General features: G+C 74.7%; 57 protein-coding genes and 2 tRNA genes. 48 read left to right on the top strand and 11 right to left on the bottom strand.

Features of this window, described 5'->3' with window-relative positions; all coding sequences use genetic code 11:
• From AC5FZL_RS00880 to AC5FZL_RS00855, 6 genes are all read left to right on the top strand, one after another.
• Nucleotides 1–717 (top strand): CheB methylesterase domain-containing protein (locus AC5FZL_RS00880; protein WP_493616672.1); only part of this gene is annotated, 717 nt, incomplete at its 5' end.
• Nucleotides 714–1,538 (top strand): CheR family methyltransferase, encoded by an 825-nt coding sequence (locus AC5FZL_RS00875; protein WP_493616671.1) that lies wholly within the window; start codon nucleotides 714–716, stop codon nucleotides 1,536–1,538. The genes AC5FZL_RS00880 and AC5FZL_RS00875, both read left to right, overlap by 4 nt.
• Nucleotide 1,539: 1 nt before the next feature.
• The gene (locus tag AC5FZL_RS00870; protein ID WP_493616670.1) at nucleotides 1,540–1,923 is read left to right on the top strand and encodes a response regulator; all 384 of its coding nucleotides are present in this window, start codon (nucleotides 1,540–1,542) and stop codon (nucleotides 1,921–1,923) included.
• A complete protein-coding gene (locus AC5FZL_RS00865) occupies nucleotides 1,920–2,435 on the top strand; it encodes a chemotaxis protein CheX (protein ID WP_493616669.1) in 516 nt (171 codons plus the stop codon). The genes AC5FZL_RS00870 and AC5FZL_RS00865 overlap by 4 nt, the downstream gene beginning before the upstream one ends.
• Complete coding sequence (locus AC5FZL_RS00860; protein WP_493616668.1) at nucleotides 2,432–2,794, top strand: response regulator; 363 nt, start codon at nucleotides 2,432–2,434, stop codon at nucleotides 2,792–2,794. The genes AC5FZL_RS00865 and AC5FZL_RS00860 overlap by 4 nt, the downstream gene beginning before the upstream one ends.
• Before the next feature lie 25 nt (nucleotides 2,795–2,819).
• Nucleotides 2,820–3,299 (top strand): hypothetical protein, encoded by a 480-nt coding sequence (locus AC5FZL_RS00855; protein WP_493616667.1) that lies wholly within the window; start codon nucleotides 2,820–2,822, stop codon nucleotides 3,297–3,299.
• Nucleotides 3,300–3,784: 485 nt separating this feature from the next.
• Here the strand turns inward: AC5FZL_RS00855 and fliW are convergent, their stop codons facing one another.
• From fliW to AC5FZL_RS00835, 4 genes are read right to left on the bottom strand one after another with little or no spacing between them, the layout of a single operon-like run.
• Nucleotides 3,785–4,201 carry a flagellar assembly protein FliW gene (gene fliW / locus AC5FZL_RS00850; protein WP_493616666.1) on the bottom strand — a complete coding sequence of 139 codons (417 nt, stop codon included), beginning with the start codon at nucleotides 4,199–4,201 and terminating at the stop codon, nucleotides 3,785–3,787.
• On the bottom strand, nucleotides 4,198–5,145 hold the full coding sequence (gene flgL, locus AC5FZL_RS00845) for a flagellar hook-associated protein FlgL (RefSeq protein ID WP_493616665.1): 948 nt from the start codon (nucleotides 5,143–5,145) through the stop codon (nucleotides 4,198–4,200). The genes fliW and flgL overlap by 4 nt, the downstream gene beginning before the upstream one ends.
• A gap of 2 nt (nucleotides 5,146–5,147) precedes the next feature.
• The gene (flgK, locus tag AC5FZL_RS00840; protein ID WP_493616664.1) at nucleotides 5,148–6,608 is read right to left on the bottom strand and encodes a flagellar hook-associated protein FlgK; all 1,461 of its coding nucleotides are present in this window, start codon (nucleotides 6,606–6,608) and stop codon (nucleotides 5,148–5,150) included.
• A gap of 10 nt (nucleotides 6,609–6,618) precedes the next feature.
• Nucleotides 6,619–7,098, bottom strand: coding sequence for a flagellar protein FlgN (locus AC5FZL_RS00835; protein ID WP_493616663.1), 480 nt, complete (start codon nucleotides 7,096–7,098; stop codon nucleotides 6,619–6,621).
• A 169-nt stretch (nucleotides 7,099–7,267) separates the two neighbouring features.
• Between AC5FZL_RS00835 and AC5FZL_RS00830 the strand changes: the two genes are divergently transcribed.
• Complete coding sequence (locus AC5FZL_RS00830; protein WP_493616662.1) at nucleotides 7,268–8,161, top strand: sigma-70 family RNA polymerase sigma factor; 894 nt, start codon at nucleotides 7,268–7,270, stop codon at nucleotides 8,159–8,161.
• A gap of 34 nt (nucleotides 8,162–8,195) precedes the next feature.
• On the opposite strand, the gene AC5FZL_RS00825 is transcribed toward AC5FZL_RS00830, so the two are convergent.
• Together AC5FZL_RS00825 and AC5FZL_RS00820 are read right to left on the bottom strand one after the other, a co-directional pair.
• Nucleotides 8,196–8,978: a hypothetical protein gene (locus AC5FZL_RS00825; protein ID WP_493616661.1), complete on the bottom strand. Its 783-nt coding sequence runs from the start codon at nucleotides 8,976–8,978 to the stop codon at nucleotides 8,196–8,198.
• Nucleotides 8,979–9,097: 119 nt separating this feature from the next.
• A complete protein-coding gene (locus tag AC5FZL_RS00820; RefSeq protein ID WP_493616660.1) occupies nucleotides 9,098–9,559 on the bottom strand; it encodes an FAD synthase family protein in 462 nt (153 codons plus the stop codon).
• A gap of 207 nt (nucleotides 9,560–9,766) precedes the next feature.
• Between AC5FZL_RS00820 and AC5FZL_RS00815 the strand changes: the two genes are divergently transcribed.
• The 35 genes from AC5FZL_RS00815 to csrA all read left to right on the top strand — a co-directional run bounded on the left by AC5FZL_RS00815 (nucleotide 9,767) and on the right by csrA (nucleotide 41,580).
• Nucleotides 9,767–11,650 (top strand): glycosyltransferase, encoded by a 1,884-nt coding sequence (locus AC5FZL_RS00815; RefSeq protein WP_493616659.1) that lies wholly within the window; start codon nucleotides 9,767–9,769, stop codon nucleotides 11,648–11,650.
• Nucleotides 11,651–11,676: 26 nt separating this feature from the next.
• Nucleotides 11,677–12,846, top strand: a complete 1,170-nt coding sequence (locus AC5FZL_RS00810; protein ID WP_493616658.1) for a hypothetical protein — start codon at nucleotides 11,677–11,679, stop codon at nucleotides 12,844–12,846.
• 45 nt (nucleotides 12,847–12,891) lie between these two features.
• A complete protein-coding gene (locus AC5FZL_RS00805; RefSeq protein ID WP_493616657.1) occupies nucleotides 12,892–14,901 on the top strand; it encodes a glycosyltransferase family 2 protein in 2,010 nt (669 codons plus the stop codon).
• 91 nt (nucleotides 14,902–14,992) lie between these two features.
• On the top strand, nucleotides 14,993–15,832 hold the full coding sequence (locus tag AC5FZL_RS00800) for a flagellin N-terminal helical domain-containing protein (protein ID WP_493616656.1): 840 nt from the start codon (nucleotides 14,993–14,995) through the stop codon (nucleotides 15,830–15,832).
• A 97-nt stretch (nucleotides 15,833–15,929) separates the two neighbouring features.
• Complete coding sequence (fliD, locus tag AC5FZL_RS00795; protein WP_493616655.1) at nucleotides 15,930–17,225, top strand: flagellar filament capping protein FliD; 1,296 nt, start codon at nucleotides 15,930–15,932, stop codon at nucleotides 17,223–17,225.
• 22 nt (nucleotides 17,226–17,247) lie between these two features.
• A complete protein-coding gene (gene fliS, locus AC5FZL_RS00790; protein ID WP_493616654.1) occupies nucleotides 17,248–17,658 on the top strand; it encodes a flagellar export chaperone FliS in 411 nt (136 codons plus the stop codon).
• On the top strand, nucleotides 17,655–18,017 hold the full coding sequence (locus tag AC5FZL_RS00785) for a hypothetical protein (protein WP_493616653.1): 363 nt from the start codon (nucleotides 17,655–17,657) through the stop codon (nucleotides 18,015–18,017). The genes fliS and AC5FZL_RS00785 overlap by 4 nt, the downstream gene beginning before the upstream one ends.
• 196 nt (nucleotides 18,018–18,213) lie before the next feature.
• Complete coding sequence (flgB, locus tag AC5FZL_RS00780) at nucleotides 18,214–18,555, top strand: flagellar basal body rod protein FlgB (RefSeq protein ID WP_493616652.1); 342 nt, start codon at nucleotides 18,214–18,216, stop codon at nucleotides 18,553–18,555.
• A gap of 7 nt (nucleotides 18,556–18,562) precedes the next feature.
• Complete coding sequence (locus AC5FZL_RS00775) at nucleotides 18,563–18,982, top strand: flagellar basal body rod protein FlgC (RefSeq protein WP_493616651.1); 420 nt, start codon at nucleotides 18,563–18,565, stop codon at nucleotides 18,980–18,982.
• Entirely contained in the window at nucleotides 18,979–19,323 is a 345-nt protein-coding gene (gene fliE, locus AC5FZL_RS00770; protein ID WP_493616650.1) for a flagellar hook-basal body complex protein FliE, read from the top strand. The genes AC5FZL_RS00775 and fliE overlap by 4 nt, the downstream gene beginning before the upstream one ends.
• On the top strand, nucleotides 19,323–20,915 hold the full coding sequence (fliF, locus tag AC5FZL_RS00765; protein WP_493616649.1) for a flagellar basal-body MS-ring/collar protein FliF: 1,593 nt from the start codon (nucleotides 19,323–19,325) through the stop codon (nucleotides 20,913–20,915). Before fliE ends, fliF begins: the two co-directional genes overlap by 1 nt.
• 5 nt (nucleotides 20,916–20,920) lie before the next feature.
• Nucleotides 20,921–21,943, top strand: coding sequence for a flagellar motor switch protein FliG (gene fliG / locus AC5FZL_RS00760; protein ID WP_493616648.1), 1,023 nt, complete (start codon nucleotides 20,921–20,923; stop codon nucleotides 21,941–21,943).
• The gene (locus AC5FZL_RS00755; protein ID WP_493616647.1) at nucleotides 21,927–22,586 is read left to right on the top strand and encodes a FliH/SctL family protein; all 660 of its coding nucleotides are present in this window, start codon (nucleotides 21,927–21,929) and stop codon (nucleotides 22,584–22,586) included. Before fliG ends, AC5FZL_RS00755 begins: the two co-directional genes overlap by 17 nt.
• Nucleotides 22,583–23,929 carry a FliI/YscN family ATPase gene (locus AC5FZL_RS00750; RefSeq protein WP_493616646.1) on the top strand — a complete coding sequence of 449 codons (1,347 nt, stop codon included), beginning with the start codon at nucleotides 22,583–22,585 and terminating at the stop codon, nucleotides 23,927–23,929. Before AC5FZL_RS00755 ends, AC5FZL_RS00750 begins: the two co-directional genes overlap by 4 nt.
• The gene (locus AC5FZL_RS00745; protein ID WP_493616645.1) at nucleotides 23,926–24,351 is read left to right on the top strand and encodes a flagellar FliJ family protein; all 426 of its coding nucleotides are present in this window, start codon (nucleotides 23,926–23,928) and stop codon (nucleotides 24,349–24,351) included. The genes AC5FZL_RS00750 and AC5FZL_RS00745 overlap by 4 nt, the downstream gene beginning before the upstream one ends.
• A complete protein-coding gene (locus AC5FZL_RS00740) occupies nucleotides 24,348–25,358 on the top strand; it encodes an NlpC/P60 family protein (protein ID WP_493616644.1) in 1,011 nt (336 codons plus the stop codon). Before AC5FZL_RS00745 ends, AC5FZL_RS00740 begins: the two co-directional genes overlap by 4 nt.
• Nucleotides 25,355–26,734, top strand: coding sequence for a flagellar hook-length control protein FliK (locus tag AC5FZL_RS00735; protein WP_493616643.1), 1,380 nt, complete (start codon nucleotides 25,355–25,357; stop codon nucleotides 26,732–26,734). Before AC5FZL_RS00740 ends, AC5FZL_RS00735 begins: the two co-directional genes overlap by 4 nt.
• A gap of 54 nt (nucleotides 26,735–26,788) precedes the next feature.
• Nucleotides 26,789–27,262: a flagellar hook capping FlgD N-terminal domain-containing protein gene (locus AC5FZL_RS00730; RefSeq protein WP_493616642.1), complete on the top strand. Its 474-nt coding sequence runs from the start codon at nucleotides 26,789–26,791 to the stop codon at nucleotides 27,260–27,262.
• Between the two features lie 57 nt (nucleotides 27,263–27,319).
• A complete protein-coding gene (locus AC5FZL_RS00725; protein WP_493616641.1) occupies nucleotides 27,320–28,531 on the top strand; it encodes a flagellar hook protein FlgE in 1,212 nt (403 codons plus the stop codon).
• 185 nt (nucleotides 28,532–28,716) lie between these two features.
• Entirely contained in the window at nucleotides 28,717–29,025 is a 309-nt protein-coding gene (locus AC5FZL_RS00720) for a flagellar FlbD family protein (protein ID WP_493616640.1), read from the top strand.
• Complete coding sequence (locus tag AC5FZL_RS00715; protein WP_493616639.1) at nucleotides 29,025–29,786, top strand: motility protein A; 762 nt, start codon at nucleotides 29,025–29,027, stop codon at nucleotides 29,784–29,786. Before AC5FZL_RS00720 ends, AC5FZL_RS00715 begins: the two co-directional genes overlap by 1 nt.
• Nucleotides 29,786–30,703: a flagellar motor protein MotB gene (locus AC5FZL_RS00710; RefSeq protein ID WP_493616638.1), complete on the top strand. Its 918-nt coding sequence runs from the start codon at nucleotides 29,786–29,788 to the stop codon at nucleotides 30,701–30,703. Before AC5FZL_RS00715 ends, AC5FZL_RS00710 begins: the two co-directional genes overlap by 1 nt.
• Nucleotides 30,700–31,221, top strand: coding sequence for a flagellar basal body-associated FliL family protein (locus AC5FZL_RS00705; protein WP_493616637.1), 522 nt, complete (start codon nucleotides 30,700–30,702; stop codon nucleotides 31,219–31,221). Before AC5FZL_RS00710 ends, AC5FZL_RS00705 begins: the two co-directional genes overlap by 4 nt.
• A gap of 123 nt (nucleotides 31,222–31,344) precedes the next feature.
• Complete coding sequence (locus AC5FZL_RS00700; protein WP_493616636.1) at nucleotides 31,345–32,286, top strand: flagellar motor switch protein FliM; 942 nt, start codon at nucleotides 31,345–31,347, stop codon at nucleotides 32,284–32,286.
• Complete coding sequence (gene fliN, locus AC5FZL_RS00695; RefSeq protein WP_493616635.1) at nucleotides 32,283–33,011, top strand: flagellar motor switch protein FliN; 729 nt, start codon at nucleotides 32,283–32,285, stop codon at nucleotides 33,009–33,011. Before AC5FZL_RS00700 ends, fliN begins: the two co-directional genes overlap by 4 nt.
• 7 nt (nucleotides 33,012–33,018) lie before the next feature.
• Nucleotides 33,019–33,465: a flagellar biosynthetic protein FliO gene (gene fliO / locus AC5FZL_RS00690; RefSeq protein WP_493616634.1), complete on the top strand. Its 447-nt coding sequence runs from the start codon at nucleotides 33,019–33,021 to the stop codon at nucleotides 33,463–33,465.
• Nucleotides 33,462–34,346, top strand: coding sequence for a flagellar type III secretion system pore protein FliP (gene fliP / locus AC5FZL_RS00685; protein ID WP_493616633.1), 885 nt, complete (start codon nucleotides 33,462–33,464; stop codon nucleotides 34,344–34,346). Before fliO ends, fliP begins: the two co-directional genes overlap by 4 nt.
• Nucleotides 34,343–34,618 (top strand): flagellar biosynthesis protein FliQ, encoded by a 276-nt coding sequence (gene fliQ, locus AC5FZL_RS00680; protein ID WP_493616632.1) that lies wholly within the window; start codon nucleotides 34,343–34,345, stop codon nucleotides 34,616–34,618. Before fliP ends, fliQ begins: the two co-directional genes overlap by 4 nt.
• Nucleotides 34,619–34,623: 5 nt before the next feature.
• The gene (fliR, locus tag AC5FZL_RS00675; RefSeq protein WP_493616631.1) at nucleotides 34,624–35,418 is read left to right on the top strand and encodes a flagellar biosynthetic protein FliR; all 795 of its coding nucleotides are present in this window, start codon (nucleotides 34,624–34,626) and stop codon (nucleotides 35,416–35,418) included.
• On the top strand, nucleotides 35,415–36,509 hold the full coding sequence (locus tag AC5FZL_RS00670; RefSeq protein ID WP_493616630.1) for an EscU/YscU/HrcU family type III secretion system export apparatus switch protein: 1,095 nt from the start codon (nucleotides 35,415–35,417) through the stop codon (nucleotides 36,507–36,509). The genes fliR and AC5FZL_RS00670 overlap by 4 nt, the downstream gene beginning before the upstream one ends.
• Nucleotides 36,510–36,595: 86 nt before the next feature.
• Entirely contained in the window at nucleotides 36,596–37,048 is a 453-nt protein-coding gene (locus AC5FZL_RS00665) for a hypothetical protein (RefSeq protein WP_493616629.1), read from the top strand.
• Nucleotides 37,049–37,180: 132 nt separating this feature from the next.
• The gene (gene flhA / locus AC5FZL_RS00660) at nucleotides 37,181–39,235 is read left to right on the top strand and encodes a flagellar biosynthesis protein FlhA (RefSeq protein WP_493616628.1); all 2,055 of its coding nucleotides are present in this window, start codon (nucleotides 37,181–37,183) and stop codon (nucleotides 39,233–39,235) included.
• On the top strand, nucleotides 39,225–40,673 hold the full coding sequence (locus AC5FZL_RS00655; protein WP_493616627.1) for a hypothetical protein: 1,449 nt from the start codon (nucleotides 39,225–39,227) through the stop codon (nucleotides 40,671–40,673). Before flhA ends, AC5FZL_RS00655 begins: the two co-directional genes overlap by 11 nt.
• On the top strand, nucleotides 40,670–41,311 hold the full coding sequence (locus AC5FZL_RS00650; protein ID WP_493616626.1) for a PilZ domain-containing protein: 642 nt from the start codon (nucleotides 40,670–40,672) through the stop codon (nucleotides 41,309–41,311). The genes AC5FZL_RS00655 and AC5FZL_RS00650 overlap by 4 nt, the downstream gene beginning before the upstream one ends.
• Nucleotides 41,312–41,334: 23 nt before the next feature.
• Complete coding sequence (gene csrA / locus AC5FZL_RS00645) at nucleotides 41,335–41,580, top strand: carbon storage regulator CsrA (protein WP_493616625.1); 246 nt, start codon at nucleotides 41,335–41,337, stop codon at nucleotides 41,578–41,580.
• Here csrA and AC5FZL_RS00640 read toward each other — a convergent pair.
• A complete protein-coding gene (locus AC5FZL_RS00640) occupies nucleotides 41,558–42,685 on the bottom strand; it encodes a glutamate--cysteine ligase (RefSeq protein ID WP_493616624.1) in 1,128 nt (375 codons plus the stop codon). The two genes, csrA and AC5FZL_RS00640, sit on opposite strands and share 23 nt — an antisense overlap.
• A 52-nt stretch (nucleotides 42,686–42,737) precedes the next feature.
• Nucleotides 42,738–42,965, bottom strand: coding sequence for a DUF6480 family protein (locus AC5FZL_RS00635; RefSeq protein ID WP_493616623.1), 228 nt, complete (start codon nucleotides 42,963–42,965; stop codon nucleotides 42,738–42,740).
• Nucleotides 42,966–43,247: 282 nt separating this feature from the next.
• On the opposite strand from AC5FZL_RS00635, the gene AC5FZL_RS00630 reads away from it, so the two are divergent.
• Together AC5FZL_RS00630 and AC5FZL_RS00625 are read left to right on the top strand one after the other, a co-directional pair.
• Nucleotides 43,248–44,684 (top strand): DEAD/DEAH box helicase, encoded by a 1,437-nt coding sequence (locus AC5FZL_RS00630; protein WP_493616622.1) that lies wholly within the window; start codon nucleotides 43,248–43,250, stop codon nucleotides 44,682–44,684.
• A gap of 143 nt (nucleotides 44,685–44,827) precedes the next feature.
• Nucleotides 44,828–46,087: an MFS transporter gene (locus tag AC5FZL_RS00625; RefSeq protein ID WP_493616621.1), complete on the top strand. Its 1,260-nt coding sequence runs from the start codon at nucleotides 44,828–44,830 to the stop codon at nucleotides 46,085–46,087.
• Nucleotides 46,088–46,108: 21 nt separating this feature from the next.
• On the opposite strand, the gene AC5FZL_RS00620 is transcribed toward AC5FZL_RS00625, so the two are convergent.
• Complete coding sequence (locus AC5FZL_RS00620) at nucleotides 46,109–47,662, bottom strand: LCP family protein (protein ID WP_493616620.1); 1,554 nt, start codon at nucleotides 47,660–47,662, stop codon at nucleotides 46,109–46,111.
• Nucleotides 47,663–47,833: 171 nt separating this feature from the next.
• Here AC5FZL_RS00620 and AC5FZL_RS00615 point away from each other — a divergent pair.
• The 4 genes from AC5FZL_RS00615 to mgrA all read left to right on the top strand — a co-directional run bounded on the left by AC5FZL_RS00615 (nucleotide 47,834) and on the right by mgrA (nucleotide 50,203).
• A tRNA-Ser gene (locus AC5FZL_RS00615) sits at nucleotides 47,834–47,924 on the top strand.
• 83 nt (nucleotides 47,925–48,007) lie between these two features.
• A tRNA-Arg gene (locus tag AC5FZL_RS00610) sits at nucleotides 48,008–48,080 on the top strand.
• Nucleotides 48,081–48,396: 316 nt separating this feature from the next.
• A complete protein-coding gene (locus AC5FZL_RS00605; RefSeq protein ID WP_493616619.1) occupies nucleotides 48,397–49,164 on the top strand; it encodes an SDR family NAD(P)-dependent oxidoreductase in 768 nt (255 codons plus the stop codon).
• A 37-nt stretch (nucleotides 49,165–49,201) separates the two neighbouring features.
• On the top strand, nucleotides 49,202–50,203 hold the full coding sequence (gene mgrA / locus AC5FZL_RS00600; protein WP_493616618.1) for an L-glyceraldehyde 3-phosphate reductase: 1,002 nt from the start codon (nucleotides 49,202–49,204) through the stop codon (nucleotides 50,201–50,203).
• A 6-nt stretch (nucleotides 50,204–50,209) separates the two neighbouring features.
• On the opposite strand, the gene AC5FZL_RS00595 is transcribed toward mgrA, so the two are convergent.
• Nucleotides 50,210–50,875: a vitamin K epoxide reductase family protein gene (locus AC5FZL_RS00595; RefSeq protein ID WP_493616617.1), complete on the bottom strand. Its 666-nt coding sequence runs from the start codon at nucleotides 50,873–50,875 to the stop codon at nucleotides 50,210–50,212.
• Nucleotides 50,872–51,502 (bottom strand): DsbA family protein (locus tag AC5FZL_RS00590; protein WP_493616616.1); only part of this gene is annotated, 631 nt, incomplete at its 5' end. The genes AC5FZL_RS00595 and AC5FZL_RS00590, both read right to left, overlap by 4 nt.

Below are 51,502 nucleotides of genomic sequence, written 5' to 3'. Positions count from 1 at the left end.
GGCCCGGTGGCCGCTCCCGCCCGCGCGGCCGCGGCGCCGGCGCCCCAGGTGCCGGCACCGGCGCGCACCGGGCAGCGCAAGAAGCCCGCCGTCCTCGTGATCGGCTCCTCCACCGGCGGTCCGGAGGCCCTGTCCAAGGTCCTGCCGCTGCTGCCGGCGTCGCTGCCGGTGCCGGTCCTCCTGGTCCAGCACATGCCTCCGGTGTTCACGACGCAGTTCGCCCAGCGGCTCGACCGCCTGTGCGCGCTGCAGGTCGTCGAGGCCGTCGACGGCACCCCGCTCGTGCCCGGCGTGGTCCACCTGGCCCCCGGCGACTTCCACCTCACCGTGACCTCCGGCCGGGGCGGCCGTCGCACCGCGCTGAACCAGGGCGCGCCGGAGAACTTCTGCCGCCCGGCCGTCGACGTCCTCTTCCGCTCGGCCGTCGCCGCGTACGACGGCGCCGTGCTGGCCGTCGTCCTCACCGGCATGGGCTCCGACGGGCGCATCGGCGCCGGCCAGATCCGCGACGCCGGCGGGTACGTGATCGCCCAGGACCAGGCCACCTCGGTGGTGTGGGGGATGCCCGGCGCCGTGACCCAGGCCGGCTTCGCCGACGAGGTCCTCCCGCTGGACCGCGTGGCCGAGGCCGTCCAGCGGAACCTGCCCGCGGCCCGCCCCCTGGCCACCAGCCCGAGCCCCGTTCCCCACGCCGCGACCTCTGGAGGTGCGCGGTGACGCTGACCGCGACGAGCTTCGACTGGGTGCGCCAGCTGGTGCACCGCGAGAGCGCGATCGTCCTGGCGCCCGGCAAGGAGTACCTCGTCGAGGCCCGCCTGCTGCCGATCGCCCAGAAGATGGGCCTGGCCGGGGTCTCCGAGCTGGTGGAGTCCGTGCGCACGCGCCCGGACCCGGCCAGCACCCGGCGCATCGTGGAGGCCCTCACCACCAACGAGACCTCCTGGTTCCGCGACGGCGACCCGTTCACCGCGCTGACCTCGACGGTCATGCCCGCGCTGCTCGCAGCCCGCGGCCCGGTGGAGCGGCTGCACATCTGGTCCGCGGCCTGCTCGAGCGGCCAGGAGCCGTACACGATCGCGATGCTCCTGCAGGACTCGCTGCCGGCCGCGGCCAGCCGCGTCTCGATCACCGCGACGGACCTGTCGCGGGAGATGGTCGAGCGCACCCGCGCCGGGCGCTTCAGCCAGCTGGAGGTCAACCGCGGCCTCCCGGCGCCGATGCTGGTGCGCCACTTCACCCGCGCCGGCAACGAGTGGGAGATCGCGCCGGCCCTGCGCCGGATGGTCAGCGCCAGCGAGTGCAACCTCGCGGCGCCCCTGCCGCGGCTCGGGACGTTCGACGTGGTCTACCTGCGCAACGTGCTCATCTACTTCGACCTGCCCACCAAGCAGGGCATCCTGCGCCGGGTCCGCCAGCTCATGCGTCCTGACGGATGGCTGTTCCTCGGCGCTGCAGAGACGACCCTCGGGGTCGATGACAGCTGGGAGCGGGTCGTCGTCGGCCGCAGCTCCGCCTACCGCCCGGTGAGAGGGGCTTGACGTGCGTGCACTGGTGATCGACGACTCGCGCGCCATGCGGCGCATCGTCGGGGGGATCCTGGAGGGCCTCGGCTACGAGGTCGCCCAGGCCGGCCACGGCCGGGAGGCCCTCGACGCCATGGACGGGGGCTACGTCCCCGACCTGGCCTGCGTGGACTGGAACATGCCCGTGATGGACGGCCTCCAGTTCGTCTCGGCCGTCCGCTCCAACCCGGCCTGGCGCTCGGTGACCCTGATGATGGTCACCACCGAGAGCGAGCACGGCCAGATCGTCAAGGCCCTGGCCGCCGGCGCCCACGAGTACGTCATCAAGCCGTTCACGGCCGACGCGATCCGCGACAAGCTCGCGCTGCTCGGGCTGCTGCCGGTGGAGGTGACCGCATGAGCGCCGCCACCACCGGAGCCACCCGGCCGACGATCGACGAGCTGCTCGACGCCGAGACGGTCCGGTCCATCGCCGACGAGGTGTGGCTGGCCCTGGTCGGCGAGGACGAGGTGCTGCTGCCCCTGCCGGCGCCGGCGCCGGAGCAGCCCGTCAGCGCGTGGGTGGAGGTGGTCGGCCCCTGGAACGGGACCGTCGTCCTCACCTGCGCGCGCGCCACGGCGGAGGAGCTCACCCGCTGCGTGCTCCGGGCCCACCCGCCCGAGCACGTCGAGGACGAGGACGTCGAGGACGCCTTCGGCGAGCTCGCCAACGTGCTCGGCGGGAACGTCAAGTCCGTCCTGCCCGGTCCCGCCGCTCTCGGCCTCCCCGAGGTCGGCCCCACCCCGCCGGCCGGCTCCCCGGCCGACACCTGCCGCGTCGACGCCCAGTGGCGCGGCCAGTCCCTGACCATCACCGTGCAGGGCGCCACCAGGGCGCCGTCGCACACCGAGCGGAACGAGGTGCCGCTGTGAAGATCCTTGTCGCCGATGACAGCCGCGTGATGCGGCAGATCGTCATCCGCACCCTGCGCCAGGCCGGCTACGACGGCCACGAGGTCGTCGAGGCCGAGAACGGCCGCGACGCCCTCGAGAAGGTCGGCTCCGAGCAGCCCGACCTGGTCCTCTCGGACTGGAACATGCCCGAGATGACCGGCATCGAGTGCCTGCGGGCGCTGCGCGCCTCCGGCTCCGACGTGCCGTTCGGCTTCGTCACCTCCGAGGGCAGCGACGAGATGCGCTCCACCGCCGCGGCGGCCGGTGCGCTGTTCCTCATCGCCAAGCCCTTCACCCCCGACGCCTTCGACGCGGCGCTCGCGCCCGTCATCGGCTGACCCGCCGTCTGCTGAGGACCCCGCCATGACCACCGCCACCACCGAGCTGCCCCCCGCCAAGGACGTCCGCGACCTGCTCGAGGGCCTGCTGGGCAAGGACTGCGACTTCTCCGACGGCCTGCGGGTCACCGAGCACCCCGCGCTCGTCGGCGTGTACGTCGACGACCACCTGTCGATGCGCGCCCTGGTCGCGTTCGACCTGGCGATGGCCGCCTACAGCGGCGCCGCCATCGGCCTCATGCCGCCGGGCGGAGCCCAGGACGCCGTCGAGGACGGCGAGCTGTTCCCCATGCTGCGCGACAACGCCGCCGAGGTGCTGAACATCATGGCGTCGCTGTTCAACGTGGGGACCGCCCCGCACTTGAAGCTCTACGTCCACTACGCGCCCGAGGAGGCCCTGCCGGCCGACGTGGCCGCGCACCTGGCCTCCCTCGGTGGCCGCGCGGACTGGTCCGTGGCCGTCAAGGGCTACGGCAAGGGCCAGATGTCGGTCGTCCTGACCTGACGTCCCGCACCACCGCACCACCCGCGAGGGGTGGTCCGCCTCCGGGCGGGCCACCCCTCGTCGGCGTCCCCTCCCGTGCGAGGAGCGCGGCCCGGCGCGGGCAGGCCCGGCGCGGGCAGGCCGGGCGGGGGGGGGGGGGGCCCGGGAAGGGGCCGACCCCTCCTCGTCGTGCTCACGGGATCGCGCCACCCGGCGGAACGGGTGGGCGGCCTCAGCGGACGGTGCGTGCGCCGAGCGCGGCCTGGAGGAGCCGGTGGCGGGGATCCCATGATCACGCCGGAGGGGCGGGACGGGGCCGACCCCTCCCCGTCGTGATCACGGGATCGCGCCACCCGGCGGAACGGGTGGGCGGCGTCAGCGGACGGTGCTCGTCGCCACGATGCTCCCCAGACGCCGCGATGCTCCTCCCGTGCCGCTCCTACCGGCCCGGGGAGGGCTTTCGGAGCGGCACCGGAGGAGCATCGTCGGTGGTGCGGGGCGGGGCCTCAGGCGGCGAGCGGCGCCCGCAGCGGCAGGTCGCTGCCGGTCAGCACGACCTGCCCCGCGGTGCGCTCGACCGTGTTGACCACGATCGGGGCGAGCAGGTTCGCCGTGCTGTCGGCCAGGGAGTCGCCGGCGCGCACGACGACGAGCAGGAGCGCGTCGTCGGCGCTGGTCAGGCGCAGGGCGTCCTGGCCGGTCTGGTCCAGCTCGGGGGCGTAGTCGGGGAAGACGGCCGACGGCGCCAGCACCAGCAGCGACACCGCGTCGTCCTCGAGGCTCTGGAGGGAGAACAGCGGGCTGTCCTCGTCCAGGCGCACGAGGGCGTAGCGGGTCAGGTGCTCCAGGCCGGCCAGCGGCAGCACGAACCGCAGCTCGGGGAGGTCGAGGCTCATGGGGCTCATCATGGTCGCTGCGCTCATCGGAGGAAGTCCAGGAGGCTGGGCTGCAGCACCTTGGCGGTGGCCCCGAGGGCCGCCTTGTAGGCGACCTCCTGGGTCTGCAGGTCGACGAGGGTCTTGGGCAGGTCGATCGCCTCGATCTCCGACAGCGAGCCGGTGAGGGCGAGCACGCGGTCGTCCGCCGTCTGGCGCGACTGCTCCACCCGGGCGTACCGGGCGCCCACGCTGGAGAGCTCGCTGGCGACGGTGACCATCCGCTGGTCCAGGTCCTTCACGGACGCCTCCAGGGCGCCCGCCGGGTGGTCCCCGGGGTTCCGGATCTGGTCGGCGATGCGGTCGAGCAGGGTGAACACGGAGATCCGTGCCGGCGTGGAGCCGCTCGCGGCGGCGTCGACGCCGAACACGTCGCGCCCGTCGGAGTCGACGCGCACCGTGGTGTCGGCGGCCACGCGGCGCTCGACCGTGCCGCCGCCCGTGACGCTGCCGGTGCCGGCGCCGGTGTCGGCGAACACGTGGGCGCTGTCGTAGGCGCGCTCGGCGCTGCTCGTGCCGGCGAAGAGGGAGCGGCCGAGGTACTTGCTGTTGGCCTGCTCCAGGACGCTCGCCTTGATGCCCTCGATCTCGATGGCGATGGCCTCGCGCGAGCCGTCGCTCATGGTGCCGGTGTTGAGGGCCTGCAGCGTGAGGGTCTTGGCGTTCCGGAGGCTGCTCGAGGTGTTCTGCAGGGCCGTGTCGATGGACCCGAGCCACCCGAGGGCGTCGTCGGCGCTGCGCGCGTGCTGGGTCGCCGTGCGCATGTCCGCCCTCACCTGCAGGGCGTTGACCGTGCCGGTGGGGTCGTCCGACGGGCGGTTGATCTTCCGCCCGCTGGACAGCTTCTCCTGCAGGTCGCTCATGGCGGTGAGGTTGCGCTGCAGGTTCGCGAGCGTGCTCTCCTGGATGGTGCGGTGCGTGACGCGGGTCATGGTTACCTCCCGACCAGGCCGGTGCGGTTGATGAGCGTGTCGAGGGCCGAGTCCACGGCGGTGAGCACGCGGGCCGCGCCCTCGTAGGCGCGCTGGATGACCAGCAGGTTCGCGGTCTCCTCGTCGAGGGAGACCCCCGCGGAGGCGACCTGGTCGCCGACGGCGGCGGCGAGGGACTGCTGCCCCACGTCCGCGCGCCGCTCGGCGGCCTGCACCCGGACCCCGGTGGCGACGACGTTCGCGCTCCACACGGCGTCCGGGCCCTGGTAGTCGCTCCCCAGCGCGGAGTAGGAGGCGCGCAGGGACGCCATCTGGCCCGGCTGGCCGAGGCGCGCGAGGTCGGCGGCGGCAGACCCGTCGTTGACGCCGGCCCCTGCCCTGGCCGCGCCGAGCTGCTTCGGGTCGGTGAGCGCCAGGTGCAGGTTGGAGGCGGTGAACGCCGTGCCGGCCGGCTGCGTGTCGAAGACGGGGACCGCTGCGGCGCCGTCCAGGTCGCGCGCCCCGGCGTGCAGGGCGTTGACGCCCTTCGCCAGCGAGGCGGCGACGGCGTCGTACTGGTGCGCGGCGTCGGGGAGGATCGCGTTCAGGGCCTCGGTGCTGGCCCTGAGCGAGCCGCCGCTGAGCTGCACGCGGGCGCCGCCCGGCCACTCCAGCCGGACCTGCTGGTCCGGGTCGGAGGGGTCGATCCCGGTCATCTTCGGGGGACCGCTGACGGCGAGCTGCTCGGCCGCGGTGCCGCGGACGAGGGCGTTGCCGCCGAGGTAGACGTCGACCATGCCGTCCTTGGCCGGCACGGAGCTGGCGCCGGTGAGCTCGACGAGCCGGGTGACGAGCTGGTCGCGCTGGTCCATCAGCTCGTTGGGCTCCCCGCCGTTGGTCGTGGCGGCGCGGATCTGCTCGTTGAAGTCGGCGACCGACGCGGCGGTGGCGTTGACCTCGGTGGTCATCGCCACGGCCTGGTCGCGCTCCTGGTTCCACAGCGTCTCCACGCCCTGGAACCCGGTGCGGATCCGGTCGACCGCGGCGGCGGTGGTCTCCAGGACCACGCTGCGCGCGGACAGCTGCTCGGGGTGGTCGGCCACGTCGGACCAGGCCGACCACATCGCCTGCAGCTCGGCGGCCAGGCCGTCCTCGCCGGGCTCGGACATCAGCCGCTCGACGGAGGAGAGGGTCTCCGCCTGCCCCGTGAGGAACGCCGAGCTCGAGGTCTCGCTGCGCACGCGGGCGTCGAGGAAGGCGTCGGCCAGGCGGGTGGTGCCGGCCACCTCGACGCCGTTGCCGTTGAGCCTCGACGCGGAGAACAGCGACTGGACGCCGGGGGCGACCAGCGACTGCAGCTCGGCGCGCTGGCGCGTGTAGCCGACGGTGTTCGCGTTGGCGATGTTGTTGCCGGTGACGTCCATGGCCTTGCGGTGGGACTGCAGGGCGGACAGGGCGGTGGAGATGCTGCCGAAGCTGCTCATGTCAGGGCGCTCACAGGGCTCGGTCGACGAGGTGGGCAGGGGCCGGCGAGCTCGCGCGGCCGGGAGGGGCGTAGGTCTGCACGCCGCCGCCGAGGCTGAGCAGCGTCTCGTGGGTGGCGCGCTGCGCGCTGGCCAGCACGTCGCGGTTGGCGGCGGCGACCGCGGAGATCTCCGTGGTCAGCTCCAGCAGCGCGTCGCGGTGGGCCAGGAGCAGGTCGCGCCAGGGCTCGGGGGAGGCGTCGGCGAGGGCCTGCAGGCTCGGGCCGGGCGGCAGGGCCAGGGACGCCGCGTAGGCGTCGACCTGGACGGCGCGCAGCAGCTCGCTGTCGCGCAGCTGCCCCAGCACGACCTCGACCTCGCGGGTGGCGTGCGCCAGCCAGCGGGTGCGGCCGCTGGCCAGCACCATCTGCTCCTCGTCCAGCTTGAACAGCAGCAGCTCCAGCTGCTCCCGCTCGCGCCAGAGCACGTTGGAGACCTCGGCGACCCCCATGCCCACCTCCGCACCTCGTCGTGCCCTCGTCGGGCCCAGTCGTCCTCTGCCGCTCCCATCGGCGCCGGGGCCGGGGCGATGAGGGTTTCCGGGGTGGGGACGAGGCCCGTCCGTGGCGGGGTCCTCCGCCCGGCTCAAGGTTCTCCGGGGAACGGCCGACACCTCCTCCGTGCCTCTCCACACTCCCCCCGCCCGAGCCCAGCGCGACCGCGCCGGCGTCGAGGAGCTCGTCCGCTCCCACCTGCCGATCGTCGGCTACCAGGTGAGCGAGACGATGGCCCGCCTGCCCGGTCACGTGCACCGCGACGACCTCGTCTCCGCCGGCCTGGCCGCGCTGGCGCAGGCGGCCACCGCCTACGACGCGAGCACGGGCGTGCCCTTCGGCCGCTACGCCACCCTGCGCATCCGCGGCGCGCTGCTCGACGAGCTGCGCGGCATGGACTGGGCCCCGCGCGGCGCGCGCTCCCGCGCCCGCGCGCTGGCCGGTGCGGAGGAGAAGCTGACCGCCCAGCTGGGACGGCGTCCGGACAAGGCGGAGCTCGCCGCCGCCATGGGGTGCGCCCCCGAGGACGTCGACGCCGTGCGCAACGAGGCCGAGCGGAGCCTGCTGAGCCTGGACGCCTACGACGGCACGCTGTCCGACGCGCTGCCCCAGCAGGGGCCGGGGCCGGAGGAGCAGCTGCTCCAGACCGAGCAGGTGCACTACCTCAACGCCGCCGTCGGCGCGCTCCCGGAGAAGCTGCGCGTGGTCGTCACGGGCCTGTTCCTCGAGGACCGCCCGGTCGCCGAGCTGGCCGCCGAGCTCGGCGTCACCGACTCGCGGATCAGCCAGCTGCGGGCCGAGGGCCTGGCGCTGCTCAAGGACGGCATGAACTCCCAGCTCGACCCGCAGCTGGTGACCCCGGCCGCGAAGCCGGGCAGCGTCGTCGACCGCCGCCGCCAGGCGTACTACGCGGCCGTGGCCGCCCAGGCCGCTGCGGCTCCGGTCGCCGCGGCTCCCCCCGCGCACCAGCCGGCCCCGGCGGTGCCCGCACCCGCTCGCCGCATCGCGTCCATCGCCTGAGCGGAGGCGTGTCCCCGGGCACCGGATCGGGGCCTCACTGCCCGACGCGGTAGCCGTCCTCGGGGGTGACCACGAGTGCGCGGTTGACCAGCACCTGGTCCTGCGGCCAGGAGGACATCAGCGACGCTGCGAGCATCGCGTGCAGGCGCTCGCAGCAGAAGCTGAGCACCCGACGCTGGTAGCCCTCGCGCTGCACCTCCACGCTCGCCACGAAGGCGTCGGTGACGGCTTCCAGCGCCTCGAGCACGAGCACGAGCCACTGCGCCGGGTAGACGCCCACGCTGGGCGCCGCGACGAGGACGTCCTGCCCCAGGAAGTCCGAGACCGCGCGGCCGTCCACGACGCCGAGGTCGGTGGCGATGGCCATGAAGAAGAGCAGGTCGCGGGTCACGTGGACGCGGCCGTACTGGCTGACGACGGGCATGCCCAGGTCGATCGGCGCCGGCAGCACGATCGTGCCGTCCGGCGGCAGGAAGACGTCGTCCGGCAGCTGCGCGAAGGTCTGCGGGTCGACCACGGTGTAGGCGTCCGATGGCGCCCCCACCGGCCGGGTGACCGCGAACCGGCGGTAGTGGCCGATGCCAACCGTGCGCTGGCCCTCCGAGGGCTCGCCACCGGCCCAGGAGTCCTGCAGCAGCCGGCGGACGCCGAACAGCGTGGCGTACTCGCCCAGGGAGCGGCCTCGGCCGGCCAGCTCGGGGTAGCGCGCGGACAGGTCCGTGACCTCGTCGCCAAGCCCCCCGGTCTCCGAGACGACCTCCATGAAGGCCGGCACGGGCCACTCCAGGGGGCGGTGCGTGGCGCAGAAGTACCTCAAGAACCCTCCTTCGGCTCCCGGCGTCGGCCGGCCGCCCACCCTAGGCACGGGCGCGCGCCGGCCGGCGCCTCCCACGCCGGGCGCGGGAGGCGCCCGGTCGGCCAGGAGGAGGGGGAGGGTCAGGCCCCCGGGGCGGCAGCGCGGTCCAGGACCGTCTGCTTGATGCGCGTGGTGGAGGGGCCCGCGACCGGGCGGTGCAGGTAGACCAGCACGATGCCGTGGTCGTCGAGCCACTCCTGCGTGAACCCCATCTGGGCGTGGTAGTCCTTCGGCGGGGCCCAGTCGACGCCGATGGCGAGGATCCGGGGGGCCACGGAGAGGATCGCCGGCCGCGAGTCGGGACCGTCGGTGTTCGTCACCACGCGGCTGACGTACCGGCAGGACTCCAGGACCTCCTTGCGGTCCGCGAAGGAGACGATCGGCGGGCGGCCCTTGAACTGCTCGATGAACTCGTCGGTGTTCAGGCCCACCACGACCTCGCCGCCGCCGGCCAGGTGGTGGCACTGGCGCAGCAGCTCCACGTGCCCCTTGTGGAAGAGGTCGAAGGTGCCACCGGTGTACACCCGGATCGAGCTGTCCATGGTCGTGCTCCCTCGGCTGTCCTGATGGCCCGCGCGACGGGAGCGGACCGGTGACGCCTGCATCGGAAGGTCTGGGCCCCGGCTTGAGCCCGGTCCTGGCGGCGGAACGGTCACCCGATCGGGTCAAGATCGGCCACGGTGCCGCCGATGGGGTGGGTGCGCCCCGGCACGACCGCCGGGCGCCTACCGCATCCCACGGAGGACGAGATGGTCGCGAGCGCCGGCGAGCGGGCGAACCTCTGCCTGGTGCGCCCGTCGGGGTTCCTCCACGCCGAGGCCCTGCGGGATCCGCTCCTGCACCTCCGACACCAGCTCGAGCAGCTCGGGGTCCGCACGACCGTGGCGGAGAACCACCTGCGCCCCGACGCCGTGAACTACGTCTTCGGGGCCCACCTCGGGTTCGACCCCGAACTGGCCCGCCGGTTCCCCTGCGTCGTGGTGAACCTGGAGCAGCTCGGAGAAGGCGGGGCCAGCGTCCCGCCCGCCTACCTCGACCTGCTCAGCGGGAACGCGGTCCTCGACTACCACGAGGGCAACCTCGCCGCCTACGCCGGCGACCGGACGGTCCCGCTGATCACCTTCGGACACGGTCCGCACCTGGCGCCCCGCGGGCCCTTCGTCCCGCTGGAGGCGCGGCCGCTGGACCTGCTGTTCGTCGGCAGCCTGCTGCCCCGGCGCCGCGAGCTGTTGGACCGGATCCGCTCGGCCGGCGTCGACGTGACCGCCCCGGACCGCCCGCTGTACGGCCCGGAGCGCGACCACCTCATCGCCAGCGCCAAGGCCGTCGTCAACCTCAGCGCCTACGACACGGCCCGGTTCGAGCAGGTGCGGGCCTCGCTGGTGCTCTCGATGGGCACACCGCTGGTCTCACAGCGCCGTCCGCTCACCGACGCCGGGGCACGGGCCTACGAACCGTTCGTCCAGTGGTTCGACGAGGACGGCCTAGAGGAGTGGTTCGGCGACCGCTTCGCCACGCCGGAGTACTTCGAGCGCGCCCGGCGCGCCCTCGCGGCGTTCACCGGCTTCGACCAGTCCGCCTCCGTGGCGGCGCTCTGGGCCGAGCACCGGCTGCTGCTGCCCCTGGAGCGCCGTTCCAAGGGCCCCCGCGTCCCGGCTCCGCGCGCGGCGCCGGCGGCCGACGAGCCCGTGCCGGGCGTGCCGGGGGCCGCCGCACCGAGGGTCTGGTGCCCCGGGCCGCTGGGCAGCGCGCCCCGCGTCAGCGTCGTGGTGCCGCTGTTCAACCGCGCCGACCTCACGGTGGAGTGCCTGGCCGCACTGGCCGAGCAGACCCCTGGTCACCTGTACGAGGTCATCCTCGTCGACAACGGCTCCACCGATGCCACGCAGGAGGTCCTCGCCGGCCTGTCCGGGGACGTCACCGTGGTGACCAACCCGGTCAACCTCGGGTTCGCGACGGCCTGCAACCAGGGCGCCGCTCGAGCCCGCGGTGACGTGGTGCTCTTCCTCAACAACGACGTCGTGGTTTCCGAGGGCTGGCTCGAGCCGCTGCTGGCCGTGCTCGACGAGAGTCCCACCACGGGAGCCGTGGGCAGCCTGCTGCTCTTCCCCGACGGCAGCGTCCAGCACTCGGGCGTGGTGGTCATCGACCACCCCGACTGCCCGTTCGAGCCGATCCACGTCAACTACCGCAAGGCCCCGCAGAAGCTGCAGGTCCACGAGCCGTGCACCTACCCCGCCGTCACCGGTGCCCTCATGGCCGTGCGGCGCGAGGCCTTCGAAGCAGTGGGCGGGTTCGACCAGGGCTACTGGAACGGCATGGAGGACATCGACCTGTGCCTCGCCCTGCGCGAGGCCGGCTGGACCATCGCCTACCAGCCGCGCTCGGTCGCCCTGCACTACGAGTCCCAGAGCGGCCCGGAGCGCTTCGCCCAGGCCGACCGCAACGTGCGCCGCTTCGTGGCCAGGTGGCTCCCGCGGATGGTGCCGGACTTCCTGGCGCACGGCGGGGTCGAGGTGCACCCGGCGCAGGAGTCCTTCGCCGCGGCCGAGCGCTGGCGACGCAGCGTCGACGACGTCTGGCGCGATCCCGGTCCCGCCCCCGCCCCGCGCACCGTCACCGCCGCGGTCTGACCCGACCACCCGACCTGGAGGTTCCCGTGCTGCTCAGCGCCGTCTTGGTGGCCGACACCCGGCCGACCGCGGTCGAGGCGGCCGTCACCGCCCTGGCCACCGCCGTCGACGTCGTCGAGAGCGCCGGGCACCGGGTGGAGGTCGTCGTCGTCAACAGCTCCACCGACCCGCTGGTCGCCGCCTTCCTCGAGCACGTCGGGGGAGCGGCCGTGCTGGCGCTGCCCGGCGCCGGACGGGCCGAGGCGCTGCTGGCCGGCGCGCGCGCCGCGAGCGGCGACCTGCTGTGGCTGGGCGGCACCGAGTCCGCGCCGGGGCCGCGCTCGCTCGCCGCGCTGCTCGCGGTCGCCGACCGCACCGGGGGAGTGGCGGTCGCAGCCTCCAGCGACCCCGCGCCCAGCGCGGTGATCCCGGCCGACCTGGTCCAGGTGCTCCGGCTCCTGCTCCACGAGGGCCCGGCCCAGCTCGACCTCGTGCCGGCGCTGGTCCGGTGGGCCACCGCCCACGGGGTGCCCGTCGTGCCGACCGCGGACGCCGGCGCCGTGCGCCAGCGGGTCCGCCACCACCGCCCCATCCCGGGCGGTGCCCAGGTCCTCGCGCCCCTCGGCCGCTTCTCGGTCGGACCGGCCAGCTACGCCGGGCCGATGTCGGAGTTCCGCACCTACACCCCCCTCGACGAGATCGAGGTCGGGGGCTACTGCGGCATGGCCGTCGACGTGCGCGTGGTGCTGCCCGGCGGGCGCGTGTACGACCGCTCCGGCGAGGAGCTGGACCTGGTGCTGCGGGGGAACCACCGAGCGGACTCCGCCACCACCTTCCCGATGGGCGTCATCGTGCCGGACGAGCCGTACGACGAGCCTCCCGCCGGCAGCACCGGCGAGCGGCTGACCATCGGTGACGACGTCTGGATCGGCTACGGGGCCAAGGTCGTCGGAACGGTCACCGTCGGCACCGGCGCCGTCATCGGCGCCGGTGCGCTGGTGGTCCGCGACGTGCCGCCGTACGCGGTGGTCGGCGGGGTGCCGGCCCGGGTCATCCGGATGCGTTTCGACGAGGACACGGTCGCGCGCCTGCTCGCCGTCTCCTGGTGGGACTGGCCGGAACCGGTCGTGCAGGGGGCGCACCGCTGGTTCACCCGCCCGGTCGCGGACTTCCTCGCCCACTTCGACCCGGCAGGCGAGGACTCCACGACGGGGTGAGACGGAGGCCCTCAAGGTGGACCGTCCTGCCGCCGATCAGGTGACATGGCCTCTCCCACCGCCGTGATCGTCGTCGACAGCGCGCTCCCCGGGCACTTCCAGCGGACCCTGACCCAGGTCGTCCGCACCACCCCTGGCGACGTGCGCGTCCTCGCCGTCACCGGCCGGCTGCCCCAGCTCCCGCCGTCCGTGGCCCGTCGCGTGCGCCGCGCCGCGCAGCGGGAGGTCACCGCCGTGGTGGAGGACCACCTCGGCGGCGGAGGCCTGACCGTCCTGCTCACCGCCGACGCCGTCGTCCAGGAGGGCTGGCTGGAGCGCGTCTCGCGCCGTGCCCTGCTGAACCCCTCGCACGTGGGTGCCCTCGGCGGCCCCGCGCCGCACCTCCTGGTCTTCCCACCCGCCGTGACCGTGGTCGACGCCGTGCAGGACGACTGGGGCGCCATGGCCGGGGTCTCGCGCCGTTCCGAGCCGGTCCCCACCGGTCCGCTCCCGACGGTTTCCGCGGTGCTCATCGTCAAGGACGAGGAGTCGGTGCTCGGCTCGTGCCTGGACGCCGTCCGTCCTCTCGTCGACGAGATCGTCGTCTACGACACCGGCAGCTCCGACGGCACGGTCGAGCTCGCCCGCGCGGCGGGCGCGACGGTCGTGGAGGGCTACTGGGACAACGACTTCGCGGCTGCTCGCAACCGCGCCCACGAGCACGCCAGCGGCGAGTGGGTGCTGCAGGTGGACGCCGACGAGGTGGCCCAGGGCGACCCGGAGAGCCTCCGCGCGCTGCTGGCCGTCGAGGACGCCGACCAGCTGACCCTCACCATCGTCAACACGCTGTGGTCCGGCGCCACCGAGGGCTCCGAGCACGTCACCGTCCGGATCTACCGCCGGCTGCGCTGCGAGTTCTCCGGTGCCCTGCACGAGCGGACGGTGGCGCGCCCCGGCCAGCCCCCGCTCCGCCAGTCCCCGCGCACCGCGCCCGTGCGGCTGATCCACTCCGGCTACCAGACCACCGTCTTCGAGGACAGGAACAAGCGCGAGCGAAACCTCGACATCGCCCAGGCGGCTGCCGCGTCCGCGGACCCCGGCAGCCCTGAGCGGCTCGCCGCTGTGGGGCACTACGGGCGGTCGCTCCTGGGCAGCGACCGCCTCGACGAGGCCGCCGCCGTCCTGGCCGAGCTGCTCGCGGTGCGCAACGCCTCCCCCGAGGTGCTCGTCGCGGCCCGCGCCGCGGTGTCCGTCTTCCGCCAGCACCGGCGCTGGCGCGACGCCGAGCGCTGGGTGGAGGCCCTTTCGTGGTGCGGCGAGTCCTGGGGCGCCGTCGCCGTGCAGCGCGCCTGGCTGCGCCTGGACCAGGACGACGTCGCCGGCGCCCGCGGGTGCCTGGTGCCCTTCGCCACCACGACCGGTGTCGTGGGAGGCGTGGACCTGTGGGGCGTCCCCTTCGACCAGCTCGAGGTCGGGGCCGTGCGCGCCTGCCTGTCCCTGGCCGAGGGCGACCCCCGGGCCGCCTGGGCGCAGGTGCTCACCGACCTCCGCGAGCACCCCAGCACGGTGGAGTTCGGCCTGGTCTTCCGGGCCGCAGCCGCTGCGGAGGTGCCCTGGTCGGAGGTGCTCGCCGCCGGCTCGGACGAATTCCGCGCCCGGAGCCTGCGCGCCGTCCTCGAGCAGCCGCCCGCGACCGCCCTGGCCTGGCTCGACGCCTACCGCCTCCTGTCCCCGGGGGACTACCGGCCCTTGGTGGCGGGCAGCCTCGTCGCGGCCCGGCAGGACTTCGCCACGGCCCTGACCTGGTCCCTGCACTGCCGCGAGGCCGGGCACGGCGAGCTGTGCCCCCTGCGCTCGCTGGCCCACGACGAGGACCGCTCCCCGGTCGACCGCGCCCTGGCATGGGCCGTGCTGGCCGACGTCCTGGGCGAGCCGGGTGCGCACGAGCAGCTGCTGGCCCTGCGCGCGAGCGTCCCTGGCGCGGTGCGTCCCGTGATGGACCGCCGCGTCGGGGAGCTGACCCCCGGCCTGCTGCAGCGCTCGCCCGCACGGGTGACGGCGCCGGCAGCGCCCTGAGAACTCTCAAGCCGGCCCCCCCGGGGCCGATGAGACACGTGAGCGGCCACGGAAGGCCGCTCCTCACCACCACGATTCACGGAGGAACACCATGGCTCTGTCGGTCAACACCAACGTCCAGGCTCTGAACGCGTACCGCAACCTGTCGGTCACGCAGAACGACCTGTCGAAGTCCCTGGAGAAGCTGTCCAGCGGCTTCCGCATCAACCGCGCGGCCGACGACGCGGCGGGCCTGGCCATCTCCGAGGGTCTGCGCGCGCAGATCGGCGGCATCAACCAGGCGGTCCGCAACTCCCAGGACGGCATCAGCGTCGTCCAGACCGCTGAGGGCGCGCTCACCGAGACGCACTCGATCCTGCAGCGCATGCGCACGCTGACGGTGCAGGCGGCCAACGACACCAACGACGCCGACTCGCGCGGCGCCATCGACACCGAGCTGGACGCGCTCGCCAGCGAGCTCACCCGGATCTCGGACAAGACGACGTTCAACAACGTCAAGCTCCTGAACGGCTCCTACGAGGGCAAGTCGTTCCAGGTCGGCTACGCCAGCGGCGACACCATCGCCGTGACCATCAACAACGGCACCACGGGCAAGGGCTTCAGCGCCACTGACCTGACGGTCAACAGCCTCAACGTCACCAGCGCCACGTTCGCGGCTGCGTCGCTCACCACCATCGACGCCGCGATCAAGGCCGTCTCCACCGCTCGCGCCGGCCTGGGCGCTGTCCAGAACCGCCTCGAGCACACCATCAACAACCTGAACGTCACCTCCGAGAACCTGACCGCGTCGGAGAGCCGCATCCGCGACACCGACATGGCCAGCGAGATGGTGAAGTTCACCCGCTCGCAGATCCTGTCCCAGGCGGGCACCTCCATGCTCGCCCAGGCCAAGAGCCTGCCGCAGTCCGTCCTGTCGCTCCTGCAGGGCTGACACACCCGGTACAGCGCACGGCGCAGGGCCCTGAGGGGTCCTGCGCCGTGCGCCGACCATCGCCTCCGGGCGACCGACTTCGTGAGAGGGCTCCACCATGGCAGGCGTCAGCGGACTGAGCGGCTTCGACAGCTCGAGCATGATCGAGCAGCTGATGGGCGTCGAGGCCAACCCCCAGACCCTGCTCAAGCAGAAGCTCACCAAGCAGAACACCGTGGTCTCGGCCCTGCAGGGGCTCAACACCCGCGTGGCCTCGCTGCAGAAGGCCGCCGAGGCCCTCGCGAAGCCCGAGGCCTGGACCAAGGCCGCCGCCACGTCCAGCTCCACCTCCGTCGCGGTCTCCTCGACGACCGGCTCCGGCTCGGGCTCCCTCACCTTCGACGTGGTCAAGACCGCGACCAAGGCCGGCTACACCTCGCCCGTCATCAAGAACGGCACGGTCACCGGCGACCAGACCTTCACCCTCACCCGCTCCGCCGCCGGCTCGACCCCGGTCAGCATCACCGCGAAGAACGGTGACGCCGCGACCCTCGCCGCCGCCATCAACGCCGCGGACGCCGGCGTCCTGGCCACCACGGTCCGCACCGGGGAGGGGGAGTACCGCCTCCTGCTGACCGCCAAGGACAGCGGCGCCGCTGGCGACTTCACCACCTCCGGAGCCTTCCCGACGATGACGCGGCAGAGCGCCGGGCAGGACGCCGAGATCAAGGTCGGGTCCGGCACCGACGCCTTCACGGTGACCTCGCCGTCCAACACCTTCACCAGCCTCATGGCCGGCGTCTCCGTCACGGTCAGCAAGGCCGAAACCGGCGTCACCGTCACCTCGGCGCCCGACACGGCGGCCGTGGCCACCCAGGTGGCCGGCGTCATCGGCTCCCTCGGCGTCGTGCTGAGCGAGCTCACCGACCAGACCAAGGCGTCGAAGGACGGCGCCGGCGCGCTGGCCGGCAACACGCTGCTGCGCGGGCTGCAGCAGCAGCTCGCGGAGGCTGTCTGGACCACTGCGCCCGGCGCGACGATGAAGAGCGTGGGCATCGAGCTCGGCCGCGACGGCACCGTCACCTTCGACAAGACTGCCTTCGCCGAGTACACCGCCAAGGAGCCGGTCAAGGCCCAGCAGCTGGTCACCGCCTTCAGCCAGGCCCTGGCCAAGACGGCGAAGGCCGCCAGCGACAGCTCCGACGGCACCATCACCAGCGCGGTCAAGACCAACCAGGACACCGCCCGCGACCTCACCGACCGCATCGCGGACTGGGACGTCCGGCTCGACCTGCGGCGCTCCGCGCTGGAGCGGCAGTACGCCGCCCTCGACGTGACGCTGCAGCGGTCGAACTCGACCGCGAGCTGGCTGACCAGCGCCCTGGCCAGCCTCAACCCGTCCACCACGTCCTGACCGCCGTCCGCCAGGAGCCCCCATGTCGACCCTCGCCGCGCAGCGCGCCCGCTTCGCCAGCACCGCCGTCACGACGGCTCCGCCCCAGGCCCTGCTGGTCATGCTCTACGACCGGCTCGCCCTGGACCTCGAGCGGGCCGAGAACGCCCAGCGGTCGGGTGACCGCACCGTGGCGAACCGCCAGCTGCAGCACGCGCAGGACATCGTCATCCAGCTCTCGGCCTCCCTCGACGCGGACGCGTGGGAGGGCGGGCCCGGCCTCAAGAGCCTCTACGGCTGGGTGCTGACCGAGCTCGTCCAGGCCAACGTCACCTCCGACGCCGCCCGGACCGCCGCCTGCCGGGCCGTCGTGGAGCCCCTGCGCGACGCGTGGCGCGAGGCCAGCGCCGGCGTCAGCAGCGGCTCCGCCGCCGCGCTCGGCGCCCAGGCATGACCACCTCCGCCCTGCCGCACGCCGACGCCGCGGCGCCGGCGTGGGACACCAGCTGGCACGCAGCCCTCGACGCGTGCGAGCTCGACGTGGCCGAGACCGAGGCGCTCCTCGCGCGCCTGCACGCGGACGCCGAGTGGCTGCCGCCGGTGCCCGCGCCGTGGCGCGAGCCCCAGGGCCTCGGCCCCCTGCCCGGCGACCTGGTCGTCCGCGCCAGGGCGCTGCTCGCCCGCCAGCAGGCCGCCGCGGTCGCCCTGAGCGCGGCGATGACCGGCAACCGCCGCCAGCGGCGGGCGACGGCGCACCTGCGCGAGCAGGAGCGCCGCGACGCGCTCCCGGTCTACGTCGACACCGCCGTCTGAGAGCACGCACCTCCTCCTGCAGCACCCCGCGCCGCCGCGCTCCTGCCCCGTTCGGGCGCAGGGGCGCGGCGGCGCTTCAGGTTCCGGCGGCACCTGCCGAAGGACTCCGTGAGCGACGGATCGCTCGCCGCACCACAGGCCACGGACCAGGCCGCCCCGCACCGAGACGCTCGGTTCTCTCGTGGAGGCCACACCCGTGTTCGACTCCGTCAGCGCCACCGCTCTGCGCAGCGCCCTCGACGGCCTCGCCGCTCGCCAGCGCGCGACCGCCGACAACGTCGCCAACATCAACACCCCCCACTACCTCGCCGCCCGGGTCGACTTCGAGGACGCCCTGCGCTCCGCGGTCGAGGGCGGCACCGGCGCCGCGACCGCGACGACGTCGCGGTCGGTGGCCCCCACCCGCGAGGACGGCAACAACGTCAACCTCGACTCCGAGACGCTGAGCAACGTCGACACGACCCTGCGCTACCAGCTGGTGACGCAGGCGCTCGACGGCAAGTACTCGGCCATCACCACCGCGCTGCGGACGAGCTGAGGCCGCCATGACCATCTTCGGAGCGATCGGGGCCGCGGGCAGCGGCATGACCGTGGCGCGCAAGTGGATCGACGCGGTCAGCGACAACCTCGCCAACATGAACACCGCCACGCGCACGGACCAGGCCGCCTTCCAGCAGCGGTACGTCATCGCGGAGGCCAAGGAGTACGGCGCCGACTACGACACCAGCAGCGGCGGCGTCGACATCGGCGGCATCGCCTTCGGCAGCGCCGAGGGCCGCCTGGTCCACGAGCCCGACAACCCGCTCGCCGACGAGGAGGGCTACGTGCGCTACCCCGACATCGACCTGGCCAGCCAGATGGGCCAGCTGATCATCGCCCAGCGCGCCTACCAGGCCAACGCTGCGGTCGTCGACCGCGCCAAGACCTCCTACGAGGCCGGCCTGTCGATCGGGAGGGGCGCATGAGCCCGGTCCTGCCGATCGGCGCCGTGGGCGCCTTCGCCGAGGGCCTGTCCGTGGCGCCGGTCGCCGGCGTGTCCGGCCCCGGCGCGGCCGCAGGCGCCTCGGCGGTCACCGGCACCGACGGGTCCGGCTTCGCCGCGACCCTCGCCTCGAGCCTCGAGCAGGTGCAGTCCCTGCAGTCCGAGTCCGCGCGGCTGGCCGTCCAGGCGGCGACGGGTGACCTCACCGACGTCCACGACTACACGATCGCCGCGACCGAGGCGAAGGTCGCCACCGAGGTCACGGTCGCCGTCCGCAACAAGGCCCTCGAGGCCTTCAACGAGATCATGAGGATCCAGGTCTGATGCAGCGCCGACTCCTCACCAGGCTCCAGGGCCTCGGTGCGACCCTGACCGCCTTCAGCCCCGCCCAGAAGGTGCTCGCCGCTCTCGGCGTGGCCCTGCTGGTGCTCGGCGGCGTGGCCTTCGCGCGGTGGGCCAGCGCCCCCAGCTACTCGCCGCTGTTCAGCAACCTCGCCGGCGCCGACGCGAGCGCCATCGTCGACGAGCTGGACGCCGCGGGCGTGCCCTACGAGCTCGCCGACGGCGGCCAGACCGTGATGGTCCCCCGGGAGGCCGTCTACGCCCAGCGCCTGAAGATGTCCGCCGCGGGGCTGCCCTCGGAGACGGGCACCGGCTACGCGCTGCTCGACGAGCAGGGCGTCACGTCCTCGCAGTTCCAGCAGCAGATCACCTACCAGCGCGCGCTGGAGGGGGAGCTGGCCAGCACGGTGGGCTCGATCGAGGGCGTCGAGACCGCGGTGGTGCACCTCGCCATCCCGGAGAAGGACGTCTTCCTCGACGAGACCGCCGACCCGACCGCCTCGGTGCTGGTCGAGACGCGTCAGGGCCGCGAGCTGACGGTGGACCAGGTCCAGTCGATCATCCACCTCGTCGCCTCCAGCGTCGACGGCATGGCGCCCGAGCAGGTCACGGTGGTGGGCGCCGACGGCGCGCTGCTGTCCGCGGCCGGCGAGGGCGCGGCCGGCGCCGGCGGCGTGCGCGAGCAGCAGACCACCGAGTACGAGCAGCGCACCCAGTCCTCCGTCCAGGCGATGCTCGACCGCGTCCTCGGCGTCGGCCACGCGGTGGCCACGGTCACCGCCGAGCTGAACTACGACGAGACCCAGCGCACCAGCGAGACGTTCTCCGCCGAGGAGGGCGTGCCGCCCCTGTCCGAGAGCACCACCACCGAGAACTACTCCGGCGCCCGCGCCGGTGTCGGCGGCGCCCTGGGCGACAACGGGGTGCTGGGCATGGACCAGACCGAGGTCGACGACGGCACCGGCACCGGCGACGGCGCCTACTCCAAGGAGTCCGCGACCCGCAACAACGCCGTGAACAAGGTGACCGAGCAGACCACCGCCGCCCCCGGCGCGGTCCGCCGCCAGTCCATCGCGGTCGTCGTCGACACCGACGCCGCCGCCGGTGCGGGGGTCGCCCAGATCACCGAGATGGTCACCGCCGCCGCCGGCGCGGACACCGCCCGCGGCGACGTCGTCTCGGTGACCCAGGCCGCCTTCGACACCAGCGCCGCCGACGCGGCGCAGGAGGCACTGGCCGCTGCCAAGGCCGCCGAGGCCGCCGCCGCGACCCGCCAGATGATCATCTACGCCGGGGTGGGGCTGCTCCTGCTCCTGCTGCTCGCGGTCGCCCTCCTGATGGCCCGCCGGGCCGCCAAGAAGCGCCGCCGCGAGGTGATCGACCTCGGCCAGCTCGACGTCCTCTACGACGAGCAGGGCCCGGTGGCCCTGGACGCCCCGCGCACCGCGGAGCTGCCCGCCCCCACCGGTCCGGACGCCGCCACCCTCCGCCGCGAGGCCGTCGGAGACCTCGTCGACCAGCAGCCGGCCGAGGTGGCCGACCTGCTGCGCGGCTGGCTCGCAGAGAAGAAGTGATCGCGATGCCCACCCTCACCGCCGCAGCGATGACCGGCCCGCAGAAGGCCGCCGTGATGCTCGTCCAGATGGGCAAGGAGCGCTCCGCCAAGGTGCTCGCCAAGATGGACGAGCTGGAGATCGAAGAGCTCATGGCCGAGGTGGTCAAGCTCGGCGACGTCCAGCCCGACACGGCCGACGAGGTGCTGCTGGAGTTCTACGGCACCCTGACCGGCTCGGGGCCCTTCTCCGCCAGCGGCGGCGCCGGGTACGCCCGCGCGCTGCTGGAGTCCTCCCTGGGGCGCGAGCGCGCCGCCGACCTCATGGACCGGGTCACCTCGGCCCAGGTCGGGCAGCCGTTCGACTTCCTCGCCGAGGCCGACGCGCGGCAGATCGTCTCCTTCGTCAACGGGGAGCACCCCCAGACCGTGGCGCTGGTCCTGGCGCACCTGCGCGCCGACCAGGCCTCCGGCGCCCTCGCCGGCCTGCCCGCGGAGCTGCAGGCCGAGGTGGCCCACCGGATCGCCACGATGGAGCGCACCAGCCCGGACGTGGTCGCCGTGGTCGCCGAGACCATCCAGCGCAAGGCCTCCACGGTGCTGACGCCGGCCTCCGTGTCGGTCGTGGGCGGCGTCCAGCCCCTCGTGGAGATCATCAACCGCGCCGACCCGGGCACCGAGAAGCACCTGCTCGAGGAGCTGGCCAAGCGCGACCCGGAGCTGGCCGAGCTCGTCCGCAGCCAGATGTTCGTCTTCGACGACATCATCTCGCTGGAGGACCGCGCCATGCAGCTGGTGCTGCGCGAGGTCGAGGCCGCCACGCTGGCGGTCGCCCTCAAGGGCGTGCGCGACGAGGTGCGGGACAAGATCCTGCGCAACGTCTCCGAGCGCGCCCGCGAGAACCTCCTCGAGGAGGTCGAGATGCTCGGCCAGGTGCGCCTGTCGCAGGCCGAGGAGGGCCGGGCGGTCGTCGTCCAGGCCATCCGCAAGCTCGAGGAGGCCGGGCAGATCACCATCCGACGGGAGTCCGACGATGAGTACGTCGCCTGACGCGGTGCTGCCGGCCACCCGGTTCGCCCCCTCGCCCCTGTCCGCGCCCGCCGGCCCGGACGCCCGGGCGGCGGTGGCGGCCGGCCGGGCGAGCGGCTACGCGGCCGGGTGGGCCCAGGGCAGCGCGGCCGCCGCGCTGCGCGAGGCCGAGCTGAGGGCCCAGCTGGTGGCCGAGGCCGAGGCGGCGCAGGCCCGGCTCACCGCCCGGGTCCAGGTCGCCCTGGACGCGCTGGAGGCCGCCGCCGACCAGATGCGCCGGCGCACCGCGCCCGCGGTGCAGGAGGCCTGCGACCTGATCGCCGCGACCGCGGTCGAGCTGGCCGAGGTCGTCGTCGGCCGCGAGGTCGCCGACGACGCCGAGCGGGGGCGCACCGCCCTGCACCGGGCGCTGGCCGCGGCGCCCGAGCACGACGAGGTCGTCGTTCGCCTCAACCCCGCCGACCTCGAGATCCTCAAGCGAACGGGTGAACCTGCCGAAGAACTCCTCGCTGCCGGCGCTCGCCGCGGCGTGGAGCTCCTGCCCGATCCGGCGCTGGCCGCCGGTGACGCGCTGGCCGACTTCCCTGGAGGACAGGTGGACGCCCGCATCGGAACGGCGCTCGAGCGCATGAGGTCGAGCCTGCGCACGGCGGCTCGCGCGTGAGCGACGCCCTCACCGCCGTGCTGGGGCGCGCCGCTGCTGCGGCCGCCCCGCAGGTCACCGGCACCGTCCGCTCGGTGGTCGGGCTCTCGATCGAGGTCGCGGGGCTCTCCCCGGCCGTCGGCGAGCTCGTGCGCGTGCTCGGCGACGACGGCGCGGCCTCCGTGGACGCCGAGGTCGTGGCCTCCAGCCGCGACAGCGTGCAGTGCATGCCGCTCGGCCACCCCGCCGGGCTGCGCGCCGGGCAGCGGGTCCTCGCGCTGGGCCGGTCCCTGCGCGCCCCCGTGGGCCGCGGCCTCCTCGGCCGCGTGCTCGACGGCCTCGGCCGCCCGATGGACGGCCGCGGGCCCCTGGACACCACCCGCTGGGAGGCCGTGGACGCCGCCCCGCCGAACGCCCTGACCCGCCAGCGCGTCGCCTCCCCGCTGCCGCTGGGCGTGCGCGCGCTGGACACCATGGTCCCGGCCGGGCGCGGCCAGCGCTTCGGCCTCTTCGCCGGCTCCGGCGTCGGCAAGTCGACCCTGCTCTCGATGATCGCCCGCGGCACCACCGCCGACGTCTCGGTGATCGCGCTGATCGGCGAGCGCGGCCGCGAGGTGCGCGAGTTCCTCGAGGACGACCTCGGCCCCGAGGGGCTGGCCCGCAGCGTCGTCGTCGTGGCGACGTCCGACGAGCCGCCGCTGGTGCGCCTGCGCGCGGCGATGGTGGCCACCTCCATCGCCGAGCACTTCCGCGACGCGGGCCTGGACGCCGTCCTCATGATGGACTCCCTGACGCGCTTCGCGATGGCCCAGCGCGAGATCGGCCTGTCGGTGGGGGAGCCGCCCGCGACGCGCGGCTACCCGCCCTCGACCTTCGCCCTGCTCCCGCGCCTGCTGGAGCGGGCCGGCACCGGCCCCACCGGCTCGATCACCGGCATCTACACGGTGCTCGTGGACGGCGACGACCACAACGAGCCCATCGCGGACGCCGCCCGCTCGATCCTCGACGGGCACGTCGTGCTCGACCGCCGCCTGGCCACCGCCGGGCACTTCCCCAGCATCGACGTCCTCGGCTCGGTCTCGCGCGTGGCCAGCCGCGTCACCACCCGCGCCCAGCGCGACGACGCCACGCACGTGCGCCGGCTGCTCGCCGCGCGCCGCGACGCGCAGGACCTCGTCGACGTCGGCGCCTACGCGGCCGGGTCCAACCCGGTGGTCGACGCCGCCCTCGCGGCCGGTCCGGCGATCGACGCGTTCCTGCGCCAGGACGTCGAGGACGTCGTGGGCGCGGACGCCGCCTGGGCCCAGCTGCGGGCCGTGGTCGCCGCGAACCCGGTCCGCGCCCTCGCGGGGGCCGGCGCATGAGCGGCTTCCGCCTCGCCGCGCTGCTGCGCGTGCGCAAGCTGCAGGAGGACGCCGCCGCCGGGCGCGCCGGGGCCGCCGCCGCGCACGCCCGCACCGCCGAGGCCGTCGTCGAGCGCCGGCGCACCGCGCTGGCCTCCGCCGCCCTGCCGGAGGACGGCGACGAGCGCATCTGGCGGGCCACGGTCGCCGGCCGCGCCGCGCTGTCGTCCATGCTCACCAGCAGCCGCGCCCTGGCCGGCGAGCGCGCCCGCGACGCCGAGCAGGCCCAGGTGGAGTGGGCCGGTGCCCGGCGCCAGGTGCGCCCGCTGGAGCGGCTGCTCGAGCGCCACCGCGAGGTCGTCGCCGCCGAGGAGCTGCGCGCCGAGCAGGTCCTGCTCGACGAGCACGCCAGCCGCTCCACGACCCCGGAGGTGCGCTCGTGAGCGCCCCGGTCGCCGCGCTGGCCGACGTCCAGTCGCGCATCAGCGCCGTCCAGGCCCGCATCGCTTCGCTGTCGGGGGTCCGGCCCCCGGTGGCCGCGGCGGCTCCGGCCGCGGCGGCCGGCACGAGCTCGCCGGCCGGCTCGGCGTCCTTCGACGACCTGCTCGCCCAGGCGACCGGCGGGGCCCCCGCCGGCCCCACCGGGGCGGACGTCGTGGAGGACGCGAAGAAGTACCTCGGCGTGCCCTACGTCTGGGGCGGCACCGACCCGAAGACCGGCCTGGACTGCTCGGGCCTGGTGCAGCGGGTGATGGCCGACCTCGGCATCGACGTCCCGCGCACCGCGGCCCAGCAGGCCACCGTCGGCACCGAGGTGCCGTCGCTCGACCAGGCCCGGCCCGGTGACCTGGTGGTCCTCAAGGGCGGTGCGCACATCGGCATCTACGTCGGCGACGGCAAGATGCTGCACGCCCCCAAGACCGGCGACGTGGTGAAGATCGCGGACGTCTACGAGACCCCGATGACGATCCGGCGCCTCGTCGGCACCGGAGCGACCAGCGCGGCCACCGGCCCGGACGCCGGCGCGTACGCCCGGCCCGCCGCGCTGCGGGGCGCGACCTCGAGCACCTCGTCGGGCCACGACGCGCTCTTCTCCGCCGCCACGGCGAAGTACGGCCTCCCGCAGGGCCTGCTCGCCGCGGTGGCCCAGACCGAGTCCGGCGGGAGGGCCGACGCGGTCAGCCCCGCCGGCGCCCGCGGCCTCATGCAGATCATGCCCGGCACCGCGGCGGAGCTGGGCGTGGACCCGATGGTCCCGGCCCAGGCCGTGGACGGCGCCGCCCGGCTGCTCGCGGACCACCTGGAGTCCTTCGGCTCCGTGGACCTCGCCCTGGCCGCCTACAACGCCGGCCCCGGTGCCGTGCGCCGGTACGACGGCGTCCCGCCCTACGGCGAGACCCAGAACTACGTCCGCAAGGTCACCGACCTGATGAGCAGGAGCGCAGCATGACGACCCTGGTCCAGACCCCCGCACCGGCCGCGACGGCCCTCGCCGGGCCCCGCCCGGCCCGCAGCACCGGCCGCGACGGCGGCGGGAGCGACTTCGCCGCCCTGCTCGGCCAGTTCGAGCCCCGACGTGCCCCCTCGGCGTCGGTGTCAGAACGAGGACGCGCTGAGGAGGGTCCTGGTTCTGACGCTCGTCCCTCCGACCGCGCTGCCGACCGCGCTGCCGACCGCGCTGCCGACGGCGCTCGCGAGGCGCGGACGACGTCGGGCAGCGGCTCCGGTGCGGTGGACGCCGAGGCGTCGCAGCTCGGTGACCAGGCAGACCCTGAGTCCGCTCCCGCAGGCACCGAGGGTGTCGACGCAGCAGCGGCGCTCGCCGCGGCCGTCCTCGCGGTGGCGCTCGACCCGGGTGCCCCCGCTGCGCCGGCCACCCCGGTGGCCGGGGCGCCGGTCGCCGAGCCGGCTGCACCGACCGCTGCGCCCGTCCCCGCGGCGATCCCCGCCGCCGGAGGAGCCGGCGAGGTGTCCGCCCTCGCGGCCGCCGCTGCCCCCGCGGCTGTGCCCGCTGCGGTCCCCGCGCCCCCCACCGCCGCGGCTGCCGCGACCTCCGCCGCTGCCCCGAGCCAGCTCGCCGACGGCGCTCCGGTCGCGCCGACCACGGCCGCCACCGCCACGCCGCCCGCCGCCGCTGCCAGCGCCCCGGCGCCGAGCGGCCAGGACGCAGGCACCTCCGGCGGGGGCGACCAGCCCCGTCAGGACGCCAGCGCGACCCCGCAGCAGGCGGCACCCGCACCCGCCGGCCCCGCGGCGGTCGCAGCCCCGGCCCAGGGGCCGGTCACCGCTCCGGGCGCGGCCCAGAGCCAGGGCGGCGTCGACCTGACCGGCCTGACGCCGGTGAGCGCACCCGCGCCCACCACCCCGGCCACCCCCGTGGCGGCGACCGCCCCGGCGACCCCGGCCGCGGCAGCCGCCCCGACCCTGCCGACCCAGCTGGTGCCCCGCCTCGCGCAGGTGCCCTCGCTCGGCCCCGGCGTCCACCGGCTGACCCTCGACGTGCAGCCCGAGGCGATCGGCTCGGTCCGCGTGATCGCCGAGATCCGCGCGGACGGCGTCCGGATCGAGCTGCTCGGCGGCACCGACGCGGCGCGCGACGCGCTGCGCCTGGCGCTGCCGGACCTGCGCCGCGACCTGGCCGCGACCGGCCTGTCCGCCTCGCTGGACCTCGGCTCGGGCACCTCCGCCGGCGGCCAGGGCCGCGGGGAGCAGACCTCCGGCGCTCCGCGCGGCACGGGGACCGGCGGGCAGCCGCAGGCGGCTCCCGTCCCGGCTCGCACCCCGCTGCTGGGAGCCGGTGGAGCGGGGCTGGATGTCCTCGCCTGAGGAGATCTCCGCCCGATCGCTCAACCGGAGCAGCGTTTCGACCGAGGGAGAAGCATGACCGCCATCACCACGGGCACCTCCGCCCAGACCGGGACCGCCGTCGTGGCCAGCGGCATGCACGGCGCCAAGGCCGTCGCCGAGGACAGGACGACGCTCGGCAAGGACGCGTTCCTCACCCTCCTGGTCACGCAGCTGCGCTACCAGGACCCGTCCTCGCCGATGGACTCGAGCCAGATGATGGCCCAGACCGCCCAGATGAGCACGGTCGAGCAGCTCACCGAGATGACCACGACCACGCGCGAGTCCTTCGCGCTCCAGATGCGCCTGTCCGCCTCGTCGCTGATCGGGCGCGAGGTCACCTGGACCGAGGGCACGGGGGAGGCGGCGGTCACCAGGACCGGCACCGTCGACGCCGCCTCGTTCGCCGGGTCCGTGCCCACCGTCCGGGTCGGCGACGCCGAGATCGCGCTCGACGCGGTCTCGGCGGTCCGCCCCGTCACCGGTGCGCCCGCCCCCGAGACCGCCTGACCGACCCCGCACCTCCCGCCCACCCCGCCAGCTCCCCCCACTGCTCCAGGAGGACCCGTGCTCCGCTCCCTCTACGCCGGCATCAGCGGCCTGCGCTCGCACCAGACGATGATGGACGTCACCGGCAACAACATCGCCAACGTCAACACGACGGGCTTCAAGGCCTCGGCGACGCAGTTCCAGGACACCCTCAGCCAGCTGGTGCAGGCCGCCGGCGCCCCGCAGAACGGCCAGGGCGGCACCAACCCGGCCCAGGTGGGCCTCGGCGTCCGCGTGGCCGGCATCGCGACCAGCTTCACCCAGGGCGCGGCGCAGCTGACCGGCAAGAGCACCGACCTGATGATCTCCGGCGACGGCTTCTTCGTGGTCGAGTCCGGCGGCGAGCAGATGTACTCGCGCGCCGGCGCCTTCAACTTCGACGCCACCGGCAAGCTCGTCACCCCCGACGGCGGCGTGCTCCAGGGCTGGGCCGCCACGAACGGCACCGTGGACACCAACGGCGCCATCGGCGACATCCAGCTGCCCGTGGGCACCCTCATGCAGCCGCGGGCCACGACCGGGGTGACCTACAAGGGCAACCTGGCCTCGGACACGGCCAACGGGGTCGCCCTGGCCGACGTGAGGATCCCCGTCTACAACGGCCTGGGCACCGAGTCCGAGGTCTCGGTGACCCTGACCCGCGTCATCGACGCGGGCGACGCCGCCGCCACCCCGCCCCGGGCCGCCTTCAACGGCTGGCGCGCCTCCGGCGGCGGCAGCGGCGACATCGTCTTCAACGCGGACGGCACGCTGAACGGCGCGGCGACGACCTTCGACATCGGTGGGCTGACGCCGGACATCACGGGCCTCACCGGCTACGCGGGCGGCGGGGAGAGCACGATCAAGGCGACCGAGCAGGACGGCTACGAGGCCGGCACCCTGACCTCGTTCACCCTCGGCCCGGACGGCACCCTCACCGGCACGTTCAGCAACGGCCTCAAGCAGTCGATCGGCCGGGTCGCGATGGCGACCTTCGCCAACCCGACCGGCCTGGAGAAGTCGGGCAGCTCGCTGTACCGCACCACGGCCAACTCGGGGAACCCCGAGGTCGGCACCGCCGGCACCGGCGGGCGCGGCACCCTCACCGGTGGCGCGCTGGAGATGTCCAACGTGGACCTCTCCCAGGAGTTCACGAACCTCATCGTCGCCCAGCGCGGCTTCCAGTCGAACTCGCGCGTCATCACCACCTCCGACGAGCTGCTCCAGGAGCTGGTGAACCTCAAGCGCTGACGCGTCCGCGCACGACGAGCACCCCGCACCCGCCCCTCCCGGGGCCGGGGGCGGGGTGCTCGTCCGTTCGGGTGCGCTCGGGCCCGGCCTCCCGCTCCACCCTCACGAGCGCGCGACCAGCGCCGATGGACCCCCTGAGAGGGACCACGGACGGTTCCCCGCCCCACCACCCAAGGACGGCTCCTGTGATCGTCGTGACGCGCCTGAACGGCCCCCCGTTCGCGGTCAACCCTGACCTGCTCGAGCGGGTGGAGTCGACGCCGGACACCATCCTCACCCTCATCGACGGCACGAAGTACGTCGTCACCGAACCGGTCGAGGAGGTCGTCCGCCGCGTCCGCGAGTACCGCGCGACGATCATCGCGACCGCGCACGCCCTGGAGCGCAGCAACGACGCGGACGACGAGGACGCCGCCGCCACGAGCTGCCACCACGACGGACGCCCGCACCTGTCCGCCGTCGCGAACCCCTCGACCCCGGCCGGAGGCTCCTGATGGATCCCGCGACCCTGATCGGGCTCGCCCTCGCGTTCGGCGCCATCCTCGGCGCGATCATCCTCGAGGGCTCCAGCCCCATGTCGGTGGTCCTGCCGGCCCCGATGCTGCTCGTCATCGTCGGGACCATCGGCGCCGCGATCGCCGGCGTCCGGATGGCCGACCTGGGCCTCATCATCAAGGCCACGATCAAGGCGCTGACCGGCAAGGCCGTCGACCCGCACGCCACGATCGACGTCGTCGTCTCCCTGGCCGAGAAGGCCCGGCGCGAGGGCCTGCTGGCCCTGGAGGACGCCGCCAAGGAGGTCGACGACGAGTTCCTGCGCAACGGCCTGCAGGCCGCCATCGACGGGGCCGACCCCGAGGACCTGCGCGAGATGCTCCTGGACAAGGTGGAGGCCAAGCGCGGCAGCGACAAGGTCGGCGCGCAGTTCTACGCCAACATGGGCGGCTTCGCGCCCACCGTCGGCATCATCGGCACCGTCGTCAGCCTCGTGCACGTGCTGGAGAACCTCTCCGAGCCGGCCGAGCTCGGCCACATGATCGCCGCCGCCCTGGTGGCGACCTTCTGGGGCCTGCTGAGCGCCAACATCATCTACCTGCCGATGAGCAACCGGCTCAAGCGCCTCTCGGAGACCGAGTGCGCCCAGATGGGCCTCGTCGTCGAGGGCCTCATGGCCGTGCAGGCCGGCGCCAACCCCCGGATGGTCGGCCAGCGCCTGCGCGCGCTGGTGCCCGAGCCCGCGAAGGCCGCCGCCTGATGTCCGGCCACGGCAAGGGCCACGGCGGGAAGCGCGCCCGCGGAGGCGGCCACGAGGAGGAGCACGAGAACCACGAGCGCTGGGCGGTCAGCTACGCCGACATGATGACGGTGCTCATGGCGCTGTTCCTCGTGCTCTACGCCATGAGCTCGGTGGACTCGGCGAAGTACGACCAGCTCCGCGAGAGCCTCGCGGCCGGCTTCGGCAACCACGTGCTGGACTCCGGCGGCTCGATCCTCGCCGACGCCGGCAGCACGCCGAACCCGGTCGAGGTGGTCACCTCCTCCGACGGCGACACCTCGGCCCCGGTCGACCCCGGCGCGCTCCCGCAGGACGTCGCGGGCGACGCGGCGACGTCGAACGCGGGCCCGGACGCCGAGACGGCCGCCCGCCAGGAGGCCGCCCGGCTCGAGGCGATCCGCGACGAGATCGCCGCGGCGCTGGTGTCCCAGGGCCTGGCCGACCGCGTGGACATGACCATCACCAAGCGCGGCCTCAAGGTGACCCTGGTGGCCGACGAGGTCTTCTTCGAGAGCGCCAGCGCCACGATCCGCCCGGTCGGGCAGTCCGTGGTCGACACCGTCGCCCCCGTGCTGTCGGTGCTGACCGAGGACGTCGCGGTGGAGGGCCACGCCAACCACCTCGCGCTGAACCCGCGCGCGGCCTACCCGACGAACTGGGAGCTCTCGGCCGCACGGGCCACGGCCGTCCTGCGCCGCCTCGTCGCCGGCGGCGTCGCCGGTGAGCGGCTGGCCGCCGTCGGCCTCGGCGACACCCACCCCCTGTACCCCGCGTCCGACCCGCGCGCCATCGACGGCAACCGCCGGGTCGACGTCGTCGTCCTGTCCGACCAGCCCGCCGACGTGCGGGAGCTCGTGCCCGGCTTCGCCGGCACCACCCCAGGAGAAGCCGAATGAGTGAGCAGAGGGTCATGTCCGGCGGCGGCGCCGCCCGGTCCGGCGGCGCCGGTGGCAAGGAGACCAAGGACAAGGACGCCAAGGGCGGCGGCGGCGACGCCTCCGAGAAGAAGGGCGGCAAGAAGAAGCTGCTGATCATCGTCGCGGCGGTGCTCGTCGTCGCCGCAGCGGCCTGGTTCTTCCTGCTCAAGCCCGCGCCGGCCGAGGCCGACGCCGAGCCCGAGCTCGTCGCGGGGGAGGTGCTGCCTCTGGAGGCGATCAGCATCAACCTCGCCGACGGCCACTACCTCAAGCTGGGCCTGGCGCTGCAGCTGGTCGAGGGCGCCGGCGCCCACACCCCGATCGACGGCAGCAAGGCGATGGACGCCGCGATCGCGCTCTTCAGCGGCCGGGACATGGCCGAGGTGGGCGACGCGGCGCACCGCGAGGAGCTCAAGGCCGAGCTCAAGCACACCCTCGAGGAGGCGTACCACCACGAGGTGATGGACGTGTACTACACGCAGTACGTCATGCAGTAGCAGCGCCCACCACCGCCGAGACGGGAGGGTGGCGCCGGGAGGACCCGGCGCCACCCCCCCCGCCCCCCTGCACCGTCACCCTGATGGCTCAACCTTTCGGCGCCACGTGCCGATGGGCCTCCTGTGAGCGTGCAGACCCCCTCCCCGCCGACGTCGCGCAAGCGCCGCCGCGGGATCGTCACCCCGTACGACTTCCGCCGGCCCACCACGCTGGCCCGTGAGCACACCCGTGCCCTGGAGGTCGCCTTCGAGACCTTCTCCCGGCAGTGGTCCACCGCGCTGCTGACCCGGCTGCGCACCCCCGCCCAGGTCACCCTGACCGCGGTCACCGCGCAGACCTACGACGAGTACGTCCGCGCCCTGCCGCTCCACTCGGTGCTCGTCACCTTCAGCCCCGACGAGGAGTCCACCGCCGGGGTGGTGCAGCTCGACATGACCACGGCCCTGGACTGCATCGACTTCATGCTGGGCGGGCGCGGCGGGGGTGACCACCCCGAGCGCGAGCTCACCGAGATCGAGGGCCGGCTGCTCCGCGAGCTCGTCACCAAGGCCCTCGCCGACCTCGGCTACGCCCTGACCGACCTCATGCCGTTCGCCCCGACCGTGCGGGGGGTGGACTACAACCCCCAGTTCCTCCAGGCCGCCGGCGCCGCCGACGTGGTCGTCGTGGCCACGCTGGGGATCGCGCTGGGCGAGGACGCCGAGCCGGTCGAGGGCACGATCATGCTGCCGACGGACCGGATGGTCAGCCGCCTGCGCGAGGCCGCCGGCGACCGCGCCCGCTCCGAGGACCAGCTGCGCGCCCAGCGCAAGGCCGGCGAGGTGCTCTCCCGCGCCGTCCCCGAGGTGCCCATCGAGGTCTCCGCCCGCTTCTCCCCGCGCAGCGCCCTGCCGGAGGAGGTCCTGTCCCTGTCCGTCGGGGACGTGCTGCGCCTGACCCACCCCACCACCCGTCCACTCGACGTCGTCACGGCTGACGTCGTCCTCGCCCGCGCCGTCGCCGGCACGAGCGGAAGCCGGCTGGCCTGCCTCGTGGTCAGCCCCGAGGAGGAGAGCACCCGATGAGCGAGACCCAGACCACCCCGAACGCCCTGACCGAGCTGGTCCTGACCGCCGCCGCGGCCGCCGCCGCGGTCCTGCCCGCCCCGCTGCCCCTGGTGCCCGGCGCGGCCGACGGCTCCCAGGTGCCCGACCCGGGCGCCACCGCCGTCCAGGCCTCCTTCACCGGCGCCGTCTCCGGCGAGGTCGTCGTCATCGTCGACCCCACCGTGGTCGAGGCGCTGGCGAGCGCCGAGGGGGGTCCCCTCCCGGTCGAGGACGCCGTCCGCCCCGCGCTGGAGGCCGTCGTCGCCACGCTCGGCATCGCCGTCCTGGCCCCGGCCCGGGCGACGACCGCGGCCGAGGTCCTGGGCCTGCCGGGCCTCGAGCTGGTGCCGCTCGTCGGGGGCGGCGTCGTCTCCGGCTGGGTGGGCCTGCGCCTGCACGGCACGACCGCCGAGGGCCCGCTGGCGGTGCCGGCCCAGCGCGGCCCTCGCTCCGCGGCTGCGAACCTCAGCCTGCTCCGCGACGTGGAGATGACCATCACCGTCGAGCTCGGCCGCGCCCGCCTGTCGGTGCGCGAGCTGCTCGCCCTGGTGCCCGGCTCGGTCGTCGAGCTCGACCGCGCCGCCGGCGCCCCGGCCGACCTCATGGTCAACGGCCGCCTCCTGGCCCGCGGCGAGGTCGTCGTCGTCGACGAGGACTACGGCATCCGCATCACCGAGATCGTCGAGCCCGGCGGAGAGGGCTGAACCGACCGTGGACCCCCTCTCGCTGCTCCTGCGCGTCGCGCTGTCCCTGGCGTGCGTGCTGGGACTCATCTGGCTGCTGGCCCGCGGCGGCCGCCGCCGCTCCGGCGGCCGGGTCGCGGCGGCCGGCCGCTTCACCGTGGTCGGCCGCCAGTCCCTGGGCCGCCACGCCGGCGTCGCCGTCGTGCGGGTCGGCGAGCGGGCCCTCGTCCTCGGCGTCACCGAGCAGTCGGTGCAGCTGCTGGCCGAGACCGACCTGGCCTCGGTGCTGGGCGAGCCCGAGGCGGTCGAGCACCGCACCGCGGTGCAGCTGCCGGTCGGGGCCTCCGTGGAGGCCCTGCCCGCCGCCGCAGCGGCCGCACCGTCCCCGCGCTCCGCGCTGGACGGCTCGGCGCTGTCGCCCCAGACCTGGAGCCGCGCCCTCGAGGCGCTGCGCGAGAGGACCACGCGAGGATGAGCACTGCGACCTCCCCGCACCGCCGCCCCCGCGCGCTGGTGCGGGCGACCACCGCTGCCCTCCTGGGGCTGGGCGTGCTCCTCGGCGCCGCGGTAGCCACCGCTCCGGCGGCCGCCGCCGCGCCGGTGCCCGTGGCCGCGACGGTGTCCGTGGTCACCGGCGTCCAGGCCGCTCCGGTCGCCCCCACGCCGCCCACCGACCCGTCGGTGCAGGCCCTGCCGGGCGTGAACGTCGACGTCAACGGCGTGGACGGCAAGCCCAGCTCGACCGTGACCCTCATCCTGGGGATCACCGTCCTGGCCGTCGCGCCGGCCGTCCTGCTGATGATGACCGCGTTCACCAAGATCATCGTGGTGCTGAGCATCACCCGCAACGCCCTGGGGCTCGCCAGCGCACCGCCCAACCAGGTGCTCGCCGGCCTGGCGCTGTTCCTGACCCTGTTCATCATGGGCCCGGTCATCTCCGAGGTGAACGAGACCGCCGTCCAGCCGTTCCTCGACGGGTCCATCACCCAGGGCCAGGCCTTCGAGACCGGCGCCGAGCCGGTGCGCGAGTTCATGCTCGGCCAGACCCGCCCGGAGGACCTGGCGCTGATCAGCCGCGCCGCGGACCAGCCCAACCCGGCGACCCGCGCCGACACGCCGCTGCTGACCCTCGTGCCGGCCTTCGTCCTCTCCGAGCTGCGCGCCGCCTTCATCATCGGCTTCGTCGTCTTCGTGCCGTTCCTCGTCATCGACATCGTCGTCTCGGGGTCGCTGATGGCGATGGGCATGATGATGCTGCCGCCGGTCACCGTCGCGCTGCCCTTCAAGCTGCTGCTCTTCGTGCTCGTCGACGGCTGGGGCCTCATCGTCACGGCCCTGGTGGGGAGCTACTCGTGAACGACGCCACGGTCCTCGACATCGCCCTGCAGGCGATGGTCGTCGCGGCCAAGCTCTGCGCCCCGGTCCTCCTGACCGCCCTGGTGCTCGGCTTCGCGATCTCGCTCTTCCAGTCCGTCACCCAGATCCAGGAGCCGACGCTGAGCTTCGTCCCCAAGGCGATCGGCGTGGGCGTGGCGCTGCTGGTCACCGGCAACTGGATGCTCCACGAGCTCATGTCCTTCACCACCGGTCTCTACGACCGCATCCCCGCCCTGCTCTCGGCCGGCTGAGCGCCGTGACGCTGCCCTCGCCCGCGACCCTGTCCCTGGGCGTCCCGCTCGACTCCGTGGTCGTGACCCTCCTCGTCATGCTGCGCATCACCACGTGGCTCGTCATCGCGCCGCCGTTCTCCCACCGGGCCATCCCGGCGCGGGTCAAGGCGCTGCTGGCCCTGGCGCTGTCCCTGGCCGTGGCCCCCGGCGTGGACGCCCCCGAGCTCGGCCTGGACGCCGGGCCGCTCGTGGTCGCGGCCTCCCAGCAGGTGCTGGTCGGCGGGGCGCTGGGGTTCCTGTGCTACCTGGTCTTCGCCGCGGTGCAGGCCGCCGGCGACCTGCTCGACGTCTTCGGCGGCTTCCAGGTGGCCGCGGCGTTCGACCCGCAGATGCAGAGCAACGGGGCGACGTTCGGCAAGCTCTACCAGTTCACCGCGATCGTCCTGCTCTTCGCCAGCGACGGGCACCTGATCGTCCTGCACGGCCTGCACCGCAGCTTCGCGGTGCTCGGGGTCGACGAGGTGCTGTCCCTCGAGGTGATGGCCCGCGTGGTCACCGAGGGCACCGGGCAGCTGATGCTGGCGTCGCTGCAGATCGCCGGCCCCCTCATCGCCGTCCTCTTCCTCACCGACGTCGGCCTCGGCCTGCTCACCCGCGCCGCCCCGGCCCTCAACGCCTTCTCCCTCGGCTTCCCGCTCAAGATCTTCATCACCCTCAGCCTGGCCGGGATCGCCGTCGCGGTCCTGCCGCAGGTCGTCGACTCCCTGGCCCGGGACGCCGCGCTGCAGTCCCTGGCCACCGCGGGGGCCGGCCGGTGAGCGGGGGCGAGGACAAGACCGAGAAGCCCACCGCCAAGAAGCTCAAGGAGGCGCGCCAGCAGGGCCAGGTCGCCAAGTCGGCCGACCTGGGGGCCTGGCTGGGCGTCGGAGCGGCCGCGGCCGTGCTGCCGATGACCATCGCGACCGGCCGCGAGCGGGCCGTGGCGATGTTCGACGGGCTGGACGAGGTGGCGCGCGACCCGGAGCCGGCGCGGATGTTCGCGGCGCTGGCGGAGGGCGCAGCGGCGATCGCGCCGATCCTCGGCCCGCTCACCGCGGTCACCGTCGTCGTGGCGATCGCGGCCGCGGTCGGCCAGGGCGGCCTGCACTTCGCCTCGAAGGCCGCGAAGCCCAGCGCCAAGAACCTCAACCTGCTCAAGGGCGTCAAGCGCCTGTTCGGCCCTCAGTCCTGGTGGCAGGGCGCCAAGGCCCTCCTCAAGACGGTGGCCATCGGCATCGTGCTCTACATGACCGTCCAGGGGCTGGCCCCGCTGCTGCTCTCGGCCGGCTCCCTGCCGCTGAGCAGCCTCACCGCCGTCGTCTCCGGCGGCGCGGCGTCGCTGGTGCGCACCGCGGTGCTCGTCGGCCTGGTGCTGGGCGTCGCCGACTTCGCCGTGGTCAAGCGCCGCACGATGAAGCAGCTGAAGATGACCAAGAAGGAGGTCCGGGACGAGCACAAGCAGAGCGAGGGCGACCCCATGCTCAAGGGGGCGATCCGCTCCAAGCAGCTCGCCATGAGCCGGAACCGGATGATGGCCGAGGTGCAGAAGGCCGACGTGGTCCTGGTCAACCCCACCCACGTCGCCGTGGCCCTGCGCTACGACAAGGACAAGGGCGCCCCCCGCGTGGTGGCCAAGGGCTCCGGCCACGTGGCGGCGCGCATCCGCGCCAAGGCCGCCGAGCACCGCGTGCCGATGGTGGCCGACGTGCCGCTGGCCCGGGCCCTGCACTCCGCGTGCGAGCTGGGGGAGGAGATCCCGCCGCACCTGTACGCGTCGGTGGCCCGGGTGCTCGCCTTCGTCATGGCGCTGCGCCGCAGGGGCAGCGCCGCCGGGATCCACACCTCCCCGGCGGCGAGCCTGGCCGGCTGAGGCGCGGCGGCGGCTGGGCCGACCGGGGGAACCCGCTGCAGCGCCGCCGCCCGCCCGCCGATGTCGGGAGCGGGAGGGAGAGCGCCATGGAGATCGGACCCATCCAGGGGCAGCCACCGGCGGTGCCCGTCGTGACCGCGGTGCCCGGTGCCGGGGGAGCGCGCACCGACGCCGACGGCGGCGCGCGCACGAGCGCGGTGTCGCGCCCGGGCGCCGTCGAGCACGCCGCCGGCCAGCTCGGGCTCACCAGCGCGCAGCTGCTCGGCGTCCTCACCGACGACGACCGCGAGGTGCTCGCCGCCGCGGCCCACGCCGAGTCGGTGCAGGCCGCCGTGGCCACCGAGCGCTACCTGGGCCGGCTGTGGACCGACCTCACCGTGGGCGACGCGCAGGCCCTGCAGGTGCGGTACGTGCGCAGCCTGTACCCGATCGAGCCCGCCCACCTGGCCGGGATCATCGCCTACCTGGAGTCGCGCGTCAGCGAGCGCGAGGCGCCGGCGAGGCCCCGCGGCACCCCGCGCGTCGACCGCGTCCTGTAGGGGGCCGGGGCCGGTCCCGGGCCGGCTCAAGGTTCTGGGCGCTGCCGCCGATGACCCCTCTGCCAGGACGGCGCAGCACGGCCACGGACGGGCCCGACAGCAACGGGGAGCACCTCACCCCGGAACGGACGGATGTTGAGCCCTCGTCGCTGGACCAAGTACGCCATGCCCGTGGGCGTGGTGGGCATCGTCCTCCTGCTGGTCATCCCCCTGCCGGCAGTCCTGCTCGACCTCCTCATCGCGGTGAACATCACCGGCGCCCTCGTCATCCTCATGACGAGCATGTACGTGCGCCGCCCGCTGGAGTTCTCGATCTTCCCGTCGCTGCTGCTGGTGGCGACGCTGTTCCGCCTCGGGCTCAACGTGGCCTCCACCCGGCTCGTGCTCTCCGAGGGCTACGCCGGCAAGGTCATCGACGCCTTCGGCCACTTCGTCGTCGGCGGCTCGCTCGTCATCGGCCTCGTGATCTTCCTCATCCTCGTGGTGATCCAGTTCGTCGTCATCACCAACGGCGCCGGCCGCGTCGCCGAGGTGGGCGCCCGCTTCACCCTCGACGCGATGCCCGGCAAGCAGATGGCGATCGACGCCGACCTCAACGCCGGCCTCATCGACGAGGACACGGCGCGCACGCGGCGCGCGGACGTCACCGCCGAGGCCGACTTCTACGGCGCGATGGACGGCAGCTCGAAGTTCGTCAAGGGCGACGCCATCGCCGGCATCATCATCACGGTCATCAACCTCGTCGGCGGGTTCGTCATCGGCATGCTCCAGCGGGGCATGGCGCCGGGGGAGGCCCTGGAGACCTACAGCCTGCTGACCATCGGCGACGGCCTGGTCACCCAGATCCCGGCCCTGCTCATGTCGGTCGCCACCGGCCTCATCGTCACCCGCTCCACCACCCAGGGCGACCTGGGCACCGACGCCGCCACCCAGCTGCTGCGCCACCGCCCGGCCCTGCGGATCGCCGGTGCCGGCGCCCTGGCCATCGCCCTCATCCCCGGCCTGCCGAAGCTGCCGTTCCTCGTCATCGCCGGCGCCCTGCTGCTCGTGGCCCAGCGCGTGCCCGCCGACCCCGACGCGGAGGCCGGCCACGGCGAGGAGGCCGGCACCGCGCTCGTCGCGGCGCCGGAGACCCCCGAGCAGCTCATGCAGCAGATGCGCGTGGACCCGCTGGAGATCGTGCTCGCCCCCGACCTCGTCGACCTGGTCGACGCCGCCAGCGGCGGGGACCTGCTGGACCGGGTGCGCTCCCTGCGGCGCAAGGTCGCCCTCGAGCTCGGCGTGGTGGTGCCGCCGGTGCGCACCCGCGACTCCATCGACCTGCCGCTGTCGAGCTACGCCGTCCGGATCTCCGGGGTCCAGGTGGGGGCCGGCTTCGCCCCGCCGGGCAAGGTGCTGGCCCTGGGCGACGCGCTCGACGGCCTGCCGGGCCAGACGACGACCGAGCCGGTCTTCGGGCTCGCGGGCAAGTGGGTGCCCGCCGAGATGCGGCACCAGGCCGAGCTGACCGGCGCGACCGTCGTCGACCGGGCGTCGGTGCTCATCACGCACCTGGCGGAGATCGTCCGCGACAACGCGCCGCGCCTGCTCAGCCGCGAGGACGTGCGCACTCTCACCGACGCGCTCAAGCAGACCGACCCCGCCGTGGTGGAGGAGCTGGTGCCGAACCTGCTCAGCCTCGGCGAGGTGCAGCGGGTGCTGCAGGCGCTGCTCGAGGAGGGCGTGCCGGTGCGCGACCTCGGTCGCATCTTCGAGGGGCTCTCGCTGCGCGCCAAGGGCGGGGCCGACCTGGACGCCCTGGTCGAGGCCGCCCGCACTGCCCTGGGCCCGGCCGTGGCCGCCGCCCACGTGCAGGACGGCGTGCTGCGGGTGCTCACGCTCGACCCGCTGCTCGAGCACCAGCTCGTGGAGTCGCTGCGGGTCACCGACGCCGGCACGCAGCTCAGCGTCGACCCGGCCCGCGTGGAGCGGCTGGTCGACGAGATCGGCCGCAGGCTCGCCCGGGCCGAGGACCAGGGGTGGGCGCCGGTGCTCGTCTGCGCTCCCGCCCTGCGCTCGCCGCTGCGGCGGCTGGTCGCCATGGCGGTGCCCCGGGTGGCCGCACTGTCCTACGCCGAGGTCTCCGGACCCGGCCTGATGATCGAGACCGTGGGGGTGGTCAGCGGTGCTGACGCAGTTGCTGCTTGAGGGTCCGGCGATCGAGCCGCTGCTGGCGCGGGTGCGCGCCGAGCACGGCCCCTCGGCGCGGATCGTGCGCGCCGAGCGGGTCCGCGTGGGCGGCTTCGCGGGCTTCTTCTCGCGCCAGCGCTTCGAGGTGACGGTCGAGGTCGCCCTCGGGGACGCCGCGCCGGCGGCGCCCGCGCCGGCCCCGGTGCAGGCCCCGGTGCAGGCCCCGGTGCAGGCCCCGGTGGAGGCCGTGGCGCGCGTCTCGGTGCCTTCCTCCGTGCCCGCCTCCGTGCCCGCTCCCCGGACTGCACCGACCGCGCCCGCCGATGCCGGGGGCCTCGAGGCCCTGCTCGCCGCCGCGGAGAGCGCCGAGCACCTCACCGAGCAGGTGGCCCTGTCGACCGCCACCGCCCCCGCCCCTGCACCCGCCGCGGCCGTCGACGGCCACCGCGCCCTGTCGACCCAGGCGCCGGAGTTCACGGCGCTGCTCGACAGCGTTCGCCTGGCGCTGGAGACCCCCGCGCCCGCGGCGGCTCCGGCTCCGCCGGCCCCGGTCGCGGCCCCGGTCGCTGCCCCGGTCGTCGCCCCGGTGGTGGCGGAGGCGGCCCCGGCCGAGCCCCGGCGCGGCCGCAGGGCCGTGCCGTCCCTGGGCCGGATCCCCACCCCCGGCGGCGCCAGCGGGAAGGCGCTGGACGGCGTCCTCTTCCCGGCGCCGCGCGCCGACGCCTCCGTCATCCCGCTCGTCGCCGGGACCGGCGCTCTGCACCAGCAGCTGGCGGGCCTCGGCCTGCCCGCGGACCTGTGCAACGGCCTGCCCGGCGACCTGTCCGCGGCGCTGCCCGTGCTGGCCAGCCGGCTGCGCGCGCGCACCAGCGCGCCGCGCGTGCCGCTGCGCCCCGGCTCGGTCGTCGTCGTGGTCGGCCGCGCCTCCGCGGCCCTCGGCGTCGCCGAGCAGCTCGCGGCCCGGATGGGCCTGACCCGCCAGGACGTGCGCCTCCTCGGCGGGCCCGAGGGAGCGGTCCCGCGCACCCGCAGCCTCAAGGACGCCCGCTCGGCCGCCCGCTCGGCGGCCCGGGCGCGCTCGCGGGGCCGGTCGATGGTGGTCGTCGTCGACGCCGCCCTGGGCGAGGACACCGCCGTCGCGCGGGCCGGCGTCGACGCGCTGCGCGCCGACCAGTGCTGGGCCGTGGTCGAGGCCACCGCCAAGACCGCCGACACCGCGCGGTGGATGCGCCAGGTGGCGCCCGCCGTCGACGCCGTGGCGGTGCGCGGGCTCGCCGCGACGGCCGACCCGGTCGCCGTGCTGGGGCTGCCCGCGCCGGTGGCGCTGGTCGACGGCCGGCAGGCCGACGTCCGCTCGTGGCTGTCGCTGATCGGCGCGCGCCTGGTCGAGGACATGGTGGACGGCGCCCTCGCGGGCCCGGCCGCCTCCCTCGAGGCCGCGGGAGCCGTGGCGTGAGCGCGCTGGACCTGCCGCTGTCCCTGCCGGGCCTGAACGCCCGCGTGAGCGTCGTGGACTCCTCCGGCCGCAGCCGTCCCAGCCGGGTCGAGGACCTGGACGAGGGCTGGCTGGCCGTGGCCGCGCCGAGCTTCCCCGGCGACGTCGAGCCGCCCGAGGAGGGGCAGGCCTACGAGCTGGTCTGGCCCACCACCCGCGCGGCGCTGGTGGTCCAGGTCGTCCTGCGCGAGCGCGTGCCGGGCGCGGTGCCGCTGTGGTGGCTGCAGCCGGTCGGCGACATCGTCGTCAACCAGCGCCGCTCCTTCGTGCGGGCCCCGGCCGTCGTGGCCAGCACCCGCCTCACGTGGCTCGTGCCGGACGAGGGCATCGCCGAGGGGGAGGTCCTCGACCTCAGCGAGGGCGGGATGCTGGCGCTGGTCACCGGCTGGCGCGGCCGCGCGGGCAGCGCCGTGGTCGCCGACGTCGAGATCGGCGGCGAGCACGAGGGCCAGTTCGCCCTCACCGGCACCGTCCTGCGGGCCACCAGCCGCGCGCTGGCCACCGAGGTGGCGGTCCAGTTCCACCAGCCGGTGCCCGGTGCGGACGCCATCCGCCGGCACGTCTTCGCCTGGGACCGGCGCTTCCGGCGCGAGCGCTGACCGCAGGGCCCTATCGTGGGGGGATGCTGGTCCTCACCCGTCGCGCCGGCGAGAGCGTCGTCATCGGGGGCAACGTCGTCGTCACGGTCGTCGAGGTCCGCGGAGACGTGGTCCGGGTCGGCATCGAGGCCCCCCGCGAGGTGCAGGTGCACCGCGAGGAGGTCTTCCGCGCCGTGCGCGAGGCGAACCTCGCGGCGGCTGCCGCCACCACGAGCCCGGCGGCGCTCGACGCGCTGCGCTCGGGGCTCAGGCCTCCCGCATCTCCGTGACCAGGCTGGCCACCACGGCCCGCAGGTCGCCCCCCGACGCCGCGGCGACCGCGCGCTGCCGCTGGTAGCTCGCGCCGCGGCGCGGGATCTCCGCCACGGAGGCCAGCTCGTCGCGGCAGCCCAGCCGCGCGGCGGTGGAGGCCAGGCGCTCGAGCAGGTCGTCCAGGTCGTCGGTCACGAGCCGCTCGCGGCCGGCCGCGTCGAGGATGATCTCGGCGTCCAGGCCGTAGCGGGCGGCGCGCCACTTGTTCTCCTGCACGTGCCACGGCGGCATGGTCGGCAGCTCCTCGCCGGCCTCCAGCCGCGCGTCGAGGTCGACGACGAGGCAGTGCACCAGGGCCGTGAGCGCTGACAGCTCGCGCAGGCTCGGCACGCCGTCGCAGACCCGCACCTCGATCGTGCCCAGCCGGGGCGAGGGCCGGATGTCCCACCGGATGTCGCTGAAGCCGTCGATCACGCCGGTGACGAGCATGTCGTCGACGTAGGACTCCAGCTCGGGCCACGTGGCGAACTGGAACGGCAGGCCCGCCGTCGGCAGCTGCTGGAACATCAGCGCCCGGTTGCTCGCGTAGCCGGTGTCGGTGCCGGCCCAGTACGGCGAGGACGCCGACAGCGCCTGCAGGTGCGGGAACTGGTTGAGCAGCGAGTTGAGGATCGGCAGCACCTTGTGCACCGAGGAGATCCCCACGTGCACGTGCACGCCCCAGATGAGCATCTGGCGCCCCCACCACTGCGTGCGCTCGATGAGCTCGGCGTAGCGGGGGCTCTCGGTCAGGTGCTGCTCGCTCCACTGCGCGAACGGGTGGGTGCCGGAGCTCACGACCTCCAGGCCGAGCGGGTCGGTGGCCGCGCGCACGACGCGCAGGCTGTCGCGCAGGTCGTCCATCGCCTCGCCGACGGTGTCGCAGATCCCCGTCACGACCTCGACGGTGTTGCGCAGCAGCTCCTTGGTGATCCGCGGGTTCTCGGCCGCGCCCTCGGGCCGGACGGCGTCCAGCACCTCGCCGGCGCCGTTGACGAGGTCGCCGGTGGCGCGGTCGACCAGCGCCATCTCCCACTCCACGCCCAGCGTCGGGCGGGGGGAGGGGGTGAAGGGCACGCTCACGCGCGGATCCTCGCAGACGGGGCGGGCGCGGTGCAGGCCCCGCGCGAGGGCGTCAGAGGGCTCGGACGAACAGGGCCAGCGCGACCGCGATGACGACCACGACGATGCCGATCGCGATCGCGGCGTTGGCGCCCCTGCCGGGCAGCTTCGGCTCGTTGAAGGAGACGCCGCTCATGCCCGACTCCGCCGGCGGGGTGTCGCCCGGCTGGACGGAGCCACCGGGCGTGAGGCCGGTCGTCTCCTCGGGCGTCGGGTCCGGGCTCTTGCTGACGTCGCTCACGGCACCACTGTGCGCGCGAGCGGGTGGTCGTGCACGGTGAGCGGTGCGGTGAGCGACGCCCGACGGGGTGGAGCGGACCGGGAACAACCCGGCGTCCCGTAGCCTTGACACCACTGACGGCGCTCTCGCCGTCCACCCGCGGGCCCTCGGGCCCGCGCGGTCGCTCGTGGAACGTGATCTGACGACCTGGTGCACCGGCACGCCCGGCAGCCACCGCAGCGTCGTCCTGCCGCGGACTCGACAACGCGCGGCCACCCACGACGATCGACCAGGAAGGTCCACGTGCAGAGCACGGACTCACCCCGCTCCACCCCCCGCAGCGCCGGCCCCCGCCCCGGGCGCCCCACCGCTCCCCGCTCCCGGCCCGCCTCCTCCGGTGGCCACTCCGGGTCCTCCTCCCGCTCCGGCTCCTTCGGCCGCAGCTCGGGCCCGCGCCGCTCCTCGGGCACCAGCGCCCTGCGCCCCTCCCGCGCCTCGGCGCTGGAGCAGGCCCTGACCGACTCCGCGGCCCTGCCGCTGCCCGAGTCCCCGACCTTCACCGGCCTGGGGCTGTCCGAGCGGCTGGCCGGTGCGCTGCGCCGCCGCGGGATCGAGACCCCCACCTCGGTGCAGGCCCGCACGCTGCCCGACGCCCTCGCCGGGCGGGACGTGCTGGGCCGCGCCCAGACCGGCGCCGGCAAGACCCTCGCCTTCGGCCTCCCGATGCTCGAGCGCATCGCCGCGGCCACCGGCGGCGCCGCGGCGACGCCGCGCCGCCCCCAGGGGCTCGTGGTCGTGCCGACCCGCGAGCTGGCCCGCCAGGTCCACGACGCGCTGACGCCGTTCGCCCACGTGCTCGGGCTCAAGCTGACGACCGTCTACGGCGGCGCCGGCATGCGCGGGCAGGTGCAGGCGCTGCGCCGCGGCGTCCACCTCGTGGTGGCCACCCCGGGCCGCCTCGAGGACCACATCCGCCAGAACAACACCGGCCTGGGCGACGTCATGGTCACCGTGCTGGACGAGGCCGACTTCATGGCCGACCTCGGCTTCGTGCCGGCGATCCAGCGCCTGCTGGACCTCGTGCCGGCCGGCAGCCAGCGCCTGCTCTTCTCGGCCACCCTCGACCGCGGGGTCGAGGACCTCGTGCGCCGCTACCTCGTCGACCCGGCGCTGCACGCCGTCACGCCCGACGCGGGCGCCGAGGTCACCATGGAGCACCGCCTGCTGCGGGTGCGCCGCGACGACAAGGTGGCCGTGGCCGCCGCGATCTCCGCGCGCGAGGGCCGCACGCTGCTCTTCGTCCGCACCCAGCTCGGCGCGGACCGCCTCGCCGAGCAGCTCACCGAGGCCGGCGTCCCGGCCGCCCCGCTGCACGGCGGGATGCGCCAGGGCGACCGGCAGAGGGCGCTCGCGCGCTTCTCCGACGGCACCGGGCCGGTGCTCGTGGCCACCGACGTGGCCGCCCGCGGCATCCACGTCGACGGCGTGGACCTCGTCGTGCACGCCGACCCGCCGGCGGACGCCAAGGACTACCTGCACCGCAGCGGACGCACCGCTCGCGCCGGGCGCAGCGGCACCGTCGTCTCGCTCCTGCTGCCCGACCAGGTGCGCGCGGGCGAGGCCCTGCAGCGGGCGCTCGGCACCGGTGCGGTCTCCGAGCCGGCCCGCCCGGGCGACGCCGTGCTGGCCCAGATCGCGGCGGCCTCCTCCGACGCCCCGGCGGAGCCCGCCAGCGCCTGAGGCGCGATCGCCGCAGCACCGCCCGACGACCTCCCCGCAGCCCGCGGGGAGGTCGTCGGCGCTTCCCGGGTGCTCGTCGACCGGAATACAGTTGCTGGAGGCAACCGTTGACCGTCGCGAGACCGCACCGTCCGAGGAGAGCCATGGCCACCAGCACCCCGTCCGCCGCTGCCACGCCGGGAGGGTCCTCCGGCGGCCTGCTGCGCCAGCCGCGGGCGGTCTGGGCGGTCGCGTTCGCCTGCGTGATCGCCTTCATGGGCATCGGGCTGGTCGACCCGATCCTCAAGCCGATCGGCGAGCAGCTGCACGCCTCGCCGTCGCAGGTGTCGCTGCTGTTCACCAGCTACATGGCCGTCACCGGCGTGGCGATGCTCCTCACCGGGGCGATCAGCAGCCGGATCGGCGTCAAGGCCACCCTGCTGACCGGCCTGGGGATCATCGTCGTGTTCGCGGCGCTGGCCGGCTCCTCGAGCAGCGTCGGGGAGATCGTCGGGTTCCGGGCCGGCTGGGGCCTGGGCAACGCCCTGTTCATCGCCACCGCGCTGGCCACCATCGTCGGGGCCTCGTCGGGGGGCGTGGCGAGCGCGATCATCCTCTACGAGGCGGCCCTGGGCATCGGGATCGCCGCCGGCCCGCTGGTCGGCGGCCTGCTCGGGCACGCGTCCTGGCGCGGGCCGTTCTTCGGCGTCGCGGTGCTCATGGTCGTGGCCCTGGTCGCGCTGGTGGCCTTCCTGCCCCCGATCCCCAGGCCGCAGCGCCGCACGAGCGTGCTCGACCCGTTCCGCGCGCTGCGCCACCGCGGGCTGCTCACCGTCGCGCTCACCGCGCTGCTCTACAACTTCGGCTTCTTCACCCTGCTCGCCTACACCCCCTTCCCGCTGGGGCTCGGCACCTACGCGATCGGCTTCATCTTCTGCGGGTGGGGGCTGTGCCTGGCGGTGTCCTCGGTGCTGCTCGCCCCCCGGCTGCAGCGCCGCTTCGGCACGCTGCCGGTGATGGCGGCGGCCCTGCTCCTCTTCGCCGCGGACCTGGCCGTCATGGCCGTGGGCACGGGCTCCACGGCGGTGCTCGTGGTCTGCGTGGTCGTCGCCGGCGTCTTCCTCGGGGTGAACAACACCCTCATCACCGAGGCGGTCATGCTCGCCGCGCCGGTCGAGCGCGGCACGGCCTCGGCCGCCTACAGCTTCGTCCGCTTCGCCGGCGGGGCGGTCGCCCCGTGGCTGGCCGGCAGGCTCGGGGAGTCCGTCAGCCCGCACCTGCCCTTCGCCGTGGGGGCCGCCGCCACGGCCCTCGGCGTCCTCGTCCTCCTCAGCGGACGCCGGGTGCTCGCCGTGGTCGACGCGCACGAGCCGGTGCACGGCAGCCCGGAGGAGGCCGCGGTCGTCACCGCGGCCGACGCCTGAGCCCCCTCGGCGGGCTCCGCCTCAGCACACCGAGCTGGTGTCGACGGCCTGGTCGGGGTCGGCCGGCTGCTCCGGCGCGGGTGCCGGGACCACCGGTGCGCTCGGCGCCGCGGGGTCGGTGGTCGCGGGGTCGGTCGCCGCGGGCGGCGCCGGCGGCACGAGCGCCTGCTGCACCAGGCCCTGGAGGGCGGCGTAGTCGGGGTTCCCGGTGTCGATGTTCTCGCTGGTGAACGAGAGGGAGCGCAGGGAGCCGGCCTTGACCTTCTGGCCCAGCTCGATGAAGGCGTTCAGCTCGCTGCTGGTGATGTCGGTGTCGAGGTTCTCCTCGGCCGAGGCGGCCAGCTGCGGGAAGGCCCGGGCCAGCTCGAGCACGTCGAACTCGCGCACCGCGGCGTCGATGACGCAGCGCTGGCGGTCCATGCGCTCGTTGTTGTCCGAGCCCTCGCGGGAGCGGGCGAACCACAGCGCCTGGTAGCCGTCGAGGGTCTGGTCCTCGCCCTGGCGGATCCAGCCGGTGATCTTGTACTTGCGCCCGGTGGCCAGGTTGGTGCCGCCGCCGATCGGGATGTCCCGCGGGACGTCGATGGTCAGGCCGCCCATGGCGTTGACCAGGTCCTCGAAGCCCTTGAGGTCGACCGCGGCCTCGTAGTGGATCGGGAGGCCCAGGATGCTGCCGGCGGCCTCGCGGGTCGCCGCCAGGCCCGCGTTGTCCGCGCCGGGGAAGAGGGCCGGGTTCTGCTCGCCGAACAGCCAGGTGGCGTTGAGCATGCACCCGCCGTCGCCGTTGGCCTCGCAGGCCTCCGGCCACGCCCGCGCGGCGGCGCTACCGTTCTCGAACGGGATGTCCTCGAGCTGGCGCGGGAGGCTGAACAGCACCGTGTCGCCGGTGGTCGTGTCGATGCTGGCGACCATGACCGTGTCGGGGCGGGTCCCCGTGCGGTCGTCACCGGTGTCGGCGCCGACGAGGAGCACGTTCACCCGGGGCAGGTCGGCCCACGGGTCGGCGGCGGCGGTGTCGGCGCCCGGCCCCGAGCGGCCGTCCTCGCCGAACGTCGTCAGCAGCAGGGAGCGGCTGGTCATCGTGTACTGCGCCGCGGTGGCCGCGGGCAGCGCGACCAGGGCCATGAGCGCGGCCACGAGCACGACGGACAGGACGCGCTGGGCCCCGGTCAGGCCCTCGCGGCGCAGCGCCAGGTGGCTGGCCACGATGACCACGATCCAGGCGAGCGCCACGACGACGATCGCCACGGCCGCGGCCAGGAGGAACCGCGGCTCGAACACGAACCGGCGGGCGACGTCGACCGCCCGGCCGCTGAGCACGAGCGCGGCCGCGGCGGCGACCACGACGACGTCGAGGGCGAGCAGCAGCCCGCCGGCGACGCGGCGACCGGCGGCGTACAGGCCGGCCCCGGGGACGGCGGAGCCGAGGATCGTCAGCCAGACCAGCCGACCGAACCCGTCGCCGCGGCCCGTGGCGTGCCGGCCCCTCCCCGCTGCTGCGTCGTCGTCCCAGGGCTCGGCCGCCTCGCGAGGGACCTCTGCCGTGCGGACGTCACGCCGACGCGGATAGCTCATCGGCTCTGCGACCACTCTCGACCCCCTCGGTGCTCGTGCTCCTGGAGGGGCACGGGACTTCCATTCCACCACCTCGACCCCCCTCCCCGGGCACGGTCGGGGTGTGTCTCGCGATATCGTGGTCGAGCACTGCGCTCCGGACGGCTCCTGCCGGGCGGTCGAGCGGTGCGGGGAGGCGTCGCCTAGTCCGGTCTATGGCGCCCGCCTGCTAAGCGGGTTTGGGGCTAAAACTCCATCGCGGGTTCAAATCCCGCCGCCTCCGCTCCCCGGGCCCCGGCTGCGCGAGCAGCCGGGGCCCCCTTCACGGGGAGCGCCGCGGATCAGGTAGTGTCCTCTCCGGCGCACGCGCCCGTAGCTCAACGGATAGAGCATCTGACTACGGATCAGAAGGTTGCAGGTTCGAGTCCTGCCGGGCGCACTCGTTGAGACAGCGACGACGGAGGCCCCCACCGCAGACGTGCGGTGGGGGCCTCCGGCGTTCCGGGCGAGCGGCGGGCCACTCGTCGACGAGGACCGGGATGCTCAGGACGGCGCTCGCCGCCCCGGGGGCCGCGACGGCCAGCGGCGGGTCCTGGACCCCCGCGGTGGTGGGGTGCAGGCCCATCAGCCCTCGTGCGCCAGACGAGCGGCGAGCACGTCGTCGACGAGGAGCAGCGGGTGGTGGGGCGCCGCGGCGCGCACCATGCTGGCGAGCGCCGCCGCACCCCGCGGCGCCTCCGCGGAAGGACCCGCCCGTGAACGTCCTCGACACCTTCTCCCTCGCCGGCCGCACGGCCCTGGTCACCGGTGGCAACCGCGGCCTCGGCCGCGCCTTCGTCGTCGCCCTCGCGCAGGCCGGGGCGCGGGTGGCCTTCGTCGCGCGCGACGCCGAGCGCAGCGCCGCCGTGGTCGCCGAGCTGGCCGAGGAGGGGATCGACGTGCTGGCCGTCGAGGGCGACATCACGGTCGACGCCGACGTCGAGCGCACCGTCGCGACGGTGGTCGAGCAGCTGGGGGGCCTCGACGTCCTCGTCAACAACGCCGGCACGTGCTTCCACAACCCGTCGTGGGACGTGACCGACGAGGAGTGGGACGCCGTGTTCGACCTCAACGTGCGCGCGCTGTGGAAGTGCAGCCGGGCGGCGGGGCGGCACATGGCCGCCAGCGGTGGCGGCTCGATCGTCAACATCGGCTCGATGTCGGGGATCATCGTCAACCGCCCGCAGTGGCAGCCGGCGTACAACGCCTCCAAGGCCGCGGTGCACCACCTGACGACGTCCCTCGCCGCCGAGTGGGCGCCGCTGGGGATCCGGGTCAACGCCCTGGCGCCCGGGTACGTCAAGACCGAGATGGCGCCGGTGGACCGGCCCGACCTGCAGCGGTACTGGGTGCAGGACGCGCCGCAGCAGCGCTACGCCCAGCCCGAGGAGATCGCCCCGAGCGTGGTGTTCCTGGCCAGCGAGGCGTCGTCGTTCATGACCGGCTCGGTGCTCGTCGTGGACGGCGGGTACACGGCCTTCTGAGCCGTCGGCCGGAACGGCGGGGTGGCATGCTCGCGCCGTGCCGCACCTCGCCGACCCCGCCCGCTACGACGCCATGCCCTACCGGAGGGTGGGCCGCAGCGGCCTGTCGCTGCCGGCCGTCTCCCTCGGGCTCTGGCACAACTTCGGGGAGTCCTCTCCCCTGGAGACCCAGCGGGCCGTCGTCCGCCGCGCCTTCGACCTGGGCGTGACCCACTTCGACCTGGCCAACAACTACGGCCCCCCGCCGGGGGCGGCCGAGACGAGCTTCGGCGCCCTGCTCGCCTCGGACCTGCGGCCCTACCGCGACGAGCTCGTCATCTCCACCAAGGCCGGCTACGACATGTGGCCCGGGCCGTACGGCGACGGCGGCTCGCGCAAGCACCTGCTCTCCAGCCTCGACCAGTCCCTGCGCCGCCTCGGCCTCGACCACGTCGACGTCTTCTACAGCCACCGGTTCGACCCGACCACGCCGCTCGAGGAGACGATGGGGGCGCTGCACTCGGCGGTGCAGCAGGGCAAGGCCCGGTACGTCGGGATCTCCAACCACTCCCCGGAGCAGACCCGGGAGGCGGCCCGGCTGCTCGCCGCCCTCGGCACGCCGCTGCTCATCCACCAGCCCTCGTACTCGATGCTCAACCGGCACGTGGAGGAGGGCGAGCCGACCCTGCTCGACGTCCTCGACGAGGTCGGGGCCGGCTCGATCGCCTTCTCCCCGCTGGCCCAGGGGCTGCTCACCGACCGCTACCTCTCCGGCATCCCCGAGGGCTCCCGCGCCGCCAGCGCCAGCCCCTTCCTCACGGCCGAGCGGATCACGCCCGAGCAGCAGGCCACGGCGCGGGCGCTGGACGCGCTGGCGCAGCGGCGGGGGCAGACCCTGGCACAGATGGCGATCGCCTGGGTGCTGCGCGGCGGGAGGGTGACGTCCGCGCTGGTGGGGGCGAGCAGCGTCCGGCAGCTGGAGCAGAACGTCGCCGCCGTGGCGGACCTCGACTTCACGTCCGAGGAGCTGGCCGACGTCGAGCGCGTCCTCGCGGGCTGAGCGCCCTCAGGGCAGCAGGGTGCGCCAGTAGTCCCAGAACTCCACCGCGACGAGCACGAGCAGCAGGGCGTAGGTCGCCGCGGTGAGCAGCACCCGCTGCTCGACCAGCGCCGTGACCGCGCCCCGCGCCCGGGCGGGCGTGCGGACGAGCCCGCGGTCCAGGGCGTCGGCGGTGGTCGTCCACGCCATCGGGACGACCACCGCCCACACGACGACGCAGTAGGGGCACAGCGCGTGGATGGACCACAGCGTCTGGCCGGCCAGCCACAGGACGAAGACGAGCCCGAGGGACATCCCGGCCCAGAACCCCTGCTGCACCCAGCGGGGCAGCGCCGTGCCCGAGAGCAGCAGCACCCCCAGCAGCGCGGCCACGGAGAAGGCGCCGATGCCCAGCAGCGGGTTCGGGAAGCCGAGCAGCGCCGCCTGCCAGTGCACCATCACCGACCCGCACGACAGCACCGGGTTGATGCTGCACGACGGCACGTAGCTCGGGTCCTCGGCCAGCCGGAAGCGCTCGACGGCGAGCACGAACGAGGCCAGGAGCCCGATCGCGCCGCCGACCGCGAGCACCAGCCCCAGCCGCCGGGGCGGCACCAGCGGCGCGCCCCCGGACGGCGCCGGGTCGAGCGCCGGGTCCAGCGCCGGGTCGAGCGCCGGGTCGAGGGAGGTCACGACGCCAGCGCCGCCTCGATGTCGGCCTGCGCCGGCAGGCCCTGCGTCTGCAGCACCTCTCCGTCGACGAGCACGGTCGGCGTGCTCGTGACCCCGCCGTCGACCGCGCGCTGCGTGGTCTGCTCCACCCACGCCGCGTGGGTGCCGTCGGTGATGCAGGTGGTCGTCGCCCCGCTCGCACCGGCGTCGCGCGCCGCCTGGAGCACCACGTCCTCCGGCAGGCCCGAGCCGCCTTCCTCCGGCTGCTGGGCGAACAGGTCGTCGGTGAAGGCGGCGAAGTCGGCGCCGGAGTCCCCGGCCACGCAGGCCGCGGCCGCGGCGGCGCGGGTCGAGTACCCCTCGGAGGCCTCGTCGAGGAAGGAGATCGGCCGGTACTCCACCGCGAGGGCCCCGGCCGCGCGCTGCTGCGCCAGCCACGGGCCGGTCTCGGCCTCGAACTCCGCGCAGAACGGGCACTGGTAGTCGTAGTAGACGACGACGGTGTGCTCCGCGCCGGGATCCCCGACGAGGACCCCGCCCTGCTCGGTCGTCCCCGCGGGCGCGGCGACCGGCGCGTCGTCCTGGCGGCTGCTGACGACGGCCGCCACGACGAGGGCGACGGCCAGGAGGCCGGCGATCGCGGCGAGC

The sequence above is a fragment of the Quadrisphaera sp. DVD1 genome, assembly GCF_058932755.1.
The sequence above is the reverse complement of the archived record's forward strand: the minus strand, read 5'-3'. Positions and strand labels throughout refer to the sequence as shown.

What these genes read in the sequence shown, in the direction of transcription:
- AC5FZL_RS00865 (WP_493616669.1), top strand. Translation starts at nt 1,920, where the DNA reads ATGAGCGCCGCCACCACCGGAGCCACCCGGCCGACGATCGACGAGCTG.
- AC5FZL_RS00855 (WP_493616667.1), top strand. Translation starts at nt 2,820, where the DNA reads ATGACCACCGCCACCACCGAGCTGCCCCCCGCCAAGGACGTCCGCGAC.
- fliW (WP_493616666.1), bottom strand. Translation starts at nt 4,201, where the DNA reads ATGAGCGCAGCGACCATGATGAGCCCCATGAGCCTCGACCTCCCCGAG.
- flgL (WP_493616665.1), bottom strand. Translation starts at nt 5,145, where the DNA reads ATGACCCGCGTCACGCACCGCACCATCCAGGAGAGCACGCTCGCGAAC.
- flgK (WP_493616664.1), bottom strand. Translation starts at nt 6,608, where the DNA reads ATGAGCAGCTTCGGCAGCATCTCCACCGCCCTGTCCGCCCTGCAGTCC.
- AC5FZL_RS00835 (WP_493616663.1), bottom strand. Translation starts at nt 7,098, where the DNA reads ATGGGGGTCGCCGAGGTCTCCAACGTGCTCTGGCGCGAGCGGGAGCAG.
- AC5FZL_RS00820 (WP_493616660.1), bottom strand. Translation starts at nt 9,559, where the DNA reads ATGGACAGCTCGATCCGGGTGTACACCGGTGGCACCTTCGACCTCTTC.
- AC5FZL_RS00815 (WP_493616659.1), top strand. Translation starts at nt 9,767, where the DNA reads ATGGTCGCGAGCGCCGGCGAGCGGGCGAACCTCTGCCTGGTGCGCCCG.
- AC5FZL_RS00805 (WP_493616657.1), top strand. Translation starts at nt 12,892, where the DNA reads ATGGCCTCTCCCACCGCCGTGATCGTCGTCGACAGCGCGCTCCCCGGG.
- AC5FZL_RS00800 (WP_493616656.1), top strand. Translation starts at nt 14,993, where the DNA reads ATGGCTCTGTCGGTCAACACCAACGTCCAGGCTCTGAACGCGTACCGC.
- fliD (WP_493616655.1), top strand. Translation starts at nt 15,930, where the DNA reads ATGGCAGGCGTCAGCGGACTGAGCGGCTTCGACAGCTCGAGCATGATC.
- fliS (WP_493616654.1), top strand. Translation starts at nt 17,248, where the DNA reads ATGTCGACCCTCGCCGCGCAGCGCGCCCGCTTCGCCAGCACCGCCGTC.
- AC5FZL_RS00785 (WP_493616653.1), top strand. Translation starts at nt 17,655, where the DNA reads ATGACCACCTCCGCCCTGCCGCACGCCGACGCCGCGGCGCCGGCGTGG.
- AC5FZL_RS00775 (WP_493616651.1), top strand. Translation starts at nt 18,563, where the DNA reads ATGACCATCTTCGGAGCGATCGGGGCCGCGGGCAGCGGCATGACCGTG.
- fliE (WP_493616650.1), top strand. Translation starts at nt 18,979, where the DNA reads ATGAGCCCGGTCCTGCCGATCGGCGCCGTGGGCGCCTTCGCCGAGGGC.
- fliF (WP_493616649.1), top strand. Translation starts at nt 19,323, where the DNA reads ATGCAGCGCCGACTCCTCACCAGGCTCCAGGGCCTCGGTGCGACCCTG.
- fliG (WP_493616648.1), top strand. Translation starts at nt 20,921, where the DNA reads ATGCCCACCCTCACCGCCGCAGCGATGACCGGCCCGCAGAAGGCCGCC.
- AC5FZL_RS00755 (WP_493616647.1), top strand. Translation starts at nt 21,927, where the DNA reads ATGAGTACGTCGCCTGACGCGGTGCTGCCGGCCACCCGGTTCGCCCCC.
- AC5FZL_RS00745 (WP_493616645.1), top strand. Translation starts at nt 23,926, where the DNA reads ATGAGCGGCTTCCGCCTCGCCGCGCTGCTGCGCGTGCGCAAGCTGCAG.
- AC5FZL_RS00735 (WP_493616643.1), top strand. Translation starts at nt 25,355, where the DNA reads ATGACGACCCTGGTCCAGACCCCCGCACCGGCCGCGACGGCCCTCGCC.
- AC5FZL_RS00730 (WP_493616642.1), top strand. Translation starts at nt 26,789, where the DNA reads ATGACCGCCATCACCACGGGCACCTCCGCCCAGACCGGGACCGCCGTC.
- AC5FZL_RS00715 (WP_493616639.1), top strand. Translation starts at nt 29,025, where the DNA reads ATGGATCCCGCGACCCTGATCGGGCTCGCCCTCGCGTTCGGCGCCATC.
- AC5FZL_RS00710 (WP_493616638.1), top strand. Translation starts at nt 29,786, where the DNA reads ATGTCCGGCCACGGCAAGGGCCACGGCGGGAAGCGCGCCCGCGGAGGC.
- AC5FZL_RS00705 (WP_493616637.1), top strand. Translation starts at nt 30,700, where the DNA reads ATGAGTGAGCAGAGGGTCATGTCCGGCGGCGGCGCCGCCCGGTCCGGC.
- fliN (WP_493616635.1), top strand. Translation starts at nt 32,283, where the DNA reads ATGAGCGAGACCCAGACCACCCCGAACGCCCTGACCGAGCTGGTCCTG.
- fliP (WP_493616633.1), top strand. Translation starts at nt 33,462, where the DNA reads ATGAGCACTGCGACCTCCCCGCACCGCCGCCCCCGCGCGCTGGTGCGG.
- AC5FZL_RS00665 (WP_493616629.1), top strand. Translation starts at nt 36,596, where the DNA reads ATGGAGATCGGACCCATCCAGGGGCAGCCACCGGCGGTGCCCGTCGTG.
- flhA (WP_493616628.1), top strand. Translation starts at nt 37,181, where the DNA reads ATGTTGAGCCCTCGTCGCTGGACCAAGTACGCCATGCCCGTGGGCGTG.
- csrA (WP_493616625.1), top strand. Translation starts at nt 41,335, where the DNA reads ATGCTGGTCCTCACCCGTCGCGCCGGCGAGAGCGTCGTCATCGGGGGC.
- AC5FZL_RS00625 (WP_493616621.1), top strand. Translation starts at nt 44,828, where the DNA reads ATGGCCACCAGCACCCCGTCCGCCGCTGCCACGCCGGGAGGGTCCTCC.
- AC5FZL_RS00620 (WP_493616620.1), bottom strand. Translation starts at nt 47,662, where the DNA reads ATGAGCTATCCGCGTCGGCGTGACGTCCGCACGGCAGAGGTCCCTCGC.